Source organism: Paenibacillus sp. AK002, assembly GCF_053903045.1.
In genome coordinates this window covers 4,684,403-4,742,073 of the sequence record NZ_CP096377.1, presented here as the reverse complement: position 1 = coordinate 4,742,073, position 57,671 = coordinate 4,684,403, and the positions used below count along the sequence as shown (strand labels likewise).

Sequence of the window (57,671 nt, the reverse complement as noted above, 5' to 3'; positions counted from 1 at the left end):
TATCTACTTCCAAGGCGGCGACCAGCAAATTGCCGAACAAGGCCTGCTGGAGGATCTGACGCCTTACATTGAAAAATCCACTTACATTAAAGATATCATCGAGCCGCATAACCAAACGCGGATGGCAAGCTATCCGTATCTGCTGTGGATCAAACCGCTCGCACCGAAGACCCCGGTCATCCGGGCCGACTGGTTTAATGCCATGGAGAGCTCTAAAGCCTTGATGGAGAATCCGACCGTCGACAATTATTACGCCTTCTTCAAGGAATTGGTGGAGAAGAAGCCGGGTGAAGGCAAGCCGAGTTACGCGCTGACGGCAGCAGGCGATATTGCCGAGATCAATTTCATTTTCAATACGGCTTTCGGTTTGGATACGACCTGGCTTAAGAAGGACGACGGCACTTATGAATACTCCAAGGTTTCCCAGAAGGAAAAAGAAAAGCTGACGTTCTACAACAAGCTTTACAAGGAAGGGCTGCTGGACCCGCAATTCATTACGAAGCAGTGGGATACGAAGGAAGATGCCTTCTATAAAGGAGAAGCTGCCGTTATTACGGGCACAGCCGGCAAAATCATCGATTTGTACGACGGAAGAATGCAGGAGCTCGGCGGAGATGACGCTAACCTGATCGTGCTGCCGCCTGCCAAGGGTGAAGCTCAGGGCTTCGGGGCAACCGACGTGACGAAGGAATCCAGAGGACTTGCGATCTCTTCCCAGTCTCCGCATAAAGACGTGGCGTTCAAGGTCTTTGATTACCTTGCAAGTCCGAAGGGGCAAATGCTGGACCGTCTCGGTTTCGAAGACGAGCATTATAAGGTCGTTGACGGCAAGATCGAGCTGAACGAGAAATACTACAGCGAATGGTATGCGCGTTTCTGGGAGCCGACCGAGATCCAATCCGAGACGCCTTTGAAAACGCCGCTTTTGGGTGAGCCTGGAACCGAATCGTTGAAAATGGCTGGCGATTTCTACACGGAAGACAATAATTTCATCATCCCAGAGCAATTCATTGCGAACTGGGATGCGATGAACAATCTGTACAAGGAATATTCGACGGACTTTATTACAGGCAAGAAGGACTTGTCCCAATTCGACCAATTCGTTGAAGCCTGGAATGCTGCAGGCGGAGCAGAGATAACGAAATACGCCAACGACAACATCAAGTAAGGAGCCTATAACTATGACTTCGTTTCGTGACCGGGTGAGGGGCGTGGTGATATCCACCGCGCTCGGAGACGCAATGGGAGCTCCAATCGAGAAATTGACGTACGGGGAGATCAAGTCCAAGTATGGACGTGTGGAATCCCTCATGACAAGATGGCATAAGATGGACCTGCCCCCCGACGTCCGGCTTGGCCGGGTAAGGGGCGATGGCATTGTCACGGACGATACGCTGATGACCATTGCGCTCATGAACGTGTATCTTACCGAGGGCAGGCATCTGGATGCCTATGATATGGGCAACGAGTTCGTGAAGGAGATTGCGTTCCGCAAGACGTTTGTCCCTGAGCTGAATGAGGAAACGTTGATAATTGACCGATTGTTCTATCCGGAAAAATACATCTTCATGCGTCATGTGCTGGCCAATTGCGATCCGAGAGAAGGCGGCATCGGAAATATGGTGAACTGCGGGGCGGCGATGTACATCGCCCCGATCGGGATCGTTAATGCGGGCAATCCCAAAGCAGCTTATGATGAAGCCATCCTGTTTGCGATGGGTCATCAGAGCAGCTACGGCCTGGAAGCCGCAGGCGTGCTCGCCGCTTGCGTGGCGAAGGCCTTTGAGCCAGGGGTGAGTGTGGACGATATTGTCCGCACCGCCATCAGCCTGGCGAAAGACGGCACGAAAGCTGCCATTGTGGAGATGACGCAAGCCGCGCGCGATCTGCGGCAGGAGCGGGATGACATGGACAAAGTGATCGAGGTATTGCAAGCGATCATGGTTAAATATTCGCCGATGGGCGACGACGTGAGCCGCCATATCGACAAGATCGGCATCCCGAGCAACCATTATACGCCAAGCCGCCTATGGTCGATTGAAGAGCTGCCGATGGCACTGGCGTTCATCGTGCTCAATGACGGAGAGTACTACCGTTCGATCCTGGACGGGGTTAATTCCGGGCGCGATACGGACTCGATCGGCGTTATGGCCGGGGTGATCCTGGGCGCCATGTATGGCAGCGAGGTCATCCGCAAGGAGGATATCGAACAGCTGAATAAGGTAAATCGTTTGGACCTGTGCGCCATCGCCGACCGGTTCAGCGGCATTGCCGCGAAGATCATCGAGGAGGATCTTCGCATCAATGAATCTCGGAAGAATATTGTGAGTCCATAGTTTTTTGCAAGCCATTGGAACTCAGCGGATGTATAAGAATGGTTGAAACAGGAGGGAGAGCAAATGATACCTAAACATTATGTAGAGACGGTATATGCGGGATTCATCGGCATGAACATTGGCATAAGGCTCGGTGCTCCCATCGAACCGGTAGCCTGGACGTATGAACGCATTCGGGACGTATACGGCGATATCCGGGATTACGTGAAGCCGTACAAAACCTTTGCCGCCGACGATGACGCAAACGGTCCGGTTTTCTTTATTCGCGCGCTGTATGACGATGCGACGGACCGTGAGCTTTTGCCGGAGGATGTGGGCAAGGCATGGCTCAATTACGCTAGGGAAGGGATCGGCATGTTCTGGTGGGGCGGCGAGGATATCAGTACCGAGCACCGCGCCTATGTGAATCTGCGCAAAGGCATCCCGGCCCCTCGTTCCGGTTCGATCGAGGTCAACGGCACGGAGATGGCGGAGCAGATCGGCGGCCAGATTTTCATCGATTCCTGGGGTCTGCTGTTCCCGGGGCAAGCGGAAAAAGCAGCGGATTACGCGGAAAAAGCGGCCAGCGTCTCCCACGACGGCAACGGGCTGTATGGCGCCCGCTTCATGGCCGCTTGCATAGCCAAAGCCTTTAATGCTTCATCCATGGATGAGATTATCGCGGAAGGCCTGCGCATGATTCCGGATGACTCCACCTATGCGCGCGTGGTCCATGCGGTGATGGACTTCCACCGGGAGCAGCCTTCCGATTTCCGCGCTTGCCGCCAATATTTGGAGGACCACTGGGGATACGATAAATATACGGGCGTATGCCACATTATCCCGAATGCGGGCGTGTGCGCGCTTGCCCTTCTGTATGGCGAGGGAGATTTTGCGCGCACGGTCGAGATCGCGTCGATGTGCGGCTGGGACACCGATTGCAATGCAGGCAATGTGGGAACGATCCTCGGCGTTTACGGAGGTCTGGCGGGAATCCCGGATCATTACCGCAAGCCGATCAATGACTTCATCGTGGCTTCCAGCGTGTCCGGCTATTTGAATCTGGTGGATTTTCCGACATTCGCCAAAGAGCTTGCTCTGCTTGGGTATCGTCTTAACGGAGAGAAAGCACCTGAAGAGCTGGTTCGTCGGGTGAAGCAGGGCGAGGTATACTTTGATTTCGACCTGCCGGGATCTACGCATGGCTTCCGGACGAGCCATTCCTTCAAAACGCCGGTCGTTCGCCATTCGACGAAACAGGTTTATGACAGCAGAGGATCGCTGGAAGTGGTTTTTGACAGACTGGTTGAAGGCGACAGCAGCAAAATCTATTTCAAACCGTTCTACCGGCGCGCCGAGTTCAACGATGAGAAGTATAAGCCGACCTTTGCGCCGCTGGCCTACAGCGGACAAACCGTATCCGCCCACATTTATGTGGATCAGTGGGAAGGCGAACCGGTTACCTTGACTCCGTATGTGCGCAATACCTATACGCAGGAGGATGTGCGTTTGGCTGCGTTGACTCCCGTGTGCGGAGAGTGGAACGCGGTGCAATTCGTCATCCCGGATACGGATGGTGCCATGATCGATGAGATCGGCTGGATCTTGGAGAGCCCGTCGCCGCTCTTGAACCGTGCCATCGGAAGTTTGTTCGTCGGGCAATTCCGCATCGCGGGGGCTTCAGACTATACGATCGATTTTGCCAAGCAGGCCAAAGAGTTCGCTTCCGTCACCCCATTCTCGCATCATCGCGGGAAATGGGAACTGCGTGACGGTGCCCTGCATTGTTCCTCTGAAGGGGATACCTCGTCCTATTCCGGCAATTATTATGCCGGCGATATGGAGATTGAAGCGACCATCAAGCCGATATCCGGCACCAGCCATTGTGTTATTGCAAGGGCGCAAGGCGTCATGCGTCATTATCTGGCCGGCTTCGACGGCCCGAACTCCGTATCGTTTATCAAACAGGATTTCGGAATCAAGCGTTTGATTACGGCAAAATACGATTGGGCATTGGGTAAAGAATACCGCCTGAAGCTGGTGTCCGAGAGGGACAGGTTCATCTTGTATATTAATGGAGAGAATGTGCTGGAATGCAAGGAAACCGCCTATGCTCACGGCATGTTCGGTTTTGGTTGTCTGGAGGATGGCGAGAACGAGATCAAGGAAGTTCGCGTCCGTACATTCGAGCCGAAGCCGGTTTAACAGAAGGGAGCGGTTAAATTTGCGCAAGCTGGTTGTCATTGGAAGCATTAATATGGATGTTGTAAGTAATGTTGCGCAGTTTCCCCAGCCGGGGGAAACGATTCACAGCAGGGACGCACAGTTTTTTCCCGGAGGCAAAGGGGCAAATCAAGCTGTGGCCGCAGCCTTGGCAGGTGCCGATTGCAGCATGGTCGGCGCCGTGGGACTGGATCCCTTTGGAAGCACTTTGGTTGCTTCCTTGGAGGAGCGCGGCGTTGGCGTCTCGTCCGTTCTCACCAAGGCAGGCACATCCGGAATCGCGATCATCACGGTCAACGAAGAAGGCGAGAACTATATCGTGCTCTCGGAAGGAGCCAATGGGCGGCTGACCGAAGAGGATGTTGCCGCCGAAGTGAACTGGGACGGCGTATATGCGGTGCTGCTGCAGAATGAAATTCCGTGGGAGACGACACAGCATGTCATCCGATCGGCCAGCAAGGCAGGCGTTCGCGTCTGGCTGAATCCGGCCCCCGCGCGAACGATTCCGCACGAGGTGTTTCCGCTGCTGGATACTTTGATTGTAAACGAAACGGAAGCAGGCGTGGTTAGCGGGCTGAGGGTGGAGGACGCGGCTTCGGCCGAGGCTGCTGCAGCATCGATCATTGGAAGAGGCACTTCCAACGTGATCATCACCCTTGGCGAGTTAGGGTGCTTCTATGGAAATGCACGCGGCGAGCGATTTAACGTTCCGGCTTTCCGCGTCAAACCCGTGGATACCACGGCGGCAGGGGATACCTTCATCGGTGCTTATGCGGCGGCTCGCACGGAGGGGCTGGATACGGAAGCAGCGCTGCGGTTTGCGACCGCAGCTGCTGCATTGACGGTGACCCGTCCGGGCGCTCAATCCTCCATACCGGCTAAGGAAGAGATTGTGGCGTTTATGAATACATGAATCATGCTGCTTAAGAGAGGGCGTTTACGGATGCCTTCTCTTTTTGTTATATATTGCAAGATTCCATGGGAGCTGCCGACATGTTATGCCGAACCCTTTCATATATGTAAGAGTGACGATAATGAATCTATGAAATGGGGTATCTGTTCATGGCAAAACAAAAAAGAGGCAAATCCTTGTGGAACCTACCAACTCGCGCACGCGGCACATGCCCGGTGTGCAAGAGTACCCGGACCAAACTGTTGTATCCTCGGACCAAATCGGACGGGACTGCCCTGAAAGTGTGCAAGCGCTGCGACGGGGCATCGCAGGAGCGGGTGGATGCGGCTGTGTAAGCAGCTTCCCGATACAAGGAGGGACTAGAAGTCAAGGATTATTTGGAATATAATAGTTTTATCTAAGAGTGCATAGGCCGTTTTCCTCGTGAAGCGGTCTATGCTTTTTTACACGGATTAAGGTTCTCTGGGGCATACTCGCGCATATTCGGCGGGGTTCGTAAACGTGAGGGACCTGGAGACGACACAATTACAAGCAAGCTGGGATTCATATCAACCATTCATGGGCGGTGAAGGCATGTTAGAGGAACGGTTAAAGGGATACATAAGGCAGCACAAGCCATTGATGGCGGATTTGGGCATCGTTCGGGATTTAGCCCTGCCGCAATGTTATATTCCCGCAGGTTACATCCGAAATTATGTATGGGACATCCTGCATGGATTAGACGGGACGGACCGGCATACCGATATCGATGTCGTTTACTTCGATTCGGATGATGTGTCCGAAGAACGGGATGCTGCCCTGGAACAGCACTTAAGGACCTCGACGGCGAACCCGAAATGGTCGGTCAAGAATCAGGCCAGAATGCATGCCAAGAACGGAGACGAGCCCTATCATTCGACCCATGCAGCGCTAACCCATTGGCCGGAGACGGCCACCGCGGTCGGGGCCAGACTGAACGTCGCAGGGGAGCTTGAACTTTGCTGTCCTTACGGATTGGAGGATTTATTCGCGCTTCGGGTTCGAAGAAGTCCTAACTTTGATAAGCGGAGCTATTACTTGGAACGGGTACGCAAGAAACAATGGAAGAATCAGTGGCCGCGTTTAGCGATCATCGAGGATTAGAAAAGAGTTTGCCAAGTAAGAGATACGTTGTTCGGCAAGGATTTAGGCATTCTTATGTGGAATTTGTTAGAAAGCGGCTGATAACGGCAAAAACAAGGGGTTATAACATTGAACATATTCGACCGTGCGCGAGAAAAGGAAAAGTCGTATCACGAGAAATTGTATGAAGATGCCGTATTGTTTGAACCTGGGAGCTGGTTAGCCAAGCCCGTTCAGACGGTCCTGGATCATTTGGACTTTTTGCCGTTTCCGGATATGCGGGTCCTGGATCTGGGATGCGGCGTCGGGCGCAACAGTATCCCGGTTGCGCAGCGGATCCAATCGGCGAACGGGCAGGTCATCTGCGTGGATTTGCTGCCATCGGCTATCGACAAGCTGGTGCAGTATGCCGCGATGTACGGCGTAAGCTCAAGCATCGAGGCACTTGCAGCAGACGTAGAGTTTTACGAAATTACCGAGGCGTCATATCATTACATCATTGCCTGTTCATGCCTGGAGCATTTGAGCTCGGAAGAAGCCTTCGTATGTAAGGTCAAACAAATGCAGGCTGGAACCGTGGACCAGGGCATTCACTGCATCATGATGAGTACGGAAGTGAAGGAAATCGATCGGGAGACTGGTTTGGAGGAAGAAGGGTTAATCGAGTTGAATCTGTCGACCGAAAGGGCCCTTTCTATCCTTGACGAGCTGTATTCGGAATGGGAAATCTTAACGAGGCGGCAGGTGCAGCAGGATATTCAAGAAGTGAAGGATGGGAGAGACGTTCTATTCCGAAGTCGATGGATGACCTTCACTGCGAGAAAAGGAGGGGATTGACCATGGTGAAACATACGCATCTCGGCGTTTATGGAATACTGATTCAGCATGATCATATCCTGTTGATCCAGAAAGCGAGAGGGCCGCATAAGGGGAAGTGGGATTTACCAGGCGGCTCGATCGAGTTCGGCGAAGAGCCGGAGCATACCCTTCAGCGCGAATTTATGGAGGAAACCGGACTTGGTTCAATTAAGGGAAGCATTCGGACGGCCGTCTCTTATACGATCGTGTATCAGTATGAAGCGAATCAGATGGAAGAACTGCATCATATCGGCATAATTTATGATGTCGAGCTGCTGGATGACCAAGCTAGAATCCAAACGGGCGGTGACGGTCAAGACTCCTTGGGAGCCCAATGGATTCCGATTGACACACTGGGATTGCTGCCGTTAACGCCGTTTGTCGAGATGATGATGGAGCCCGATTTAGAGACGAATCCAAAAGCGGGGATCGAAGAATGACGATTATATATTTTGTGAGACATGCGGAATCCCCATTTATCGAGGGGAAGGAACGGTCTCGTGGATTGTCGGCGCAGGGATCGCTTGCTGCGGAGCGAGTGAAGGAGATGCTGCTGGATGAAGGGATTGACGCGATCCTGTCGAGCCCTTATCAGCGCGCCAAGGACACGGTCCAACCATTGGCGGACGCTTTAAGATTACCGATTATGGAGCAGCAGGACTTAAGAGAACGGATGGCCGGCGATTTTCAGGGACATTCCTTCCTTGATGCCAAAAAGAAACTGTTCCAGGATCCGGCCTTCTCCTTCCCCGGAGGGGAATCCGGTAAAGCCGCGCAAAGCCGTGCGATCCGGGCCTTCGAGATCATTTTGAATGCATATGGAGGCAAGCGGGTAGCGATCGGCACGCACGGCGATATCATGACACTCATGCTCCAGCGTTATGATGAGCACTTCGATTATCATTTTTGGCTGGGAACGACATTGCCTGATATTTACCGCGCCGAATTTGAGGAAGGGCGGCTTGTGAACCTTGCGCGGTTATGGAGCGAGCGTCAAGAGATAGGATGATAAAAGGCCAAGAATCTCGTTAGATTCTTTGGCCTTTAAGTTTAGATGCGATAAATGCGAGCTTATGTAGACTGACTCGCTGCTTAAAATTTGAAAATGTTGATGGTTTTCTGCAGCCGGAAAACGGCGTTATTCATCGCTTCCGCTTCTTCAGCCATCTTCTGGATCGACGAGATGCCTTCGTTCATGGAGGCCGACACTTGCTCCGTTCCGGCAGCGGATTGCTGCGTGATCGCGGATATATTCTGAATCGCGGAAGAAATGCTCTGCGCGCTATCCAGCATGGACTGGCTTTCCTTAGAGAAAGCGGCGATCTGATCCGAAATATACTGCACGCTGTTTACGATCTCCATAAACACAAGCTCTGCTTCGCGGATCATTTCGGTCTGCTGCCTGACGACCTCCTCATTGATTTTGATGTTTTGGGACGCGTGTTTGATGTCCGATTCGATGCTCCGAACGAGATTGAATACTTCCCGGGTTGAAGACGTAGATTCTTCGGCCAGTTTACGCACCTCCTGGGCGACAACGGCAAAGCCTGCGCCATGCTCGCCAGCTCTGGCCGCTTCGATGGATGCGTTCAGGGACAACAGGTTGGTCTGATCGGCAAGCTCGGAGATCGTCTCCGTAATCTTCGTGATTCCTCTGGCGCTTTGGGCCAGCGCATCGATGGATTCCGAAACCTTGGCCGTTGCATCAATGTTTCGCTGCATCCCTGCAGACTGCTTGGCTACCGAATCCCTTCCTTGTTCAACCAGTCCCAGCGTTTCGATCGACCGGGTATTCATTTCTTGGGTCGAATGCGTATAATTGCTGACCTTCTCTTCGATCTCACGGATGGAGTGCGTCATTTCGGATACGTCTTCCGAAATTTCGTTGGCGCCGACGGCCAGCTCGTTGGAGGAAAGGGAGACTTGATTCATCACTTGAATAAGCTCCTGGTTTTTAATCGAAATGCTTGAGCTTGACGTCATCACCTGACGGGTGATATCCGAGGTTTCCTGCAATATTTTGCGAAGCTTGTCCACCATGCTGTTGAAGGTTCTGCTCAGATCGTTCATGCCTCCAACCTCCTCCACCTGGAAGGTGAAGTCGCCTTTGGCGATTTTGGCGGAAACGCTGGAAATTTCCGCGAAGGAGTTCGTAAGCGTTTTCTCAATGAGACGAGAAAGAGGAAAAGTAAGCCCGGTTAGTACCACGACGATGACCACGCCAATGATTGCTTTACCCATCAGAATAAACGCAAGCAGCATGGGTACCGCAAACAAAGCGGCAATGAGATAACAGGCTGCGGTGATTTTTTGAGACATAGGGAGTCTGTTGAACCATGCCATAAGAATGAGTCCTCCTCAACAACATAGGATATATTTACCATGATTATAGCATCGACGGGCTAAACTAGATATAACGAATTGACAAAAAGTGTTGAATTAGGTCGAAAGAACTGAGTGTGATGGAAGTGAGGGGAAGCATAGCCATATGCAGATCCCCTCTTGATGCATAGAGATGAAGCCGGATTATTTCACGGCACGAAATAAGGCGGAAGCGAGAAAATCGGTATTATCCAGAATCATGCGGTCATGCTTGAACAGCGTTTCCCAGAGCGCAGCATCGAACAGGAGTCCTTTATCGCGCTGCTCAAACGCATCCAGATGACGAGTTTGCTCTTCCTTTAATTGCTCGTTGAAGTGGTTGTACTCCAAAAATTCTGCCTGCTTAAAACCGCAAGACATGAGGGCCCCCGCCCATTCTTCCTTCATCATCAGATTAGGAATGCCGAAGAATTCGAGCAGCTCCTTAAGCTTCGGCTCCGGCATCGGCTTATCCAGCAGCAGTTCCCTGTCCAGCAGGACGCCTCCGCGATCCAGAACGCGGTAATATTCGGGCAGCGATTTCGAGGTATCCGTAAATACGGTGACGGACTCGGCCATGATCAGATCAAACCGGTTGTCTTCGAAAGGCAATGCGCATACATCTGCCTGCAGGAACTCTACGTCCATACCCATGGCTTCGGCTCTTGCGCGGGCTTTCTTGATCATATTTTCGTTCAAGTCAATGGCGGTCACTTGATAACCCATCTCCGAAAGATGGCAGGCTGTTCTGCCGGTTCCGCACCCTACCTCCAAAATGCGGCTGCCCGGTTGAATGGGATAATTCTTCAGCATTCTGAGGGTTGCCTCGAATCCTCCCGGGTGGGCACTGCCCATGCCTAATCTGGAGAGCATGTGAATGTAATTCATCTCATCTATCCCTTCTTCCTTCATCGTCAATGCGGGTAATCGTTTATTTACCATATGATTCAGGTACGTTTGGGGTTTTCGTTGAATTTAATATTTTGAGCCCTTTTTTGTGGCGGATGAGAGAATTAATGGAGGAAACGTCCATGAGACTGGAACCGACGGAGGCAGCGATACGCGTCATGCAACGAAATTATCCCGACTGCTTGCTTGCCGTACTTGGCGGCAGCGCGAGCAGTGGCGAATATAATGAACAATCCGATCTGGACATCATCGTCATTGAACGGGACGGACATGACTTCAGCAGGAAGACGATCGAAGCGCATGGCTGGATCGCGGAAATATTCATATTGTCCTTATCCTCCTATCGCGAATATTTCGACGTGGGAGTGCTGGCGGCGAATCCGTCTTTACAGCGGATGGTCGCCGAAGGTACGGTGCTGCGTTCGTTGCCTGAGGGAGAAGAGGTTCGGGCGGATGCCCGGAGTGATTTGAATTACGGCCCCATGCCCTTGTCGCCGAGCGATATTGCCGAATACCGCTACATGCTAACCGAGTTTTTGCTGGACTTGACAAGTCCCCGCAGAGAAGGCGAAAAATGGTTTACGGTACACAAAATAGCATCGACTCTATGCGAATTCGTGCTGAGGGCAAACCGGGAGTGGACGGGTGAAGGGAAGATGCTGTTCCGTTTGTTCAACGGCTATAGCCCAGCCATGGGGGATCGACTGGAGGCAGCGCTTCTGGCGATTTATCGGGAGGACGATCCTTCGGACCTTATTGCAGTGACGGAGGAAGCCCTCAGCCCGTACGGAGGCAAGCTGCTGGTCGGTTATGAGGAATAAATAAGCCCTGCATAAAAAAAGAGGGGGGTACATTAGCCGTGACGCTCGCCCGCCACAAGCAATAAGATAATAACGTGATTAACTCACGTCATTCTTTTAAATCCAGGAGGGATCTTCATGAGCGGAGCATATGGCGGCGCATGGGGCAATTCAGTAGGAACTATATTGGTTCTCTTTATCCTGCTCGTAATCATCTTGAGTGCTTGGGTTTAAACACCGTCAATATTCTTGCCTGCAATCGATAAAGGCCCGGCGCTTGCCGGGCCTTTATCTGTTGGAAAGGACCTTAAGCTTTGGCTTTGGGAGATGGGCTGTGGGCCGAAACCACCGCGGTCATGACCAGATGGCTGCTGTCGGATTGAATCGCATGTTGGAACGCGTCTTCGAGTGATCCGAACACCCGGGACAACGCCCCGTCCAATCGGCTGGCGTAATGAACGCTTCCACCGAATGTGCCCGCTGCCTTCGCACGATCCACTTCTGCGTAAATGACATCCATGTAATCGGCGCTACCCATCGGGTAAAGCGCGAATTGGCAGGCCGTTTCGATATCGGCGTGTTCCCCGATATCGTGGTTTAAGCGGGTCGAATCCTCGTCCATATACGCATCGGCATCCGTATCGCCTGGGCAGCCGATAGAATAAGTACCGTTAAACACCGTGTGCACGCCGCTAGCCGCGGCATGAGCGAATATCGCTCTCGTCACATCAAACACATGCTCCGCACGTCCGCGAATACAAGTGCTTACATCATCCGTTTGGATCCAGACCTTTTCCGAATCCACGGAACGAAGCGCCTCCGTGATCACTTCCACGAACCGATCCGTCATGGGAAATACCGAGAACCGGCATCCCACGATCCGGCTCGTTCCGCATACAAGCTCATTCATAAATTTTTTTCCTCCCCATTGTTAAGTCCACGCAAAAAAACCGCACCCCATGAAGAAGTGCAGTTATGCCTACGCAAAGAAATAAACATAAATGCTACACTTCCCCACGCTAGTATGATCTAGATCGGGTGATAAGGGTTAACGGCAGCCCGCCGTCTCTCAGCACATGGCACCCCTAGTACAGCCAAACATCAAATATGCAGTTGGTAATCAAGCCGGCTCCAAGAACTTCCGAAGATCAGAAGGCGAAAGGCCTGCTTCCTGTGTTATTGTATCGTTTTGGCGGCAGGTTTTCAATGGCAGGGCACCATAAAAAAGCCGCCTGCTCCAATCCTCTGGACTTGGATAGGCGGCTTATGCCGGCTACGGCTTACTTGTATACCTTCACGCGATCTTCAAGCGGCGCAAATTCTTTTTCGCCCGGATCTGCAACCGGTTTGCCGAAAGGCATTTGAGCGATCAGCTTCCAGTTTTCCGGAATGTTCCATTCGGACTTCACTTTCTCGTCGATCAACGGGTTGTAATGCTGGAGGGATGCGCCCAGGCCTTCTGCCTCGAGGGACGTCCATACCACGAATTGCAGCATGCCGTTGGATTGGTTCGACCAAACCGGGAAATTGTCGGCATACAGCGCGAACTTTTGCTGCAGGTCGGCAACTACGTTATTGTCCTCGAAGAAGAGAACCGTGCCGTATCCAGCGCGGAATGCGCCCATTTTTTCAGCTGTGGATTTGAAAGCCTCTTCGTCTCCGACAACTTCTTTCAGAATGCCTTCGGTCAGGTTCCACAGTTTGTCATGCTGTTCGCCAAGCAGTACAACGACGCGTGCGCTTTGGGAGTTGAAAGAAGACGGAGTATATTTAACGGCTTCATTAACAATCTCCTGGATGCGTTCGTCGGAAATGACCGGGTCTTTGCTGATGGCATAATGGGAACGACGATGCTTAAGTGCTGCTGAAAAATCTTTAGACATTGAAAAAACCTCCTGATGTAATCATGTTTGCATAAGCCTGATAACAAAGATGTCCTTTAATTCAAGCAAATATGCATGTTGAGTTGAATTGCTGTCGTTGAATTATCATTTCACATTAACTTACGTTTAGTTAGAAATAATAATTATGTTAGCATATTAATATAACTTAGAGGTATTGTCAACGCTTCGAAGGAAAGTTAATTTATATTTTTTATACCCGGTTACTGAGAATTAAATCAGCTTCCAATATGTATGTATTTCGGGAACCCCGAATCTAAGCAGCTCAGCCTCAGCGATATAAAATTGATCTCGGCGAAACTCCATATTATGAACAAATCATGAACAAATGATACTTGGATGAACAAATTAAATGATTTTCATTCTCAATTATACTTGTCGACTGAGAATGAGAATGATATAATCCATATCAGAACGCAATTGATAATCAATCTCAATGAGAATGGTTGGGGAATTGCTGACTGCCGGGTTTCGACAGACATACGCATAGAAGGAAGAGCCATGAAGATTAGATACTTATTCGCAGCCGTTGTGGTACTCTCCATAATTTCGTTATTTATTGGAGTTAAAGATATCTCGCCACTGGAACTGTTCTCGATGACAGAACAACAACAGCATATTATGCTTGTAAGCCGGATTCCCCGGCTTGTCAGCCTCATATTGGCGGGTGTCAGCATGAGTATCTGCGGATTGATCATGCAGCAGCTCAGCCGCAACAAGTTCGTATCGCCGACGACGGCGGGAACCATGGACTCCGCCAGATTGGGGATCTTGGTCGCCATGCTCGTCTTTACGACAAGCGGCCCGCTTATCAAAATGCTCGTGGCATTCGTATTCGCGCTGGCAGGAACCTTTATCTTCATGAAGATACTGGATCGGATCAAGTTCAAGGACGCGATCTTCATCCCGCTGGTAGGACTTATGTTCGGTAATATCGTCAGTTCGGTCGCGACCTTCTTTGCCTACAAATATGATCTTATACAGAATATGTCGGCTTGGCTGCAGGGCGATTTCTCCATGATCATGAAGGGCCAGTATGAAATGCTGTACCTCAGCATCCCGCTTGTGATTCTGGCTTACCTGTTTGCCAACAAGTTTACGGTAGCCGGAATGGGAGAGGAATTCGCAACCAACCTGGGACTTCATTATCGGCGAGTCGTGAACCTGGGATTGGTCATCGTTGCGCTGGTTACGGCTTCCGTTGTGCTGACCGTCGGCGTGATTCCGTTCCTTGGTCTGATCATACCTAATATTGTCAGTCTGTACTTAGGGGACCACTTGAAAAAAAGCCTTTCGCATACCGCGCTGCTGGGGGCCGGGTTCGTACTGTTCTGTGACATCCTTGGCCGGATCATCATTTATCCCTATGAAATTCCGATTAGTCTGACCGTGGGCGTACTCGGAAGCGGTATATTCATTTTCTTACTGATGAGGAGAAAGGCTTATGACTTATAAAGCCAAACTCGGCCTGTTGGCCGCGGCGGCAATCATCCTGGTGGCAGTCTTTCTGTTCATTGATCTTGGCGGCAATTGGGATTACGCCCTTCCAAGACGAATCAAGAAGGTTCTTGCCATTATTCTGACCGGCGGGGCGATCGCTCTGTCTACCACGGTGTTTCAAACGGTCACGAATAACCGGATACTGACGCCAAGCGTGATGGGATTGGATTCCTTGTATATCCTGATCCAGACGACCGTGATCTTTGTCTTCGGTTCCTTCACGCTGTATAAATTGGGCAGCAATGTTAACTTTTTGATCAATGTCGGCGCGATGATCCTGTTTGCCGGGATCCTATATAAGATTTTGTTTCAGAGGGAAGGAAACAATATTTACTTCCTGCTGCTGATCGGCATGATATTTGGAACCCTGTTCTCCAGCATGTCTTCCTTTATGGAAGTGCTGATCGATCCGAACGAGTTTCAGTACGTGTCCGACAAGATGTTTGCCAGCTTCAACAATGTGAAGACCGAGCTTCTCATCCTGTCCGTCATTGTCGTTGCGCTGACCCTGCTGTATTTTGCCCGGTTTGCCAAGTACTTGAACGTACTGTCGCTGGGCCGTGACCAGGCGATCAACCTGGGCGTAAACTATGATTACGTTGTGAAGAGGCTTCTGATCGTGGTCGCGGTTCTCATTTCGGTGGCCACCGCATTGGTAGGACCGATCACGTTCCTTGGACTGCTTGTGGTCAACGTCGCTTATGAATTCATGAAAACATACCGGCATTCACACTTAATCACGGCGTCCATTCTGATTAGCATTATCGCCTTGGTGGGCGGCCAACTGGTGGTAGAGCGGGTGTTTACGTTCTCTACTACGCTAAGCGTCATCATCAACTTCATCGGCGGCGTTTACTTCATATACCTGCTACTAAAGGAGAGTAAAGCATGATCCAGGTTACGAACGTATCGAAAGTCTATGGCGGCAAAAAAGTCGTTGATAACGTGTCGGTTACGATCCCGAAAGGTCAAATTACGTCCTTTATCGGCCCGAACGGTGCCGGTAAGAGTACTTTGCTGTCCATGATTAGCAGACTAACGGGCAAGGACAGCGGTCAAATTACGGTGGACGGCAAAGAGGTCAGTCAATGGAAAAGCGGGGACCTGGCGAAGAAGGTTTCGATTCTGAAGCAATCGAACCATATCAGCCTCCGCCTGACGGTGCGCGAGCTTGTATCCTTCGGGCGTTTTCCATACTCCCAAGGCCGATTGAACGCGGAAGACGAGAAGTTCGTGGATGAAGCCATCTCCTATATGGAGCTTGAGGATATGCAGCATAAATATCTTCATCAGCTCAGCGGCGGTCAGACCCAGCGTGCTTATATCGCGATGGTCATCGCCCAGAACACGGAGTATATCCTGCTGGATGAACCTCTCAACAATCTGGACATGAAACACTCCGTACAGATTATGAAGATTCTCCGAAAGCTTGTCGCCGACCTGAACAAAACGATCGTGATCGTGATTCATGACATCAACTTCGCTTCCTTCTACTCGGATTACATCGTGGCCTTGAAGGACGGAGCGATTGAAAGCGAAGGGAAAACCGAGAACATCATTCAGAGCAATGTTCTTCGCGGCATCTACGACATGGACATCGAGATCGAAGAGATTAACGACAATCGGGTGTGCGTATACTACGGTTAATCGTCAAGGATTCGGGATTTGAAAATATGATATGGGCTCAGGGAGAAGCTGATGAAGCGAGCTCACTCCCTGCACAAGGACTAGGCCGCCTTGGTTAAAGGACGGCATGGTTTCCTCTGCCCAAAATGAATTACATATTCAACCATGAATTCAAATATATGTTGAATTATAAAGATTTTAAATATAAAAAATGGGGTGTTAGGAATGAAAAAATGGTTGGCTTTATTTATGGTAGCAATGTTCACGCTTGTGCTCGCGGCTTGTGGTCAGGACGATAAAACGAGCGGTGCGGCTGGAGGCGATGCTGCGGGAGAAACGCCGCCTGCATCCGAAGAAATCACGATTACCCATAAGCTGGGTGAAACGCCTGTCAAGAAAAATCCTTCCCGCGTCGTCGTATTCGATTTTGGCATTCTGGATTCCGTGGATAAATTGGGCGTTGAGGTTTTGGGTGTTCCGCAAGCGAATATCCCGGCATACCTGTCCAAATTCGAAGACGAGAAATATGAGAATGTGGGCAGCCTGAAAGAGCCTGACTTTGAGAAAATCAACAGCATCGAGCCGGATCTGATCATTATTTCCGGCAGACAGCAGGATGCTTACGAGGAACTCAGCAAAATTGCCCCGACGATCTTCCTGGGCGTGGACACAAGCAAATACATGGAATCCTTCAAAGAGAACATGAATACGCTGGGTCAAATCTTCGGTAAAGAAGCCGAAGTTGAAAAAGAGCTTGCCACGATTGACGAGAACATCAAGGCTTTGAATGAGAAGGCTACTGCAACCGGCAAGAAAGCCCTGATCATTCTGGCGAACGAAGGCAAAATCAGCGCGTACGGCCCAGGCTCCCGTTTCGGCATTCTGCATGACGTGTTCGGTTTTGGTGCCGTCGATCCTAACATTGAAGTCAGCACGCACGGTAAAGATATTTCGAATGAATACATCGTTGAGATGAACCCGGATTATCTCTTTGTTGTGGACCGCGGTGCAGCGGTAGCCACGGGTGAAGGAGAATCAGGCGCCAAAGCGGTTGTCGAGAACGAGCTTGTAAACACAACCAATGCCGCGAAAGAGGGCAACATCGTGTATTTGAACCCTGACTTCTGGTATCTGTCCGGAGGCGGATTGACATCCGTATCCGAAATGATCACGGAAGTAGACGCAGCCGTTAAATAGGTGAACGCTTAGCTATGAATATGGAAGCACTGGAGTTTCTTGACGAAGCTCCGGTGTTTTATTTTTTTGCATTAGGGTAAGTGGATATCGGATAATAGGCAGGACGGACCCTAAGTTAAATCATGTTTAGTCAATCATGATATCACATACTCTCAGTCTTGAAAAATCGATTAGGAGGTCTTTTGTTATGTTTCAAAATCAAATCTATATCAACGGTAAATGGACAGAGACCGAGGAGCAGATGGATGTATATAACCCGGCGGACGGCACGGTTATCGGTACCGTATCCAAAGGCGGGAAGAAGGAAGCCCGGCTTGCCGTCGATGCGGCCGCCGATGCTTTTCCGGCATGGTCCCGCAGAACGGCGAACGAGCGGGGAGAGCTGCTGCGCCGCTGGCATGAGCTGATCGCGGGACATACGGACGAATTGGCAAGGATTATGACCACGGAGCAGGGGAAACCGCTGAAGGAAGCGGCGGGCGAGATACAATATGCCAACAGTTTCGTGGCATGGTACGCGGAAGAAGGCAAGCGAATCTACGGTGAGACCATCCCCGGATCATCCAGCCGCCAGCGCATCATTGTAACGAAGCAGCCTGTTGGCGTCGTTGCCGCCATCACGCCTTGGAATTTCCCGGCCTCCATGATTACACGTAAGGTGGCGCCGGCCCTGGCTGCGGGGTGCACCGTGGTGATCAAACCATCCGGCGAGACGCCGTTCACGGCGATCAAGCTGGTGGAGCTTGCGGATCAAGCCGGCATTCCAGCCGGGGTCATTAACATCGTAACCGGGTCTTCCAGCGACATTTCCGGCGTTTGGCAAGAGGACAGCCGGGTTAGAAAGCTGTCTTTTACGGGATCCACCGAAGTAGGGAAGCAGCTGATGGCCGGCGCGTCGGCCAACGTCAAGAAAATATCGCTGGAGCTTGGCGGCCATGCCCCGTTTATCGTGACCGATCAGGCGGACCTGGATCAAGCGGCTGCCGGATTGATTTCTTCCAAGTTCCGCAACGGGGGACAGACCTGCGTATGTGCCAACCGGGTTTATGTTCAGGAAGGGATCGCGGAGAAGTTCGCTGCGAAGTTTTCGGAGCTTGTCAAGCAATTGAAGGTAGGCAGCGGAATGGAGAAGGGGGTTGATATCGGTCCCTTGATTAATCGGGAAGCCGCGGATAAAGTCGTACGACAGATCAAGGATGCGAAAGAGAAAGGCGGCATCGTCTTGGCAGGCGGTCAAGCCCTGCCCGAGCTCGGCGGCAATTATGTGGAGCCCACGGTCATCATGAACGCTACGGACGACATGGAGTGCATGAACGAGGAGACCTTCGGACCCCTTGCGCCGATTACCACTTTCGAAACGATAGACGAAGCCGTGCAGCGTGCCAATAACAGTCCGTATGGCTTGGCCGCCTATGTATTTACGCAAAATCTGGGTGAAGCGGTACGCATTGCCGAATCGTTGGATTACGGAATTGTAGGCGTGAATGATCCGGTGCCTTCGACAGCGCAAGCGCCGTTCGGCGGCTTTAAGGAGAGCGGGCTCGGCCGGGAAGGCGGGCATTACGGAATGGAGGAGTTCCTGGAGGTAAAATACATTTCGCTTGGATTATAAGAGTGGAACGGGCATCTTCACGCTCCCAGCGATAACCAAGCGGCAAGAAGCCTCTGACAGTGAAGCGGCTGCTTACTGCGCTGCATGAACAGAACGAAACATGTTGTTAAACGAAAAGTAAAAGGGCGTCCTCAAAGTCTGCAGACCGCGAGAACGCCCTTATTGCATTATGGCTGAATCGTTACAGGTTGGCCGGTCTCGGCGGATTCATTGGCCGCCAGCGTCACTTCCAGCGTCTTGAAGCCGTCTTCGTAGGATGCCAGCACCAGGCTCGGGTCATTGCTCCGAATAGCGTCAATAAAGGCATTGGTAAGATTTTTGTAAAAGTCCGTCTTGCTGCGGTAGACCACTTCCTTCTCCTTGTCTACGATGGAGAGCGTGGTTCCGTCCAGGACGACCCGGAAATCCCGGCCCATGATCTCGATACCGCTGCGGTGATCGAACTGGATAAACCCGGTTTGCATATGGCCGACAGCCCCGGAATCCAAGACGAATTGGATGGCGCCCACATCCGGAATGTCCAGGTCCGGAATGTCGTTGACCAGCAGCAGTTTCATATCGGCATACAGGCGGGTGATGTCGCCGCACAGGTAGCGGACCAAGTCCATGGTATGCGTGGATTGCTCAACCAGCTGTCCGCCGGACAATGCCTTTTTGCGCCACCAAGGAGTTGGCACAGGCGTTGTGATGTAGTGGGCGCGGACCATGCCGATTTTTTTGTCCTTGAGAAAATCTTTGGCGATCGCCACCGTATCCAGGTACCGCAGGCAGTAACCGGAGGCGGCGATGATTCCGCTTTCAGCAATGACTTTGGCTTTGTGGCGAACGGACTCGACGTCCAGCCCCAGCGGCTTCTCCACCATCAGATGAATGCCCTTGGCAGCTGCCTGCTCTTCAATGTCGCCATGGCAGAACGGCGGAATGCACACATACAGCACATCGAGCGGCTCCTGCTCCAGCATCGTGCTGCCGTCCGTGTAATATGCCGCGCCGTAAAGCTCGGCTTGCTGTTTGGCTAACGCTTCATTTGTATCGCATATCGCGGCCAGCTGGACATGTTCGTTCCCGTGAAGATTTTTAATGTGAACGGCGCCCATGCCGCCCGCTCCCATCACGCCTGCTTTAATCATAGGTTGCTTCACTCCCGATCGTATAAAATGTTGGCTTCAAGTTCCGGTAACTCGATTACTCACACGTGATTATAGCCCCGCCATCCATATTATTCAAGCATTCATTTGGGCCAGGATTTACGGATCCGCTATGAAAAAAAGCACAGAAGGTCTTCTCGTATACGACGAGAAAACGACTTCTGTGCCGGTTATCCAATCACAGCTCCGACATCGCGATCGTCCGCTTGTCTGCTGACGATCGGTAGGCGGCTACGGCCACGGCTAGCGCATGAAGCCCGTCCTCGCCGGTAACGGATGCCTCCGCGGCACCGGAGGAGATGGCATCTACGAAATCCCTGATCAGGCTGGCATCCATGCTGTCGCCCCAAGCCTGATGGCGGTATCCGGATTCATCGGTATATACGTGCAGCTTCTGACTGGTGGCATTGACGCTGAGGGTCCCGGCGGAACCGACGATTTCCAGGGTGACGTCGCCCCAGGTCGGGAACTCCTTGTTGCGGGACCAGCTGCAATCCAGCGTAGCAAATACGCCATTGTCGAATTCCATGGTCAGGATGCCGCTGTCATCAATCGGAGTTTCCGAGATGAGATGGTCGACCTCGGCGTACACTTCCTTGACCTCGGCACCGGTGATCCAGCGCATAATATCGGCGACGTGCACGGTATGGTCAATGACGGCTCCTCCGCCGGAGAGCTCCGGATCGATGAACCAACCGCCGGGATTGCGTCCGCGGTTGGTTCCCTTCATGGCCAGAATGCGGCCTAATTTCCCCTCATCGATCATCTGCTTGGCCCGCACGACCGTTGTATTGTAACGCACCGGGAATGCCGTTTGCAGCAGCACGCCGTTTGCTTTGCAGGCATGAATCATGTCCTGTGCATCCTGTATGTTGGTCGATAGCGGTTTTTCGCAGAGCACATGAACCCCGGCCGCAGCGGCGGCCAGCACGTGCTCCTTATGATGCGCGTTCTCGGATGTCACGATGACGCCGTCCAAGCCTTGGTCCAGCAGCTCGCGATAATCCCGATAATAGGCGGTTTCGAAATGCTCGGCGTATTTCCGGCCACGCTCCTCTACAGGGTCGGCAATGCCGGCAAGCTCCACGCCTTCAATTCCGAGAAGGGCTTTGGCATAACTGAACGCATGCATATGCGCAAAGCTGATCACTCCCAATTTCATGGCTTTCTCTCCTTGTTTAGTGATAAGAAAGTATATCCCGCAGAGGCTTGCCCTCCTTATCCAGCAACAAAATCTGCAGGCTGCGGGCTCTCCAGATAATACATCGATAGCGTTTATTTCATGTCGAGGTGAGGGTAAGCGCAGCGTCCCCGATAACCACTGGCTCGCCTGCGGCCATGGAGGCTAGAGCGGCAAGTGCGATGCGAAGCGCCTCATAGGCGTCTTCGGCGGAAACCAGCGGCTCGCTTCCGTCGCGGATGCACGACATAAAGTGTTCCAGTTCCCGGTAATAGGGACTGCGTTCAAGCGGGCTTTCCGGAACGGCGACGCCGGGAATCGTCGCGGCACTGCTCCGCGATTTGAAGAGAAGCGGGCTGTCCTTGGCACTATCATAGTCAATGATGCCGCTCGTGCCCGCCATCTCCAAATTCATGGAGAAGCCGTCATGTGCCCAGGTGCCCTCCACATGAGCGATGACGCCGCTGCGGAAGCGAAGGGTCACCAGCGAATAATCCAGCTGAGCCTGGTGGCGGCCGTTCAGCCCCTTGGCATAGACGCGCTCAACTTCTCCGAAGCACCAGCGCAGGTAATCAAAATCATGGATCATCGCATCCAGCGTAATGCCGCCGCTCGCTCCAAAATCGCTGTACCAATGGTTCCAGCCGATCGGATAACCGCCGCCGCGGCCAGCCCGGATGACAGCAGGCATCCCGATGCTGCCTTGATCGAGCAGCGCCTTGGCCTTCACGTATTCCGGGAAGAAGCGCAGCACATGACCGACAAACAAGCGTACGCCCTTATCATGGCAGTAGTTGATCATGAATCGCGCGTCTTCTTCGGTTCTTGCCAGCGGTTTCTCGCATATGACATGCTTGCCGATGTCCGCCGCTTTGACGACGTAGTCCTTGTGAAGCGGGGTTGGCAGGCAGACGTCGATGACATCGATCTGACCTGCACCCAAATCCTCTACCGCCGCTTCGATCGAACGATAGGCGCCTGCTTCATATTCGTCCGCAAGCTGCCTCGCTTTCTCCAGCCGGATATCGGCAATGCCGGCAAGCTTCACTCCCGGCATCGAGGCATAGGCGGCGGCATGGGTTTTTCCCATGGCGCCTGCACCAATGACTAACACGTGTAACATTTATCGTACACTCCTTTTTTACATGGTGGGCTGATTCAGTCGGTTATCCTTTGATCCCATTCATGGCGATGCCTTCAATAAAGTATCGCTGAAGGAAGATAAACAGGATAATGATGGGGAGCGTGGCCATCAAGGCCCCGGCCATCAGCAGCGGATAATCGGTGGAATGCTGCCCCTGGAAGCTGGATATCCCGATCGAAAGCACTCGCATCTCCTCGGAGCTCGTCATAATGAGCGGCCACAGCAGATCGTTCCATGAGGCTAAGATGGTGAAAATCGCCAGCGAGACGAGTGCGGCCTTGGATAACGGCAAGTAGATATTCCAGTAGATCCGGAAATAACTGCAGCCGTCGATTTTGGCGGCTTCCTCCAGATCCTTCGGCAGCGTCATGAAGAACTGTCTTAACAAGAACGTGCCGAAGGCACTGAATATGCCGGGTACGATGAGCACGTAAAACGTGTCGAGCCAGTTGAACTCGCGCATGATGACAAAGCTCGGAATCATAACGACTTGGGAAGGTACCATCAATACGGCCAGGAGGGCGAGAAAAATGGCATTCTTGAACGGGAACCTCAAGCTGGCGAAAGCATAGGCTGCCAGCGAGCACAGAATGAGCTGGCCCGCGGTGCGACCCACCGTCACGATGACGGTGTTCAAATAATAAGTGCCGAAATCAATGGTTTGGATGACACGAAGGTAGTTGTCCGGATGCCATTCCACAGGCAGCCATTTCGGTGGAACGGACATGGAGTCGGCAAAGGACTTGAAGGATGTCGAGATCATCCACAGAAACGGCATGATCATGAGCAGCGCCCCGACGGCTAACAGGATGTGTACCGCCAGGCGGCTTGCTTTTTCAGCTTGGGTTGAAGTAGTCACGTCTACGCACCTCCTGTTATTGGTAATGGACCCAGCGCTTCTGAATGTACATCTGAACCATGGTGATGATCAGAATGACCACGAAGAGAATGAAGGCTTGCGCCGAAGCGTACCCCATGTTGAAGTATTTGAATCCGTCTTCCCAGATGCTGTATACCACCGTCCGGGTGGACTCGAGCATCGTGGTCTGCTGATCCATCATGATGAAGATCAGGTCGAACACCTGGAACGAATTGATGAAGGACATGACCAAGACAAAGAACAAACTGGGCGTGAGCAGAGGCAGCGTAATCCGGAAGAACTTATACAGCGTCCCCGCTCCGTCAAGCGAAGCCGCTTCATAGTAGCTGCCGGAGATGCCCTGCAGCCCCGAGAGCAGAATGACGGCGTTATAACCGATGCTGCTCCACACGCTGACAAGCACGATGGAGAACAAGGCGAATTTCTCGTCAAACAGCCAGTTGGGCTGCGGCAGGTTCATGACGCCCAGCACATGGTTGATTAATCCGAATTCGGAATTGTACAACCATTTCCACACCATGCCGACCGCGATCGGCATGGTGATGACGGGAATGAAATAGAACGTGCGGTAGAAGACCATACCCTTGATCTTCTGGTTCAGCAGCACCGCCAGCACCGTTGCCAGTGCAACGGATAACGGTACCGTACCGATGGTATACAGCATCGTGTTCAGCATGGAGCCGGTGAATTTGTCGTCCTTCATCAAATTCGCGAAGTTATCGAGCCCGATGAATTGGGGGGCAGTCAGTCCGTCCCAGGAAGTAAACGACAGAAACAGGGAGGCGGCGGAAGGTGCCATGTAGAACAGACCGAGGCCCAGCACGACAGGCAGAATGAAGATGTATCCCCACATGGCTTCGTGAAAGGCAAGTTTCCCGACCTTTCGCTTGGCCGTCGTTTCAGGAGGTTTCGTGGTCACAGTGATGGGAGAGCTCACAGGCTGCACCGTCCTTTCTTAGGTTCCGTATTGGAAGGGCTGTTCGTTAATTGGTTTCCGTCGCAAGGATGGCATTCATCTGCTCACCTGCATTTTTCAACGCCTCTTCAAACGTTTTCTTGCCGAGGAAGGCGGCCTGGATTTCCTTCACTTCCGCGTCCTGCCACTCTGCGGTTTTTTGGGATACGGGATACGGGACGGCAAACTCCAGGCTGTCGACGAACACTTGCAGATCAAGCGAAGGAATGGATTTCAGCCAGCCACCCTCCGTGCCTTTGTAAGCAGGCATCGAGAAGCCCGAGTCAGCCAGCAATTCCTGTCCTTCCTTCCCGGATAGAATCTGAATCAATTCCCAGGACTCCTGCTCGACCTTGGTTTTGCCGTTGATGGCCCAGCTGAGTCCATGGACGATGGACGCCTTTTCCTTTCCGGCGGGCAGAACCGCGACGCCCAGCTTGTCGCCAAGCAGCTTGTGCAGTTCCGGAGAGTTGACGGAGATTCCCGGGAACATGGCGGCCTTGCCCGATCCGAACAGCTGGCGCGACTTGGTTTCAAGCTGCTGCTGCGCATTCGGAGAGTAGCCTTTTTCAATCAGGCTCTGCTGCCATTTGAATGCCGAAAGAGCTTCCGGCGTATCGTAACCGGACGTTTTTTTATCGTCGGATATCACGAATCCGCCGGCCTGGGCAATATAGTTGTAATAACCGATTTGACTGTCGATCGGCGTAATATAGCCGTAGATTCCGTTCGATTTATCCGTCAGCTTGGCTGCGTTCTCTTCTACCGTTTCCCAGGTCCAGGTATCGTCGGGATAGGGCAGCCCGGCCATGTCAAATAGTTCTTTGTTGTAGAAAAGTCCTACGGAATCCTGGAAGTAAGGAAGTCCGTGAAGCTTGCCTTGATAGGTATACATATCGACGAGCGCTTCGGTATAAACCGAGGTATCTAGCCCGCTTTGCTCGATCAGGGGGGACAGGTCTTTGATCAGACCGGAGGAGGCATACGAGTGAAAGTTGGGTCCGTTCATCCAGTAGACGTCGGGACCGCTGTTGCCGGCGAGGCTGGTTTTCAGCTTGGTCCAATAATCCGCCCATGGGGTGTAGGTCACCTTCACCTGTACATTGGGATGCTTCTCATTGAAAATTTTGATGGATTTGTCCAGCGTGTCCCGCACATTTTCGTCCCATAGGGCAACGTTGATAACCTTCTTGCCATTATCTCCTCCGGAGGCATTGCCGCCTCCGCAGGCGGACAGCAGGGCGGAGAACACGAACAGTACCGAAATCAGGACAGACATTCTTTTTTTCATCAAATAACCCTCCTTGAATTCACATGGTTTTTGATCAAGCGTGGTTGGTCGTGTGGCTTGTTCGAAGTGAATCGATCCCCCAAAGCGCCCCCTTTGTGTTTGAGTGTAAAAAGCGATAGTTATTCCATTAGTCGAAAAAAGTTAACATCTCAATGCTATCTTTCTTGACAGAATAACCAGCTTCTATTGCGAAAGATTATATAATTACCTTGTTTATTTTTCAAGATAGCGATTTCAAATCCTTTTAAATTCTTTTTTTCACAATATGAGAGAGTCATTATCAAATCTTACGCCGTATGTTATTTCGATGAATGGAATAAGTTTATATCCGCTTGTTGAAAATGTTATAGTGGTTCTAACCTCATTTTTCCGATACAGAAAGTCGCACTACAATGAAGAACCCATAGAAAGGTTGAACTTGCTTGAACAATATGAAAAAAGGCAATCACAAGCTGATCCAGGCGCTAAACCGGTCCAAGGTGCTGAACAAGATCCGTACGGAAGGCCCTATATCGAGAATCGAACTGGCCAAAAAAAACAAGCTGAGTCCCTCCACGGTGGCATCGGCCGTTCAAGAACTGATCAGGGAAGGCTATGTTTCCGAAATTGGAACAGGCTCCTCCAGCGGCGGGAGAAAACCCATACTGCTTAAATTCAATCCGGATAATCACTTTCTGCTAGCCGTAAGCATAACGAATTCGGTCATGATCCTGGCCCGGATGAATCTGGAGGCGAAGGTGCTCGCAAAGGAAACGCACCCTATAGCCGGACTCCAGGGAGAAGCGGTTATCGAGCGGCTGCTGCACCTGATGGATGATTTCATGGCAGGTCAGGAGGACCTGGAACGGTGCGTCGGCATTTCCATTAACGTCCCCGGCATTGTGAGCGACAGCCAGGGCGTCGTGCATTATAACACGAAACTGCGGATGACGAATGTTCCGCTGAAACGGATATTTGAAGACCGCTACGGAATGCGGACCTGGGTTGAGAATGACATGAATTCCGTTGTGCTGGCCGAACGCCGGTTCGGCGATTACGCGTTCGCGAATCTGATCTATATATCCATTGGGGACGGGCTTGGTTCCGGTATTTTGATTAACGATCATCTCCTAAGAGGCAAGCATGGCGGTGCGGGTGAATTCGGGCATACGAGCGTGAATCGCAGCGGAATCCGCTGCGAATGCGGCAATGCAGGCTGCCTCGACAGTTATATCAGCTGGATTGCTATGTATTCCCGCATTATTACGGCGATCGCAACGGGAAGGCCGACGCTGATCCAGGAGCTGAGCGGAGGGGATTACAGTAAAATTGTTCCGTCCGTATTCAAGGAAGCCCTTCGCAAGGGGGACAAGCTGGCGAGGGATCTGAATGAAGAAGTGGCCGAGCACTTGGGTGCGGCCATCGTCAACCTGGTGAACATGTTTAATCCCGAGGCGTTGATATTAGGCGGGGATTTGGCGCATGGAAATCCGGAATTACTGGACATGGTCAGCGCATATATCGACCGGCATGCGATGCCGATTCTGAAGGATGACATGGTTTTCGGCTTGGCTTCCCTGGGCGAGGAGGACAAGCTAATGGGTGCGGCTTCGGTCCTGCTGCAGGACCTGCTGGGCTTCTCTTTGATGGAATAATGGATTTGACAACGTTTCCATCTGCACGTTATCTTTGGTTAAATGCATAAGCAGAAAGGGGAGAAGATGCTTGGAGAAGTACATTCTGGCGCTTGACCAAGGAACGACAAGCTCGCGCGCGATCCTGTTTAACCGCGAAGGGCAAATCGTTCACTCCGCTCAAAGGGAATTTCCGCAGTATTTTCCGAAGCCCGGCTGGGTGGAGCAGAATGCCAACGAAATATGGGGCTCGATTCTGGCGGTCATTGCGACTTGCTTATCCGAAGCGGGCGTGAAGACGGAGCAGATTGCCGGCATCGGAATTACGAATCAGCGGGAGACCGCCGTGGTATGGGACGGCAAGAGCGGTGAACCGATATATCCCGCCATCGTATGGCAATCTCGCCAGACGGCCGGCATATGCGAGGAGCTCATTGCAGCAGGCCATGACGGGACGGTCAGGGAGAAGACGGGACTTCTGATCGATCCCTATTTCTCGGGAACGAAGATCAAATGGATCCTCGATCATGTGGACGGTGCGCGCGAACGGGCCAAGCGAGGAGAGATTATATTCGGGACCATCGACACCTGGCTGATCTGGAAGCTGTCGGGCGGCCAGGTGCATGTCACCGATTATTCCAACGCATCGCGTACGATGCTCTTTAACATCCATGAATTGAAATGGGATGAGGAGCTGCTGCAGCTGCTGGACATACCCAAGGCCATGCTGCCTGAGGTCAGGCCGTCATCCGAAATATATTCCAATACGGCATCCTATCACTTCTTCGGGCGAGAGGTTCCGATTGCCGGAGCGGCCGGCGATCAGCAAGCAGCGCTGTTCGGCCAGACCTGCTTCTCCGAAGGCATGGTGAAGACGACCTACGGAACAGGCAGCTTTATGCTGATGAATACCGGCGATAAGCCGGTTCAATCCGAGCATGGGCTGATCACCACGATCGCCTGGGGACTGGATGGCCGCGTGCAGTATGCGCTTGAGGGCAGCGTCTTCGTGGCGGGCTCCGCGATACAGTGGCTGCGCGACGGTCTTCGAATGTTCCGCGAAGCCAAGGACAGCGAGCCCTATGCAAGACGGGTCCCATCCACCGAAGGCGTCTATGTGGTGCCGGCTTTTGTCGGTCTTGGCAGTCCGTATTGGAACAGCGATGTGCGGGGGGCGGTCTTCGGCCTGACGCGAGGCACGTCGAAGGAGCATTTCATCCGTGCAACCCTCGAGTCGCTTGCGTATCAAACGCGCGATGTGCTCTCCGTGATGGAAGAGGATTCGGGCTTTCATATCGAATCCCTGCGGGTGGATGGAGGAGCGGTGTCCAACACCTTTCTTATGGAATTCCAAAGCGACATCCTGAACGTCCCGGTGGAAGTGCCGGACATTACGGAGACAACGGCGCTCGGTGCAGCTTACCTGGCAGGGCTCGCTGTCGGCTTCTGGAAGGATCAGGAGGAGATATGCAGCAAGTGGAGCATGGGGCAAAGCTTCAAACCAACCATGGAGGAAAGCGCAAGGGAGCAATTATACGGCGGCTGGAAAAAAGCCGTTTATGCAGCAATGGCTTTTCATTAGCATTTTATATGGTATAATGATCAATAAGTGAATAGATGTCTGGAGACTTGGAGAGACCACTAGGCGCGGAAACCTCATGATATGGGGTTGTTACCGCGTGTTCGTGGTCTCTTTTTTGCTGTCTTTTTTCTGGGGAAGGGTAACGATAGATAAAAACAGGGTAAAGCATACTGGGAGGGATTTAATGTGGAGCAGTCACAGTCGTTTTCAAGTTTGGACCGCGGGCATCGATTTCAAAGAATAGCAAAGGGCACCTACGATCTGATCGTGATCGGCGGCGGAATCACGGGTGCGGGGATTGCACTGGATGCGGTCACGCGCGGCATGTCGGTGCTGCTGGTGGAAATGCAGGATTTTGCGGCGGGAACGAGCAGCCGTTCCACCAAGCTGGTGCATGGCGGGCTGCGGTATTTGAAGCAGTTTGAAGTCGGCATGGTGGCCGAGGTAGGCAAAGAACGGGCCGTGGTGTACGAGAACGGACCGCACGTAACGACTCCGGAGTGGATGCTGCTGCCGATACATCAGGGCGGCACCTTCGGGAAGTTCAGTACCTCCATAGGTTTGATGGTGTATGATTTCCTGGCCGGCGTGAAGCGGGGAGAACGGCGATCCATGCTGTCCGCATCCGAGACATTGAAGCGGGAGCCGCTTCTGAAGCAGGAGGGCCTGAAGGGCGGCGGCTATTACGTGGAATACCGGACGGACGACGCCAGGCTGACGCTGGAGGTCATGAAGGAGGCGGCCGCCAGAGGGGCGGTTCTGTTTAACTACGCCAAGGCGGAGTCGCTGAATTATGATGCGAATGGGCGGATTACCGGGGTTACGGTAAGGGATATGCTCGGCGGCGCTGTGAAGTCCGTCTCCGGCACCAAAATCGTAAATGCGGCCGGACCTTGGGTGGACCAAGTGCGCGAAATGGATAAGTCCAGGAAGGGAAAGATGCTTCAGCTGACCAAAGGGGTTCATCTGGTCATCGACCAATCCAGGTTCCCGCTTCGCCAGGCGGTCTACTTCGATACGCCCGACGGCAGGATGGTGTTTGCCATTCCCCGGGACGGGAAAACCTATGTCGGCACAACCGACACGGTTTACAAGGCGGATCCCGTACGTCCCTTGATCACGGTGGAAGACCGGGATTATATTTTGAAGGCCATCCATTATATGTTTCCGGGCGTAAAGCTAAGTCCGGCAGACGTTGAATCGGGATGGGCCGGAGTCCGGCCCCTGATTCTGGAGGAAGGCAAGAGTCCGTCCGAAATTTCCCGCAAGGATGAAATTTGGGAATCCCCCTCCGGCCTGATCACCATTGCCGGAGGCAAGCTGACCGGATATCGGAAAATGGCCGACACCGTCGTTGACCTGGTAGCGAAACGGATTCAAGAAAGCGGCGGTAAGGCATATGGCGCCAGCGTAACGAAGAATCTGCCGATTTCCGGCGGTCAGGTTGGCGGTTCCAGCCAATTTCCGGATTTTGTCCGCAAGCAGACGGAGATCGGCGCGGCGCAAGGAATTGACCGCAAGCTTGCCGAGCACTGGGCGCGAATGTACGGCTCAAACGCAGCGGAATTGTTCCGTTTGGCCAAGGAAGGCTCCGATCAGGCGGAGGCATCGGCGCTTCCGGTGTCGGTATTGGTTCCGCTGATGTATGCCATTGAGCACGAGATGGCATCGAAGCCTGCCGACTTTTTTATCCGTCGCACGGGGTCTCTCTTGTTTCATATCGACTGGACGAGAAAATGGAAGGTGCCCGTGATCAATTATATGGCTACCGTACTGGGCTGGAGCGAACAGCAGAGAACCGAGTACACCAGGGAACTGGATGAGGAGCTGGCTTCGGCCGCGCAGCCGGCAGCCAACGAACCGCCGGCCCAGGCTCCGATTCCGCCAAACGCTTCAAAAGCCAAACTTTCGTCTTAAATGGCCGGCCGTGAGAGGGGGGATGGGTCAGCCCGTCTACCCCGAACATATAGAAGTAAGGGCACTGGTATGATAATCTATATACGTTCACACTTGAGAGGAGAGATCACCCGATGAACCACAAAGCGTATGAAGGATCGTATCAGGGAGAGCGTGCGGTTTGGCTCCAGCATGGCCCTTATGAAGCGGCGATATTGCCTGAAATCGGAGGCAATCTCATCGCTTTCAGGGATAACGTAAGCGGTTACCGGTTCCTGCGCGAGCCGGAAGAGAACGAAATGGAAGCATTCAAAGCCAGTCCGGGCGTTCACGGCATTCCTGTTCTGTTTCCGCCTAACCGATATGAGGACGGACGGTTTCCTTGGAACGGACAAACCTATCAATTCCCGGTAAATGAAGAAGAGACGGGCAATCACCTCCATGGTTTTTTACATACGACCCCTTGGAGTGTCGAGGATTATGGCAGCAGCGAGACCGAGAGTTATGTGGTGGTCTCCGTCACGGTTGACGAGAATCATCCGGTGTATGCCATGCTTCCGCACCGCTTCACCTTCCGTCTTCGCTACACGCTGAATCAGGACGGCCTGGCACAGCATGTGTTTATACGGAATCAGGGTACCAGCAGCATGCCGTGCCTGCTAGCTTTCCATACGGCGATCAATGCTCCCTTTGCCCCGGAAAGCACGGCGGATGATTGCGTCGTGAGAATCACCATTGGCGAGCGGTGGGAGATGAGCGACCGAATGCTGCCGACCGGCAAGTTCCAAGCGCTGACGGCAGAAGAAAAGCTGCTTCGCACGAGCGGCGTGAATCCCTATTTCGATTCGATGGACAACCATTATACGGCCGTTCCGCAAAACGGCAGAAACCGCATGGAGCTGACGGATACCAAGCTTGGCAAAACATTCGTTTACGATGTCGGCAACTCGTATAAGCAGTGGATGGTATGGAACAGCAAGGCGTCCCGCAAATTTTTCTGTCCTGAACCGCAGATCAACCTGGTTAATGCACCGAACACGGACTTGCCTGCGGACGAGATCGGTCTGTTCGGTTTGGCGCCGGGCGAGATTTGGGAGGCAAGCTCCCGTTTGTATCTTAAGAATTAGGGGAAGAACCCCTTCCTTAAAAAAGCGTATGGATCGAAGCACCCGAAACGACAGGGTGTTAACGATCCATACGCTTTATGTTTGTATGATGCCTTGTTCAACGCCTGTCGAAGACAAGGAAGCCGGCTCGCGTTTGCGTCGGCGGCTGCGCCTTATCCGATCCGGGATGGCAAAGAAGGCGACATGCATGAGGATAAACAGCGATAACGCGATAAGCTCCTCTACAACAATATAAACGGGATGCGGCCCCAGCAGATCGAGCAGCGAAGCCGTATCCGGCTTGCGCATCAGGAACATATAGTTCGAGCCGACAGCGAGGTTGACCAGTCCGACTAAAAGTGCGGACACGTTAAGGAAGACCATTGTCCAGGCGATGGATTTCCAGGTGGGACGGTACCCCCGAACCCATGTCATGTACAATGCCGTCATGATGATCGCGATATGGACAACAAAGAAATGAAAGAACCGGAAGTGCGGAAAAGGGTACCCCAAATTAGGTGTTAATACAGCTTGCAGGGCTCCCCCGATTCCCGCAAAGTAAACCAGCGGGTATAAGCGGCGTTCATCCGTAAGCAGGATCGCAATGGAGAGGAACAGGGTCAGACTGCACAATTCCAAGGGAAGCGAAGTGGCAGGATCCCATATTCCCGTTGACACATACCAGATATGAAGGGAAGCTTCTGGCAACGCAAGGGCAGCGAGCAGGCCCCATCTTACGGTCTTTTGCAGAGAAGGCTTGGAGGCGATGGCAGTCCTGAACAGGTACAGCAGCAGGCCAAGGATAATGCATATGCCAATGGCTATCCAATGTTCAACGGAAAAGGCAGCAAACGCTTCCGGGTATTGCGGATCAAAATAGGATTCGATGCATGACCACTCCTTATTGGATGTACTTAAGATTTTATTCGATATTACCATAATGTGGGCTATTCATATATACCCGCAGCGCATCGGGGAAGGAATTCGGCCGTGTCGCTAACGTATCTATGTAGAATAGACGCCAAGAACAAAAAGGCTGCTAAAATCATGCCAACGCAAGAAGATCCCGCCTCCGGATGTAACGGATACGGGATCTTCTCTTGTCCTGCGCCAGATTCAAGGTATACGCGCTGCTTGCTCAAACCGGCTGTTTGACTTCAGCAACCAGGCGCTTCAGCGATTCCTGCTTCCATCTGGGAATGCGAAGATGTTTAGCGGAAGGCGCCTTTTCCCCGAAATAAACGATGCCTTGCTCTACCGTAGTTATTTTGTCTACGTTGACGTAGCAGTTGCCGCCGACATGATAGAACTGTTTACCGGACAGCAGGGATGCGATTTTTTCGGCAGTCATTCTCTTTTTAATATTATAGTTCCTGCCGTGAAAGCTGACCAAACCGTGCGATCCGGTTTTAAAGAACAGAATGTCTGTCTCCACCACGAAGTCCTCATACATGTTGCGGGATTCCGATACGTGCTTCATCATTCTGCTTCCCCCTTTTCCAAGATCAACATTTGATAACGCTTACATTCTAACATGTTTTCCCTGGGGTTTAAAGAACTTTTTATTTCTCATGAAAAAAAGCCCGTGCCGCGAGGGCAGGGGCTTTGCCTGGTGTTCAAGGTGCAGCAGGTGTTAAGGTGTCTCTGTAGCATCTGCTGGTGCTTCTGCTGGAGCTTCTGCAGGAGCTTCTTCCAGGGTATTCGTGATGGTAGCTTTATCCTTCAGCTCTTGAATGTAGGCTGTGGATTCGGCATAGACCTTCTGGTTCTCAAGCTGGCTGCGGATTTCTTCCTTCTTGTCTTCCAAGGTAGGATTCGTTGCTTCCTTACGATCGGTAACCTTGATGATGTGGTATCCGAAGGAGCTCTTCACCGGTTCGCTGATTTCATCCTTCTTCAGTTTGAACGCCGCTTCTTCAAATGCGGGGTCCATTTCGCCGCGACCGAAGAAATTCAGGTCGCCGCCGGTATCCTTGGTTGCATCCTGGTTTTTCTCTTTAGCAATCGTTGCGAAGTCAGCGCCTTCCTTCAGCTGCTTCACGATGGCTTCGGCTTCTTCCTTGGTTTCAACCAGGATGTGGGAAGCGCGAACCTGCTCAGGCGTTGCGAAGCTTTCTTTGTTTTGGTCATACACTTCTTTGACTTCTTCGTCGGTTACCTTGATTTTGTCGGCCATCAGCTTTTTAAGCTCAACCTGGGTTTTGGTCTGCTCCTTCAGGTTGTCGAGCGTCATGCCGTTTTGCTGCAGAGCCATGTTGAATTGTTCCTCGGAAGGGAAGGACGCCTTCAGTGCATCCACTTCTTTATTCACATCGGCATCGGTCACCGTAATGGACTTGTTCTTCAGTTCCTGCTGGATCAATTCCTCTGTGATCATGGAATTCAGCGTTTGTTTGCCGCCTACGCTGACAAGCTCATCGTACAGATTATCCTTGGTAATGTTAACGTCATTGACTTTAGCGATAGCTTCATTGCCGGATCCCTTGGCAAACGGAGGTACGATCAGGACGACGATTAAGGCAGCCGCCAATACCAGCGACGCGATCATCCAGCCTTTGCTTCCGTTACCGCCGCCATCAGCAGGTGGCTGTTCATCGTAATGCGGTTGATCTCCCGAATGCATAACGGCTGGGCGTTCGTTCTCATCCTTGTATAGCTCGTCGGACTCCGGATAGGTGGAATCTATTCTTTCTTCTTCATGAGGCAAGCCGCCTTGATCTTGTTGGTTATTCTCTTTCTCTTGGGCTTGTCCCTGATCATCCTCGGGCTGTCCCGGATGGTTTGGCTGCAAATCGTTATCTTTCATGTAATGATTGACTCCCTTCGACTGCATATAATAATGAGTTGTTCATTCTTTTATCACTTTACCAGATAAGCCTATGGTTTACCTTAAGAAAAAATAAAAATTGAAAATATAAACGGAAAAGTGATTCCTGCCTACAAGATCAGCATTCCCGCCACGCCGCAAAGAATCCCAAGCAGGACGACGGAGGCAGTAACAAACCACAAAACTCTTTTCGGGAATGAACGCCTCACCATAAGCAGAGACGGAAGACTGACAGCCGGCAGCGTCAGGAGCAGCGCCGCGGCCGGACCCGCCCCCAGGCCCGCTGCCATAAAGGCCTGGATGATCGGGATTTCCGCCGCGGTCGGAATCACGAACAGCATTCCCATCACGGAGAAGAAGATGACGGCCAAGAGCGTGTTCCCCGCTGCCGCACCCAAATGCGGGAACATCCATGCCTGCATGGCGCCAAGGAGCAGCACGGCTATAAAGTAAGCCGGGACCACCCGAACCAGCATCTGCCCGATGCTGGTTAACCAGCGTTTCCACAGCGGACGTTCATCGGTTTGATCCGTGCTCTGAGGCGCATCGATCTCCACGGGATCCGCTTCCTTAGCGAAGCGGTTTGCCAGGTAGCTGACGCCGAAGGTTAGCAGGATGCCGAAGATCAATCGCAGCACGGTGAATTTCCATGATAAAACAAACGTCATGAAGACGAGCGTTGCCGGATTGATGGTTGGATTGCCGATCCAGAACGCGAGAGCAGAGCCGACCGACACCTTTTTCTTGCGCAAACCGATCGCGATCGGTGCGGCGCAGCAGGAGCACATCATGCCCGGAATGGAGGCGATTCCTCCAATCGCCGTGCTGCCGAAGGTCGTTTTTCCAAGGACCCGAAGCAGCCATTGGGAGGGCAGCAGCGACTGGACCAGAGTCCCGAGCAGAATGCCGAGCACCGCCGCTTTCCAAACCGCTTTAAAATAGGTGAGCGCATAATTCCAGGCTGCCTGCCAAGAAGGGGCGGCATCGGCCGGATCCATGCCTAATATGGAAGAGCCGATGCTGTGTTCCATAATCGCTTTGAGCGCTTTATCGTAGTAAGGCCACCACTTCACGTAGGTAAGGCCTGTTGCTGCTATGATGATGAAGATGGTGATGAGCCAGACGGTTCTTCTGCGATCCGTATGATTCAAGACCCTTCCACCGTCGCTTGAGTGATTCATAATCTGTATTCCCCCGATGTATCGTGAAATTATTTACATATCCAATCAAATAGTATATCACATTGTCGGCAGATTGCAGAAAGATATTCCCGGTAATTGCAAGAAATAGGAAGACCATTAGACTTGAAGCAGCCGATTTCATATAATATAGATATTGTGTGCTTGAACAAGTGTTAGCTAAACGGATGAATATCAGATGATCCCCGGTGTAGATGAGACGTTATCCAAGCATCCACGCCGGGGTTGTTGCATGTGCTTTGCCTAATATCACTCTTAAGACGAAGGGAAGACCCGTGATGAGTCAATCGGAGAAAATAAAACTAACCTCGTATTCCTCCAAAGGAGGCTGCGGCTGCAAGATCGGACCTGCCGATCTGGCGCAGGTCATCCGCAAGCTTCCGCAAGCCGAGCCGAATCCAAATTTATTGGTCGGTCTGGATACCAGCGATGATGCGGGCGTATACCGTCTCACCGATGATCTGGCCATGGTGCAGACCGTCGATTTCTTTACGCCGATCGTGGATGACCCTTATGATTTCGGTCAGGTGGCCGCAGCGAATGCCATCAGCGATATCTATGCCATGGGCGGCAAACCGCTGACCGCCTTGAATATCGTAGCATTCCCGATTTCGACGCTGGACAAGCAGGTCTTGACGGATATTTTGAGAGGTGCAGGAGATAAATTGAAGGAAGCGGGGGTTACCCTGGTTGGCGGACACTCCATCGATGACAAAGAGCCGAAATTCGGCCTTGCCGTGACGGGGACCGTGCATCCGGACCGGGTAAGAACCAATGCCGGAGCCAAGCCGGGCGATGCCTTGATTCTGACGAAGCCGATCGGGGTGGGCATTCTGACGAGTTCCATCAAGAAGGATCTGTTAAGTGAAGAAGAGATTCGCCGCGTTACCGCCGTTATGGCGGCACTGAACAAAACGGCTGCCGAGACGATGGAGCCCTATGATGTGCATGCATGCACTGACGTGACCGGATTCGGTCTCCTTGGCCACGCGCTCGAAATGGCCAAAGGCAGCGGCACGGGCATCCGGATTTCCAAGCCTTCCGTGCCTATTCTGGAACGGGTTCGGGAGATGGCCGACGGCGGCGTTATTCCGGGCGGCACCAAAAACAATTATGATCATGTGAAGGACGACGTGGATTTCCCGGATAGCATGGACCAGATCGATAAATGGATATTGTGCGATGCCGTAACATCCGGGGGACTCCTCATTGCCGTTGACGGCTCGCAAGCTGATCCATTATTGGCAGAGCTTCGCCAAGCCGGGCTGGAAGCCGGCAGAATCGGAGAGGTCGTGCATGACCATCCGAATCGCATTGTCGTTGAGGCGTAACATGAACCGGGTTTTGTTTGTGCAACCATAAAGGAGCGAACAGACATGTTTCAAGACATCACCGTAAAAGAACTATTGGAACTGCAAAGCAGCAAGAAGATTACTTTGATTGATGTCCGTTCCCCTTCGGAATACAAAGACTCCACCATTCCGGGGAGTCTGAACATTCCGGTCTTCAATGATGAAGAACGGGCGGAGATCGGGACGATTTATAAGCAGGTGAGCGTGGATGCGGCCAAAGAGCGGGGGCTCGCCATCATGTCGGCCAAGCTACCCAGCTTCGTGAAGCAGTTCAAGGAGATCGAAGGAGATAAGGCGGTTTATTGCTGGCGCGGCGGCATGCGCAGCCGGACGGCCGCAACGGTTCTGTCCCTGATGGATATCCATGTCAATCGGATTACGGGCGGGATTAAGGCTTACCGGAAGTATGTGCTGGACACGCTTGAGCAGAAGAGTCTGGAGGCGGATGCCTTTGTGCTTCACGGATTGACGGGCACGGGCAAGACGGCAGTGCTAAGGCAGCTTCAGCAGGAAGGCTACCCCGTCGTGGATCTGGAAGGGCTCGCAGGCCACCGCGGCTCGATCTTCGGGCATATCGGCCTGCAGTCCAACAATCAGAAGACTTTCGATGCGGAATTGGTTGAGCGGCTGAAACAATTGGAAGATTCGCCTTATTTGTTATTTGAAGCCGAGAGCAAACGGATCGGCAAAATCGTCGTTCCCGATTTCCTGATGAAGAAGAAGGAGTCGGGCGCAGCCATCGTGTTGGAATTGCCGATGGCGGAGCGTGTTCGCCAGATACTGGAGGATTACAACCCTGCGGCTTATAAAGAGCAATATTTAGCGGCCTTTCAATTAATCAAGAACCGAATCCACACTCCGATCGCCGCGGAAATTGGAAAATCTTTGGAGGAGGGAAGGTATGCTCAGGGAATACAGCTGCTGCTTGAGCATTATTATGATCCCAAATATAATTACTCCTTCAGTCAATATGAGGACAGCGTTCCTATCGTTGTGGCCGTAGATCGGGTGGAAGAAGCGGTGGAAGCCGTAAAAGACATACTGCGAAGCCGAATGCTGCACAAGACAGGTGCGTAAATGCCAGGATCGGTTGAGTGCGTAACGAGAAGGAGTTCGTTTGTGTCTCTTTATTTTGCGACCCGGTCCTGATTCGAATAGAACGACAGATCGCCCCTTAAGCATTAGCAGATACGAAGGTATCGCTTTTGCTTGAGGGGCGACTTTGCTTTTGAATATGAAATGCTCTTAGAGCGACGATAGAGCTTCCGAGATAGGCGTTTCGCCTGAAATCAAGTCGAAGGAACGCCGGAAAGTATGTTCTTCGTCCAGCGCCAACAGGATCGTTTTCGCCACATCCTCGCGCGGAATCGAGCCGCCCTTGATATTCTCCTCAGCCGTAATGCGGCCGGTACCAGGCTCATTCAATAATCCTCCCGGACGAATGATCGTATAGGAGAGGCTGCTGTGACGAAGCATTCGATCCGCGTAATGCTTGGCGGCATAATACGGTTTGATGTCCTCGTTCCAAGATTCTCGATGATGGGCCCCAATTGCGCTAACCATCACAAAGCGCGGGACCTTCGCCTCTTCGGCAGCTTCGACCATCTTGACGGCTCCGTCCAGATCGATCAGCAGCGTTTTATCGTATCCGGTAGCTCCGCCAGAACCAGCCGTGAAAACCACGGCCTGGCAATCTCGTGCAACTACCGCCAGTTCCTTGACCGATCCTTCCAAATTCGCTATAACGCACTCTATTCCCGCATCTCGATAATAGGCTGCCTGCTCCTCCCTCCGAACCATGGCTTTTACGCTATAGGCATCATGCTCATGCAGGAGAAACGTAAGCTGTTTGCCAATCTGGCCGTTCGCGCCGACCACTAGAACCTTCATCATGACATGCTCCTTTTCTTTTGGGTATATATTCTCGTAAAGAGTAATCCCAGCGATTTTGACATAGACTACGGGATATTTGTCATGTAATCCCTTTGGGACTTTCCTTTATGACAGGAAAATGATATTATCTTGTTTTACCAAATCGCACGGTTTCGAAACAAGGTCAAAGGAGAACAGAGAGTTGAGCGGAGAGAAGATATACCCTGCTTCAGGAAGACAACGCTGGATTTTCCTCATATCGATGATCAGCATCATCGGTTTTGTCATTCTGGCGGCGCTGGTAAAGCGGGAAAGCCTGGCAGCGCTTGATTTGGCGATCATTACGACGGTACAAGCCCTTGAACATCCGCTGCTTACGGATATTGCCATCGGGCTGTCGTTCATAGGCTCCATCGGACCGGTGATCGTGTTAAGCCTGATCGTGATCGCCGTGCTATATTGGATTCTGGGCCACCGCAAGGAGATTCTTCTCCTTATTGTGGTCGTCTTCGGTTCATCTATTCTGAATTTATTATTAAAATGGGTGTTTCAACGGGCAAGGCCGGACATCAACCGCCTGATTGAAATTACGGGATACAGCTACCCCAGCGGCCATTCGATGGGGGCCTTCTCGTTCTACAGCGTGCTCGCATACTTGTTGTGGAGACATGTTGACAGCAGAGCGGGGAGAGGGACGTTGATTGCCGTTTCCATCGTGATGATTCTAAGCATCGGACTTTGTCGAATCTATCTGGGCGTCCATTACCCGAGCGATATCGTTGGCGGATATCTGGCTGCTTGCGCTTGGCTTGGGTTCGTGATCCGATCTTACGAGAAAAGGATGGGGAAGCGGGCCACCCCGAATGATGTCAATGAAGAAACTGCATAACATTGGAAGCGTAAGGGTAATTCATGTAATAGCGGTTCAAACGGAGGAGTATGTATCATGGTGTGTAGGCATAGACGTGAAATTGGGTTGCGTAAGGAGGGCTGTCCGTGGCGTTTGGAGCAAGAATGTTCAAAACCGGCCTGGCCGTGACGCTGGCTCTTTATTTAGCCATGCTGTTTGACTTTAAATCACCTGTCGTAGCCGCCATCGCCGCGATTTTCGCGATGCAGCCATCCATATACAGGTCGTGGAGATATTTTCTGGACCAGCTGCAGACCAGTACGCTCGGTGCGATTCTGGCCATGCTCGGAGGGTATTTTTTATCGAATCAACCGATTTCCGTCGGTTTGGTCTGTATTCTAGTGATCATGATTTGCATGAAGCTGAAAATGGGCGAGACCATCGGACTTACGCTTGTTACGGTTATATCCGTGATGGAAGCTTCCGGCCAATGGGACTTTGCCCTCAATCGCTTTATTCTGACGATTATCGGCATCATATCTGCATTCCTCATCAATATTCTTGTGTTTCCACCAAAACCGAAGGAACAGTACATCACGCGGATTCATATTGTATTCGGCAAAATGTCGCTGCTGCTGCGTACGGCGATCTCCCATGAAATGAAGGATTCGGTCTACCGTGCGGAGAAGAAAGAACTGGAATCGGCCATCAAATCGTTGTCCGACAAATACAATTTGTTTGAGGAAGAGCAGAAGAAGCTGAAGCGGGCGAAATACAGTCAAGCAAGACAGCTCGTGGTGTATAAGCAGCTGCTCCAATCCCTTCGCAAGGGGTATGAAGTGCTGGATGCGGTGGAGAACCACTATTTCCAGGCGGATCGATCCGATGAAATCGACGAACAGTTTGATCACAATCTGGAGCGGTTAATGAAGTACCATGAGCATATTTTATGGAAATTCGAAGATAAACTTAAGCCGAACGAGGACGAGGCCGAGACCATGGCGGAGAACAATGAGGCTTTCATGGAGCAGGTGATGTGCGGGCCCGGCTCAAATCCCGGCGGTCTCCGGCTGGCGGTGGTAGCCGCCTCCATGTACGACTACGGCTATCAGCTTGACCGGTTGAATCGGGTGGCGGATCAGATCAGCCGAGTCGTGGATGATAAGGAGCAAGAGGATGCCATGTTCTCGTGGCTGCGAAAATAAGGAAGCTCGCCATGAGGATGCCGATCAAGATTTCACATTTGATCGGCTGTTTTTATACATCTCAGCAGGCAGCATGTTTGGCATTTGAAGCTCGGAATGGTATGGTATATGAACATAAAAAAACCGCCCCGGCGGGTCGGTTACTGAAATTCCATGTTGAATTATGTACGGCAGCTTGCTATAATTAACAATGCTTTGTCATTAAATATATGGTATGTGGTTAGAATATCACAATTGTATTTTATCACAATTAACTAGTGCTGTCAACCGGTGTATTAGGGGGATGAACAAATGGCTATCAGCGATCAAGATTGGAAAGAGGAACAGGCGCGGGTAACGGAAGTAACAGTAAAAATCGGAAATAAAATATCCCAGCTGGAAGCGAGCGTCGGCGATATCCGTGAAGTCGTCATTGACATGCGGAAGGACTTCTGGGACGAAGTTACGGTGAACTTCAGCAACCCGGACGATTTGGGCGAAACGTCCACCAACCTGAGACAGCAGTCGCAGGTGCTCGCCGAACGCGAGCATGCTCATCTGCAGTCCAGCAAGCTGCTTAAAAAGTACAGGAAGCTGGTGGAATCCCCGTACTTCGGACGCATTGACTTTCAGGAGGATGGAACTGCGGAGACGGAAACCATTTATTTGGGGACAGGTTCTTTTTTGGACGAAAAGATGGAGACGTTTCTGGTTTACGACTGGCGGGCACCGATCTCGAGCCTGTATTACGACGGTGCGCCGGGTCCTGCCCAATACGAGACGCCTTCGGGTACGGTCAAGGGTGAAATGCTGCTCAAGCGCCAATTCGTCATTCATAACGGCGAGATCAAGGTGCTGTTCGATACCGGCGTAACCATCGGAGATGAACTGCTGCAGCAGGTGCTCAGCCATAGCGCGGATGACCGCATGAAGAGTATCGTGGCTACGATTCAGAAGGAACAAAACGCGGTCATCCGTAATGACAAAACGCGCATGCTGATCGTGCAGGGGGCTGCCGGAAGCGGAAAGACCTCGGCGGCACTGCAAAGGGTGGCTTATCTGCTGTACAAGTACCGGGAGACGCTCCGGGCCGACCAGATGATCCTGTTCTCCCCGAATCCGCTGTTCAACAGCTATGTGTCCACGGTGCTTCCCGAGCTCGGCGAGGACAATATGCAGCAGACGACCTTCCAGTCCTATCTGGAGCACCGGCTCGGTAAGGAGTTCGATCTCGAAGACGTGTTCACGCAGACGGAAACCCTGTTGAACGCGGATGATTCGCCGCGTTACCGTGCACGCTTGGAGAGCATATCGTATAAATCCTCGGGGGCTTATCTGGACACCATCAGACGATACAAAGAGCTGCTGGAAAAGGGAGGCATGCTCTTTAAGCCGGTCGTATTCCAGGGGAAGGTGATTGTCAGCTCGGAGGAGATGGCATCGCAGTTCTATGGATATGATTCGGCGGTTAAGCTCGCTGGCCGCATTGATCTGATGAAGGAATGGATGCTTAAGCGCCTGTCGGAGTTTGCCCAGAGCGAGAAAGATGCCCCGTGGGTAGAGGAGCAAATCCAGCTGCTGGATACGGAAGATTACCAACGGGCCTTTCAAACGATGAGACGCAAGCAAAACCGGAAGGCAGACACGTTTGACGATTTCGATAAGGAAAAAGACGTCCTTGCGAAAATGGTGGTCAGCAGCCGGCTCAAGCCGCTTCGGCGCTGGATCAAGAGGTTCCGGTATGTGGACGTTAAGGGCATGTACCGAAAATTGTACACGGACGAATCATTATTCCGCCGGGCGGCGGGAAATTTGGAGATGCTGCCGGAACATTGGGATGAAATATGCAATCTTACCGTTGCGTCCCTGGACGACAAAGCATTGCTATACGAAGACGCCACGCCGTTTCTCTATCTGAAGGAACTGCTGCAAGGGTTCCGTACGAATACGTCGATACGCCATGTCATCGTCGATGAAGTTCAGGATTATTCCGCATTTCAGCTGGAGTTCCTGAAGCGTTTGTTCCCGCGGGCCAAAATGACGGTGCTGGGGGACCTCAATCAAGCCATTTATGCTCATGGAGAGGCACTCGGAAGCTTGGAGAATCTGGTGAGTCTGTATGGCAAAGAAGATACGGAGGTCATTAATCTGACCCAAAGCTACCGGTCGACGTATGAAATCGTTAACTTCACGCGACAAATGATACCTGGCGGGGAGCGGATCGTTCCTTTCAACCGGCAAGGCGAAGCCCCTCGAGTCGTTCGGGTGAACGATGAAGAAGAACTGCATGGCGCGATCGTATCCGATATCCGTGAGCTTCATGAGCAGGGATTCCAGTACGTTGCGGTGATCTGCCGGACAGAAGAGGAGAGCAGGCGCGTACATCAGCAGCTGTCGGCGGATATCTCCGCCCGCTTAATCACCAAAACCACGCCGGCCTTTGAAAAGGGAACGCTGGTGGTTCCCGCCTACTTAGCCAAAGGCGTGGAGTTTGACGCGGTGATTATCTATAACGGCGCCGAGGACGTGTACCACCGGGAAAGCGATCGTAAGCTGTTCTACACGGCATGTACGCGAGCCATGCATAAACTGCATGTCTATCATATCGGGGAGAAGAGTCACTTTATCTCCGGTCAAGCTTAAAGGAAAGAGGAGGTCTGCCTGAGCCCGTCCCAGGCCGGCCTCTTTTTGCATGATGTCTATATGAAAATCAAACCCGTTTTCATAACGGAGGTAAAATATGGAATGAGGTATTATAAGAAATTTGTGGCATTTGTTATACCATAAGGAGGGAGTTATCCAAAATTTATCAACATTTGACCGGTGATTAATAAATTTTTTTCAATTATTTTCGAGTTAAGCGATTTCACGGTAATCCTGCCTATTCACTCTTGACAGAAATTTGACGAAAAAAGGAATGGGGGTATATTACTTATATCAAAGGTCGGGTGCTTGCGGATGAAGATAAAAACAAAATTAATTCTTTCGTCTACGATACTTGCGACGGTTACGGCGGTTATCGTAATCATTGCGTTTATCACTTCGAATATGACGGAGAAGAGGTTCAGCAAGATTATTGAAGAGGACCAGAAGGTCATTTATAACCTGACGCAATTGGAGACCCTATTGACGGGCGTTTCCAATGATGAGCGGGGCTACTTATTGACCGGGGATTCGACCTTTGCAGATTCATTGAAATCGAAACAGGAGTCCGTCGTCAAACTCATGGCCGAAACCAAAGGCTTAATGACGGCTGAAGAAGACCAGAAGGTATTTAACGAGATTGAAGCCGGTTATGTCGTATACTCCGAGGCCATAGCCGAGGTATTGAACAAATTGGGGTATGACACCGGTTTTTACAAGGCGGTCCCGTTCCGGGTATACGAAGCTGCCTTTAACAAGGAGCGGGAAGTGCGCAAGTCATTTAGCGAGCTGATCGCGCAGTTTACGGTACATAAAAATGAAACCCTGGCGAAACAGGCTGATCAGATTGCGGCCAGCAGCCGGTTTCAGAATTTGATCATCATGCTGATCGGAGTGGCAGCTGTCGTTTATTTTGCCACACAGGGCTATCTCCTGACCCGCTCGATCCGTCCGTTGAACCAGATGAGCAGTCAGCTTCTGAAGATTGCCGAAGGCGGGGGAGATCTGGTTACCCGATTACACATCACAACGAAGGATGAAATCAGGGATGTAGCCGATGCTTATAATAAATTGGTCGATGGCTTCAGGGAGCTGGTCGTCCAAGTGCAGGATACTGCAGGTAAAGTGGGGATCGCTGCTTCGACGCTGCATTCGACGACAGAGGAAATCCGTCAGGCTTCCCACCAAACGTCCGGGATTATGGAAGAGCTGGCTGCCGGGGTAGAGAACCAGCTGCAGGATACGGAGGAAACGACGGCGACCGTTACGGATATGGCGGAAGGCATGAAGCATATCGCGCTTGCAGCCCAAGACGTTTCCGGACTGGCGGCAGCGGCGAACAAACTTGCGGCTGAAGGGGAACAGGCCCTTGTACATACGCTAACCCAGATGGAAGGCATCCGTACCAGCGTGGACCAATCTGCGCAATCCGTGCGTGCGCTCGGAGAGAAGGCCTCCAACATCGGGGCGATGGGACAGATCATCATCGAAATTGCGGAGCAGACCTCACTGCTTGCCTTGAATGCCTCCATTGAGGCCGCTCGGGCTGGCGAGCATGGCAGAGGTTTTGCGGTCGTCGCCGCAGAGGTCCGGAATTTGGCTGACCAGGCATCGAACTCCTCCGTCGAAATCAGACAGTTCGTTCACGAGTTGCAGCAAGACATCGTAAATCTGGCCGGCGTGATGGAACAGGGAACCCGCGAAGTAACCGAAGGCATGAACGTGGCGCAAGGAGCCGAGCGAGCCTTTAAGGAAATCGAGCAGTCGGTCGGCGAATTGAACGGCCAGATTCAAAGCGTCACTGCTGCAACCGAACAGATGAATTCGGGAGCTGGGGAGCTCGTTCACGCGATCCGTCGAATCCAGGAGGTCACGGAGACGACGGCAGGCGGTACGCAAAGCGTCAGTGCCGCAACGGAAGAGCAGCTGGCCTCCATGGAAGAAATCACAAATTCCGTTGAAGATCTTAACGTGATGTCTGGCAAGCTTCGTCAGTTGATGTCCGGATTTAAAGTATAATTAAGGAAAAATTGCATATGGGAAAAAACGGCCACCTTGCCGTCATGCATATTCTGGGCGAAAGAACCTACAATATGGATGACAGATAACGCAAAGGTGGTCTTCTCTCATGGAAAACAAGAAATGGGATCTGGTTGCCCTAGCATCCATACCACTCATCATGACGTTAGGCAATTCCATGCTGATTCCCATTTTGCCGCAAATTTCCAAAGTTTTGGGGATCAGCTCCTTCAATGTGAGTATGCTGATAACGGTGTATGCTGTTGTAGCCATCTTGCTGATTCCGATCGCCGGGTACTTGTCGGATCGGTATGGAAGAAAGAAGATCATCATCCCGAGTTTGATTATTGCGGCGTTAGGCGGAGCCGTGTCCGCGGTAGCTGCCTGGCTGCTAAGCGGGACAGGGGCGTATTATGTCATATTAGCCGGCCGTTTTCTACAGGGAATCGGCGCAGCGGGGGCCTTCCCGATCGTCATCCCGCTTGTCGGTGACATGTTCAAGGAGGAAGAAGAGGTTAGCAAAAGCCTGGGAATCATTGAAACCTCCAACACGTTTGGTAAGGTTGTCAGTCCGATATTGGGTGCGCTGCTGGGAAGCTTCATCTGGTTCTTGCCCTTTATATCGATTCCGGTTCTTTGCCTGATCTCACTCGTGCTGGTCATTTTTCTGGTGAAGACGCCAAAGTCGAATAACAATGATAAACAATCCCTGCGTGAGTTTTTGAAAAAAACCAAGGGGGTTTTGCATGAGAAGGGAAGATGGCTGTATGCGATATTCGCCATCGGCGGCATCGCAATGTTTGGCGTATTCGGCGTTCTTTTTTATTTGTCGGAGACGCTGGAAAGCACTTACAAATTACATGGCGTAGTAAAAGGATTGGTGCTTGCAATTCCACTGGCTTTATTATGCCTATCTTCTTATTTAGCCGGTAAATTTACGGGCAAAAACAAAGCGGCAAAGAAGTGGACCGGTTTCGCCGGCATGGTTATTTTGACGGCTTCCCTGATTGTCACCGGCTTTAGCGAACAGATCTATTTTGTCGTCGGAATGATGACGCTTGGCGGGATCGGGATCGGCATGGTGCTGCCGTGCATGGATACGCTGCTGACGGAAGGCGTGGAGAAGGAGCAGCGCGGCACCATCACCTCGCTTTACAGCAGCATGCGTTTTATCGGGGTATCGCTGGGGCCGCCGGTCGTTTCTCTCCTGCTGGGCGCGAACCATTGGGTGATGTTTGGCACGCTGGCAGCTGTTGCGGCTGTAGGCGGTCTCCTTACGTTATTCGCGGTGAAGCCGGAGGCAAAAGAAGACGATTCCGGAGGGAATTCATACCGGGTCGATTTCAAGAAACCGCAAGGATTGAAAAAGAAAGGTCTTGTCCATAAATAATGGACAAGACCTTTTCTCATATGCCGGGTCAGTTTGGCTGGCCGATCCCATTCCTTGTGGCTAAGCATCATCCCGGCTTTCGCGCATCCCGGCTGACGAAGCCTTTACGTTATCGCTTTGTTCGTTAACCTGCCACGGTAGCCTCGGTGTCCTCGACTGCCATGGTTGATTTGGAACGCGACTTGCCGGCTGCCTGCATGATGATATAAATCAGGATCAACAGCACGAGTGCAATTGCCGAGTATCGGTACATAATGGCATAGGAAGTGGATTTGGCGATGGCGCCGAGCGCGATCGAGCCGATGGCCACGCCGAAATCCAGGGAGTTAAAGAACATGCCGTTGGCCATGCCGCGCTGCAGCGGATGAACCTCCTGGATCATCCAGGTCTGGATGGACGGCTGCATCGCCCCAAAGCCTATGCCGTAGCACAGCGCCGATAACAGCATGGATCCCGTCGATGTGGCGAAGGTAAGCAGGAGCAAGCCGGATACCATCAGAATCGCAGCGGGTATAACAAGCGCCTTATGTCCATACCGGTCATAAATTCTGCCGGAGAACGGCCGTACGAGAATGATGGCGATGGCGTTGAACAAGAAAAAATACTGGGGATTCCGGAGGTGAGCCTCCGCTCCGAACAATGCCATGAAGCTCAGCAGCCCGCCGTACGTAATCGACATCAAAAAGTTGAGGGTGCTGGGGAGGATCAGTTTTTTGTTAAAGGAGCCCTTCGGTTTATTCTCAACTCGGGGTTGAACCGCTGCAGGGCGCTCCGCGTTCCGTTTAGCCGCTCTTGATGTCAGGAGGTAGGCGAGAGGGAAGATCAGAAGGTTGATGATGACCGTGATGAATACGAGCGGAGTGAAACCGCCGCTTTGCAGCAGCGTCAAGCCGATCATGGGACCGATCGACATGGCAAGCGTAGTGGATAGCCCGAAATACCCCATGCCTTCGCCCAAGCGTTTGATTGGAATGACGTCCGATGCCATGGTTGGAAACGAGGTGCTTGTCATGCCAAAGCCGATGCCGAACAAGATGCGCATCAGCAGCAGGAAGGCTATGCCGCTCGCCCAGTAATAACCGAGCGTGGCTGCCAGGGAAATCAGCAGCCCGACGTACAGCAGCAGCCTGAGCTTTCCTTTTTCGAGCGCTTTGCTTGATACGAAGCGGGACGCGATCGCACTGAAGGCGAACAGGCTGGTGATGAGGCTCACCTGCAGGGGGCTTGCCGTGAACGCATCTTTGGCGTATGCGGGCAGCGTGGTCAGCATCATCTGCAGGGTCAGGAACAGAAAAAGGTTGCTGACCATCAACGTGATGAATTCTTTGGTCCATAGCGGTTGTTTCGTGTTGATATCATTCATGTGGAACATCTCTCCTGTTGTTGTGTAAGTTGTGTATGTTGGCATTGATGCGTGAGAGTGTGTCCCAGAACATCTCCAATTGCTTCTCGTCAATGCCCTCGATTAATTGGCTTCCGCATTGACTTTCGATGGCTGTGGTCGCTTCAATCAGTTCCTTTCCTGTATCTGTCAAAAAGAGCTGAAAAGCTCTCCGGTCGTTAACCGATACGGATTTGCGAGTGTATCCTTTTTTCTCGAGCAGGTCCAGAATACGGGTTGTCGTGGGCTGGTCTTTGTCCGCTTTGGCGGCAACTTCCTTCTGATTCAGCCCCTCGTGCTCGCCGATGTGGTACAGAACCAGCCATTGCTCGGGGGTGATGTCATAGGGCTTCAGGGCATTAGCAAACAATTGGGATGCGCGCCGATAGGTGTAACCCAGATGAAAACCGATGGAAGGGTTGCGTTTAGGTATTTTCAAGAAAAAGTCACACCTTTCATTTCAAGCTTTCAAAAATACTTGTCTAAACAATTATATGCCTAACATGCAAAACGGTCAAACCATTTGAAAAATTAATGAGGACATGACAGGGTTTCATCAACCGATGTGGAATATGAAAAATGGAATGATAACATAGCTCTAACATTTGCGAGCTATATTTATAGTACAAAACAAAAACCTAATCACTCAGGAGGAAGTACAAATGTCACAATTGATCAATTTCGCACACCGCGGGTCATCGGCCATATGCCCAGAGAATACGATGGCTGCCTTTTCCAAGGGCTTGGAGCAGGGAGCTACCGGGATCGAAACCGACGTCCAAATGACGAAGGACGGAAAGCTGGTATTGATCCATGACGAGAGTGTCGCCCGCACGACCGGGGCCGAGGGGCTTGTCAAGGATTATACATACGATGAGCTGGCCAAGCTGGACGCAGGCTCATGGTTTGGTGCCGATTTCCAAGGCGAACGGATTCCGCTGCTGGAAGAACTGCTGGAATTAACCCAAAACCGCGGCACGATTGTTAATATCGAGCTGAAGAACGGAACGATCCAATATCCAGAGCTGGAAAAGCGCGTGATTGAGGCTGTAAGGCATTACAATATGGCGGAGCAAATCGTCATTTCGAGCTTCAATCATTATTCCCTGGTGGAATGCAAACATATTGATCCAGAAATTCGTACCGGGCTGCTGTATGGCGAAGGGCTGTACCAACCGTGGGAATACGCCAAATTGGCTAAAGCGGATGCCCTGCACGCATACCATCGGGCGGTTCTGCCGGAGTGGGTAACGGAAGCGAAGCAGCATGGCGTCGTCTATCATCCGTGGACCGTGAATGACGAGGGACGGATGAAAGAGTTGATGGATGCGGGCGTTGCGGGCATCATTACGGATTATCCGGATGTGCTGAACGGACTGCTGCAAACCAAGGGAGCGTGACTTTGTGAGGAAAACATGGCTGCTGGGCTTCGGCTTTTTCAGCATTAGCATTACCTGGGCGCTGTACAATGCGTTTGTGCCCTACTTTCTGGAGGATTACATATCCAGTGTCGCATGGATCGGTTTTTTTATGACGATCGACAATTACTTTGCCTTGTTCTTGCAGCCATGGATTGGAAGCCGAAGCGACCGTACCCATACCCGGTACGGCAGAAGAATGCCTTACCTGCTTATCGGAATGCCGCTAGGCGCTTTGTTTACGGCCATGATTCCGTTTCATAACGGAATGGCGACGTTGTTACTGTTCATGGTCCTCATGAACCTGGCCATGAGCCTGTATCGTTCGCCAACCGTTTCATTGATGCCGGATATAACGGAAGAGAAGCGACGCACCAGAGCCAACGGCATCATTAACTTTATGGGCGGCTTGGGGTCCATATTGGCATTCGGCGTGGGCTCGGTGCTGTACAGTGCCCATGCGTCGCTGCCTTTCATTGCAGCTGCCGGCGTAACGCTTGTCTCTTTATTCATTCTAAAGACGTTCATCCAAGAGAAACGCGACGCTCCGGGCTATCAAGCCCAGACGGCCGCCAGAGCCAAAATTTCCTTTAAAAGCCAAATCAATCGAACGACGGTGCTGCTGCTGGCTGCCATATTCTTCTGGTTCGTGGCGTACCAAGGGGTTGAGACGCTGTTTACCCTGTACGGGAAGAATGAGATGGGGCTGACGGAATCGCAGGCGTCCTTTTCCTTGACGTTTTTTTCGCTCGCCTTCGTTCTGTTTGCGATTCCCAGCGGATGGCTTGGCGGTAAATTCGGGAAGAAACGGCTGATCCTGATCGGCGTCAGCGGGCTGCTGATTGTCTTTGCGCTCGTCCCATGGGTAGAATCGCTGCTGCTGCTTCGCGTACTGCTGACCGTTGGCGGATTGTTTTGGGCTTGCATCAATATCAATTCTTACCCTTTCATCGTATCGACCGGAACGGAGGACAGCATCGGGACGCGGACAGGAATGTACTATTTGGTATCTTCGCTGGCGGCAATATCGTCGCCGCCTCTGCTGGGCAAGCTTATTGACGGTATGGGATATTCGATCCTGTTTTATTGCGCCGCCGGCAGCATGCTGCTTGCGCTGATCTGCATGCTGATGATTCGTCATCAGGAAACGGATAATTCCGCTAAAGCGCAGAACGCCTCCGCCAGCTTATCCTAGCCGTTGTCATTTGGATAACCGGGAGTTTCAGCTCCTGCCCGGATGTGCGGAATAACATTGACGAGTGCCTGCCGGCACAGGTAGAATTTAATACCAGAGAGATGGTCTTAGATTATGTCGGCGAAGGGCAGGAGCTGATTCCAAGGTTGACAACGATTTACGATATTGCGAAGAAAACAGGCTATTCGCCTACGACAGTATCCAAAGTCTTCAACAATTATCCGGACGTCCGGGAAAAGACGAGGGTCAAAATCCTGGAAACCGCTAAGGAAATGGGGTATCTTCCAAACGCAAATGCCAGGTCACTTACGACCAAGCGATCCTGGACGATCGGCATTCTTTTTGTTGAAGCCACGGGAGCCGGAATTCGGCATCCCTATTTTGGAGCCGTCATCGAAAGCTTTAAGAAAATCTCCGTATCCAAAGGGTATGATCTGATGTTCATTTCCAAGGATGTCGGCGGCCGAAGAAGCAGTTATGTGGAGCATTGCAAAATCAGGGGCGTCGACGGCGTTGTGGTCATCCTGTCGAGCAATGATGATCCCGATTTCCAGGAGCTGCTGGATAGCGGCATTCCGTGCGTCATTCTGGATTCGTCACCGGAGCATGTGCATTCGGTTTACTCCGACAATATCGGAGGCAGCATGCTGGCAATCCGGTATTTGCACTCGCTTGGACATCGCAGCATTGCCCATATTTCGGGCGGATTGAATACGTTTGCAGGCGAGCAGCGCCAACATGGCTATGTACAAGCGCTGCGTGAGCTGGATCTGAACCTAAGGGAAGAGTACATAACCGGCAGCGATTTTTACTCCACCGAGAGCGGATACGAAGCCATGAAGAGGCTGCTTGCACTCGAGGATCGGCCGACAGCCGTTTACGCCGCTGGGGATTTGCTCGCGCTTGGAGCGATTCGAGCCGTGCTGGACCATGGCCTTAGCGTGCCGGAGGACGTGTCGGTCATCGGCTTTGACGATATTGAAATGTCCCGCTACATTACCCCTGCATTAACGACGGTCCGCCAGGATACGGAGCAGCTTGGCAAGGTTGCCGCGGAGATCCTTCTTTCTTCAATCGAAGAGCGGGATACCGCCGTAAAGTCGGTTATGCTGCCAGTCGAATTAATGATCCGGGAGTCCTGCCGCCCGGTCACCTAAGGTGAACCTAAAGAGCAGGGTTCATTTTTAACCCATTTCGAAACCGGTTTCGAAATGGGTGGCTTCTTGATTTCAGCGAATGATGCACTCATTTAAAGGAGGATTTGAACATGTCCAATTATCGTTTTGAGAAGGATGCCTTTGTTATCGAGCAGTATGATCTCGCCAAGCCGTTTTCCAGCTTCCTGCCGGGGATTGCCGGATTGAAGGGGATACCGATGTGGACCTTTTACGTCAATCGGGGCCAAGGGATAAGCAGTTTCGGCATACGCGACAAGAATTCGCCGATCATGGAATTCTCGCCGGCCAATATCTCGTATAAGAACGTATCCGCCACCGGCTTCCGCACGTTTATCAAGATGGCCGGGACGCCGGCCGTATATGAGCCGTTCCAATCCTTTCAGCCGGACACGAAGGCACGGAGAACGATGCTGATTCGTCAGAATGAGCTGGTCATCGAGGAGGAGCATGCAGATAAAGGGCTTCGAACATCGGTCTCGTATTTCCAACTGCCCGGTGAAGATTTCGCCGCGCTTGTCCGCCAGGTCAGCGTGACGAATATCGGAGCCCGGACGGAATCGCTTGAACTGTTGGACGGTATGCCGGAAATTCTGCCTTACGGCGTCGAGAACAGCGGGTACAAGGAGGTCGGCAATCTGCTGCGAAGCTGGATGGAAGTGAAGAATCTGGACCGGGGCATACCGTTCTATAAGGTTCGCTCCAGTACGCATGATGAGGCGGAGGTTACCGAAGTTACGAACGGCCATTTCTATCTGTCGTTTGATCAGCACGGGAACTTGATCAAACCGATCGTAGATTTTGAGCTGATATTCGGCGGAAACACTTCATTGATCCACCCCGATCGATTTGCCGCGGGTTCGATCGAATCCTTGGCGCAAGCCACGCCGTATCCTGTGAACAAAGTGCCATGCGGCTTCAGCGGATTATCGGCGCGGCTTGAGCCTGGGGAGACGGCAACCGTGTATACGCTGGTTGGTCATGTGAACGATATCGGCAAAATCAACAAACGCTCGAAAGATTTGTGTTCGCCTGCCTATATCCTCGATAAGCGGAAGGAGGCATCGGCATTGACCCGGGAATTAACCGATGATGTGGCCACCAAAACGGGGTTGCCTGTATTTGATGAATACAGCCGGCAGTCCTATCTGGACAATTTCCTCCGGGGCGGTTATCCGTTCATATTCGATAACGGGAAGGAAGGAGCGGTCGTCCACCTCTATTCCCGCAAGCACGGGGATCCGGAGCGGGACTATAACTTTTTCTCGCTGGCGCCGGAGTATTATTCACAAGGTAACGGCAATTTCCGGGACATGAACCAGAACCGCCGAAATGATGTGTTTTTCAACCCCAAGGTGGGCACGTTCAACATCCGGATGTTCTTCAGCCTCATTCAAGCGGACGGTTATAATCCCCTTAGCGTAGAAGGCACGAAATTTCGAGTAGCCCAAGGCATGGAGGGGGAACTGGAGAAGCTGCTGCGCGCCTCCGCGGCTCAGGAGGATTATGATAAGCTCGCGAAGGCATGCGCCGGGGATTTCACCCCGGGCAAAATCATTAACGCGATAACGGATCAAGGCATTCGGCTGGCGATCGACGAGGAACGGTTCTTATCGGGATTGCTGACGATATCCGAACAGCATTTTGCGGCTTCGTTCGGCGAAGGCTTCTGGTCGGACCACTGGACCTATAACATGGATTTGGTTGATGGTTTCCTGGATATTTATCCCGACCGATATGAAGAGCTGCTGTTTGGCGAGAATGCCTATACATTCTTTGACAGCCCGGTATATGTGCTCCCACGGAGCGAGAAGGTTGTGATCAGCCGGGGCAAGGTTCGCCAGTTCGGCGCGCTGCTGGAGGACGAGGAGAAGCTGAATAAGCTCGGCAGAAAGCGGAACGCGGCGGAATGGCTGCGGGTGAATGGCGGACAAGGCGACATTTACCGTACGAATCTATTTGTCAAAATGATCTCGTTATCCCTCAATAAAATGGCAACGCTCGATCCTTACGGGATGGGTGTTGAGATGGAGGCAAACAAGCCGGGCTGGAATGACGCGATGAACGGATTGCCGGGTCTGTTCGGCTCCGGGATGAGCGAAACGATGGAATTGAAGCGTTTGGTGGCATTCATCGTGGAGGCTGCCGAGCGGTTCGGTCATCATACGGTGATGGTGCCGGAGGAAATCGCCTCTTATTTAGAGGGCGTATATGATGCCGTACAGCAATATCAAACCGGTGCACTGGACTCCTTCCGATATTGGGATCGGGTAGCTGGGCAGCGCGAGTCCTATCGGGCATCCGTCCGATACGGCATCAGCGGCCTGGAAGTTGAGATTCCAGTGAAACACGTAAAGAGGATATGCGCGGCTTTCCTGGACAAGATTGAAGAAGGGATTCAGCGTGCTGAGCAGCTGGGAGGAGGAATCGTTCCAACGTACTTCCGCTTTGAAGCGGAGCGATTCGAAGAAATCCGGGATGCGGAGGGCAGCCCGGTCATCACCCGCTATGGCTTGCCTGCCGCTAAAGTGCTGGAATTCAAAGCATATGCGCTTCCGCATTTTCTCGAAGCCCCGGCCCGGGGAATGAAGCTCGCCAATGAAGGCCAGGCGAGAGCGATGTATGATCGGATCAAGGCATCCGATTTATATGATGCCGCGCTGGGGATGTATAAGACGTCCGTCAGCCTGGAAGGGGAAGGCGATGAAATCGGACGCATCCGCGCATTCACGGCCGGCTGGCTGGAGCGGGAATCCGTATTTTTGCATATGACCTATAAATACTTGCTTTCCTTATTAAAAGCAGGACTGTACGACGAGTTTTTCTCGGAAATCAAAACATCGCTTATCCCATTTCTGGACCCGGCCGTTTATGGACGCAGCACCCTGGAAAATTCATCGTTCATCGCCAGCAGCGTCAATCCGGATCCCCATGTACATGGGCGCGGTTTTGTGGCAAGGCTGAGCGGATCGACGGCCGAATTCTTAAGCATGTGGATTATGATGATGGCCGGGAAAAGGGTATTCCGTTATGAGGGCAACCAGCTTCAGCTTCATCTGAACCCGGTGCTTCCGTCTTGGCTGTTTGACGAGCGGCAGGAGGTGTCGTTCACCTTCCTCGGTTCCGTCAAGGTAACGTATCGCAGCGAGCGCGCGGCAAATACGTTCGGGCAGGACGGTGTTGCGATTCAGCGATTCACCTTGACGACGGCGGGAGGAGACACGTTCGAGGTTGACGGCCTCCTCCTTACGGGCAAGTGGGCCCATGAAGTCCGTAACGGAAACATCCGGTCCATTCTTGCAGTCATGAGGTAAGTTTTACGGAACCCGAATAGACCACCCGATTCTAGCCGGGTGGTCTATTCTTTGTTCTTTGGCGTTTTCGTTTATTCTTGGGGCGGCTTTTTGTTCTTGTTTGTCATGGAGGAGCCGAACGATATGCCGATGGCAACACCGATTGCTATGCCTATAGCAATATTATTCATGGCCACTCCAATCGCTATGCCCACACCGATCCCCATGCATATGCCTAAGGCCATGTTGTTTTTTTTCTTTTCCATCGGGCAGTCACCTCCATCTGAGCAGATGTTGATACTAGGATTCAAACCAGCGCTTCCTTCGTCCTCAAGCTGCTTTTGTTCTTATTATATAGGATATCGGACAGGGATGCCGGATACCGAATTCTTCATCTTTTCGCCGCTTGCAAGTCCCCTGTTTGCAACCCATAATAGATATATCGATTCCACATACATAACGAATGTTCATCTTACCGTGCGAGGAGGGGGTTATCATGCAGTGGATCGCCATGCTGACGATGCTGATTGATCATATCGGGCTTGTGTTTTTTCCGCATCAGGAGATGTGGAGAATCATCGGCCGCATCGCATTTCCAATCTATGTTTACGCTCTCGTGCAGGGACACCGCTACACTTCATCGAGACCCAAGTATATCGCACGGCTGGCCGTTATTGCAGCGGTCTCCCAAATTCCGTACCAGCTTGCGCTGGATCCCGAAGGGCTGAACGTGGTCGTAACCTTGTTGGCCGGTGCCTTGGTTCTTTATGTGCTGGAACGATCGGATTCCCGGCTGCTATCATGGATGGTGGTTGTTGCAGCCTGTGCGTTGATGAGTGAGTTTCCGTTTGATTACGGAGCCTACGGCTTGCTGTTGATCTTGATTTTCCGATATGCTCAGGCCGGCTGGCTCGTTCCGCTTCATATGTTATTGAACCTGCTGTTCTGGTTCCTTAATGATTGGGAGCTGCAGATGTGGAGCGTGATCCCGACGGCCGTGATAGCTTATGGCCCTCATGTATGGAGAAAACTGGAGTCCGTCCGTGTGAGCCGCTGGGTATGGCGTTCATTTTATCCGCTGCATTTACTGGCTATTGCCGTATTGCGGGTGTTTATATAACTGAAGATTTTTAGGTTAATGCCTCATGGACTGATTATGTACAAGGAGAGACATTCATGCAGAATATCGCAATCGCTGCCTGCATCCTATTGTTCGCGGCAGCGGGTTACATCGCGTTTATGAATTCCAAATTAATTGCGGATAAAAAGCGGGAAGCATACATTCCTCCGCCTGCTTCGGAATATACCGTTTATATGACGCCTCAATTCACCGAGGAGGACAAAAGGACGCTGAGTCCGATCGGCGTCATGGAATTTCGCGATCCGCAAGGCATGATGAAGGTATATCTTTGCCGGGTCAAAAATGAATCCGAAGACTTGAAGCTGGAGCAAGCCGGCAACGTGTTTCTTCATCATCTGACCAAGGCCAGGGACACCGGCACGCTGATGTTTTATCGGACCGTGGAGGAAGCGCTGCAGGGACCGGAGGAGAAGAGCTTAACCGACCGTCTGTCTGCAGCCGCGAAAAAAAAGGCGAGGACAGAATAGGTCGAACCGGGTCAATCCACCCTCTTGCGGGGTAATAGAGAAATAAAAGACCGAAAGGAGATTTTCCGAAATGAAAACATTTAAAATCGGAAGGACATCGGTCTCCGTCTTTATAGGCGATATAACGACATGGACGGGCGACATTATCGTCAAT

Annotated in this window: 52 protein-coding genes and 1 riboswitch (2 of these 53 running past the window's edge); of the genes, 34 read left to right on the top strand and 18 right to left on the bottom strand. The window is 52.0% G+C overall.

What is annotated here, in order from left to right; genetic code table 11:
* The 9 genes from M1D70_RS21040 to M1D70_RS21000 all read left to right on the top strand — a co-directional run.
* Nucleotides 1-1,168, top strand: partial view of an extracellular solute-binding protein gene (locus M1D70_RS21040; protein ID WP_036671103.1) — the 3' portion only. It extends 326 nt beyond the left edge of the window; the window shows 1,168 of its 1,494 coding nt (coding positions 327-1,494); its start codon lies off the left edge, out of view; the stop codon is at nt 1,166-1,168.
* Nucleotides 1,169-1,181: 13 nt separating this feature from the next.
* Nucleotides 1,182-2,336, top strand: coding sequence for an ADP-ribosylglycohydrolase family protein (locus M1D70_RS21035; RefSeq protein ID WP_456287829.1), 1,155 nt, complete (start codon nt 1,182-1,184; stop codon nt 2,334-2,336).
* Nucleotides 2,337-2,399: 63 nt separating this feature from the next.
* Complete coding sequence (locus tag M1D70_RS21030) at nt 2,400-4,520, top strand: ADP-ribosylglycohydrolase family protein (RefSeq protein ID WP_009589811.1); 2,121 nt, start codon at nt 2,400-2,402, stop codon at nt 4,518-4,520.
* A gap of 19 nt (nt 4,521-4,539) precedes the next feature.
* A complete protein-coding gene (gene rbsK / locus M1D70_RS21025; RefSeq protein WP_009590049.1) occupies nt 4,540-5,451 on the top strand; it encodes a ribokinase in 912 nt (303 codons plus the stop codon).
* A 149-nt stretch (nt 5,452-5,600) separates the two neighbouring features.
* Nucleotides 5,601-5,786 (top strand): hypothetical protein, encoded by a 186-nt coding sequence (locus tag M1D70_RS21020; RefSeq protein ID WP_074961828.1) that lies wholly within the window; start codon nt 5,601-5,603, stop codon nt 5,784-5,786.
* A 238-nt stretch (nt 5,787-6,024) separates the two neighbouring features.
* Nucleotides 6,025-6,573 (top strand): nucleotidyltransferase family protein, encoded by a 549-nt coding sequence (locus M1D70_RS21015; RefSeq protein ID WP_456287828.1) that lies wholly within the window; start codon nt 6,025-6,027, stop codon nt 6,571-6,573.
* A gap of 108 nt (nt 6,574-6,681) precedes the next feature.
* The gene (locus M1D70_RS21010) at nt 6,682-7,389 is read left to right on the top strand and encodes a class I SAM-dependent methyltransferase (protein WP_456287827.1); all 708 of its coding nucleotides are present in this window, start codon (nt 6,682-6,684) and stop codon (nt 7,387-7,389) included.
* Between the two features lie 2 nt (nt 7,390-7,391).
* Complete coding sequence (locus M1D70_RS21005; RefSeq protein WP_456287826.1) at nt 7,392-7,850, top strand: NUDIX hydrolase; 459 nt, start codon at nt 7,392-7,394, stop codon at nt 7,848-7,850.
* Nucleotides 7,847-8,419: a histidine phosphatase family protein gene (locus M1D70_RS21000; RefSeq protein ID WP_456287825.1), complete on the top strand. Its 573-nt coding sequence runs from the start codon at nt 7,847-7,849 to the stop codon at nt 8,417-8,419. Before M1D70_RS21005 ends, M1D70_RS21000 begins: the two co-directional genes overlap by 4 nt.
* A gap of 83 nt (nt 8,420-8,502) precedes the next feature.
* On the opposite strand, the gene M1D70_RS20995 is transcribed toward M1D70_RS21000, so the two are convergent.
* Nucleotides 8,503-9,753 carry a methyl-accepting chemotaxis protein gene (locus M1D70_RS20995; RefSeq protein WP_009589820.1) on the bottom strand — a complete coding sequence of 417 codons (1,251 nt, stop codon included), beginning with the start codon at nt 9,751-9,753 and terminating at the stop codon, nt 8,503-8,505.
* A gap of 183 nt (nt 9,754-9,936) precedes the next feature.
* Nucleotides 9,937-10,683 (bottom strand): class I SAM-dependent methyltransferase, encoded by a 747-nt coding sequence (locus tag M1D70_RS20990; protein WP_456287824.1) that lies wholly within the window; start codon nt 10,681-10,683, stop codon nt 9,937-9,939.
* 119 nt (nt 10,684-10,802) lie between these two features.
* On the opposite strand from M1D70_RS20990, the gene M1D70_RS20985 reads away from it, so the two are divergent.
* Together M1D70_RS20985 and M1D70_RS20980 are read left to right on the top strand one after the other, a co-directional pair.
* Nucleotides 10,803-11,501: a nucleotidyltransferase domain-containing protein gene (locus M1D70_RS20985; RefSeq protein WP_036671101.1), complete on the top strand. Its 699-nt coding sequence runs from the start codon at nt 10,803-10,805 to the stop codon at nt 11,499-11,501.
* A 117-nt stretch (nt 11,502-11,618) separates the two neighbouring features.
* Nucleotides 11,619-11,714: a hypothetical protein gene (locus M1D70_RS20980; protein WP_015736424.1), complete on the top strand. Its 96-nt coding sequence runs from the start codon at nt 11,619-11,621 to the stop codon at nt 11,712-11,714.
* Nucleotides 11,715-11,787: 73 nt separating this feature from the next.
* On the opposite strand, the gene M1D70_RS20975 is transcribed toward M1D70_RS20980, so the two are convergent.
* Both M1D70_RS20975 and M1D70_RS20970 read right to left on the bottom strand, forming a co-directional pair.
* Entirely contained in the window at nt 11,788-12,390 is a 603-nt protein-coding gene (locus tag M1D70_RS20975; protein ID WP_304147303.1) for a YkoF family thiamine/hydroxymethylpyrimidine-binding protein, read from the bottom strand.
* Nucleotides 12,391-12,474: 84 nt separating this feature from the next.
* Nucleotides 12,475-12,577, bottom strand: a riboswitch (TPP riboswitch).
* 183 nt (nt 12,578-12,760) lie between these two features.
* Nucleotides 12,761-13,363, bottom strand: coding sequence for a nitroreductase family protein (locus M1D70_RS20970; RefSeq protein ID WP_009589776.1), 603 nt, complete (start codon nt 13,361-13,363; stop codon nt 12,761-12,763).
* Nucleotides 13,364-13,882: 519 nt separating this feature from the next.
* On the opposite strand from M1D70_RS20970, the gene M1D70_RS20965 reads away from it, so the two are divergent.
* The 5 genes from M1D70_RS20965 (at nt 13,883) to M1D70_RS20945 (ending at nt 19,316) form a co-directional block, all read left to right on the top strand.
* Entirely contained in the window at nt 13,883-14,836 is a 954-nt protein-coding gene (locus M1D70_RS20965) for an ABC transporter permease (protein ID WP_015736422.1), read from the top strand.
* Nucleotides 14,826-15,773, top strand: coding sequence for an iron chelate uptake ABC transporter family permease subunit (locus tag M1D70_RS20960; protein ID WP_009589942.1), 948 nt, complete (start codon nt 14,826-14,828; stop codon nt 15,771-15,773). The genes M1D70_RS20965 and M1D70_RS20960 overlap by 11 nt, the downstream gene beginning before the upstream one ends.
* Complete coding sequence (locus tag M1D70_RS20955; RefSeq protein ID WP_009589818.1) at nt 15,770-16,528, top strand: iron ABC transporter ATP-binding protein; 759 nt, start codon at nt 15,770-15,772, stop codon at nt 16,526-16,528. Before M1D70_RS20960 ends, M1D70_RS20955 begins: the two co-directional genes overlap by 4 nt.
* A 204-nt stretch (nt 16,529-16,732) precedes the next feature.
* Nucleotides 16,733-17,704, top strand: a complete 972-nt coding sequence (locus tag M1D70_RS20950) for a siderophore ABC transporter substrate-binding protein (RefSeq protein WP_456287823.1) — start codon at nt 16,733-16,735, stop codon at nt 17,702-17,704.
* Nucleotides 17,705-17,891: 187 nt separating this feature from the next.
* Nucleotides 17,892-19,316, top strand: coding sequence for an NAD-dependent succinate-semialdehyde dehydrogenase (locus M1D70_RS20945; RefSeq protein WP_456287822.1), 1,425 nt, complete (start codon nt 17,892-17,894; stop codon nt 19,314-19,316).
* 167 nt (nt 19,317-19,483) lie between these two features.
* Here the strand turns inward: M1D70_RS20945 and M1D70_RS20940 are convergent, their stop codons facing one another.
* From M1D70_RS20940 to M1D70_RS20915, 6 genes are all read right to left on the bottom strand, one after another.
* On the bottom strand, nt 19,484-20,446 hold the full coding sequence (locus M1D70_RS20940) for a Gfo/Idh/MocA family protein (protein ID WP_009590016.1): 963 nt from the start codon (nt 20,444-20,446) through the stop codon (nt 19,484-19,486).
* Between the two features lie 196 nt (nt 20,447-20,642).
* Nucleotides 20,643-21,626 carry a Gfo/Idh/MocA family protein gene (locus tag M1D70_RS20935; RefSeq protein ID WP_009590008.1) on the bottom strand — a complete coding sequence of 328 codons (984 nt, stop codon included), beginning with the start codon at nt 21,624-21,626 and terminating at the stop codon, nt 20,643-20,645.
* Nucleotides 21,627-21,744: 118 nt separating this feature from the next.
* A complete protein-coding gene (locus tag M1D70_RS20930) occupies nt 21,745-22,767 on the bottom strand; it encodes a Gfo/Idh/MocA family protein (RefSeq protein WP_456287821.1) in 1,023 nt (340 codons plus the stop codon).
* A gap of 43 nt (nt 22,768-22,810) precedes the next feature.
* On the bottom strand, nt 22,811-23,647 hold the full coding sequence (locus M1D70_RS20925; protein ID WP_009589889.1) for a carbohydrate ABC transporter permease: 837 nt from the start codon (nt 23,645-23,647) through the stop codon (nt 22,811-22,813).
* 16 nt (nt 23,648-23,663) lie between these two features.
* Entirely contained in the window at nt 23,664-24,605 is a 942-nt protein-coding gene (locus tag M1D70_RS20920; protein ID WP_090908115.1) for a carbohydrate ABC transporter permease, read from the bottom strand.
* A gap of 46 nt (nt 24,606-24,651) precedes the next feature.
* Entirely contained in the window at nt 24,652-25,914 is a 1,263-nt protein-coding gene (locus M1D70_RS20915) for an ABC transporter substrate-binding protein (RefSeq protein ID WP_009589846.1), read from the bottom strand.
* A gap of 431 nt (nt 25,915-26,345) precedes the next feature.
* Here M1D70_RS20915 and M1D70_RS20910 point away from each other — a divergent pair, with 431 nt between their 5' ends.
* The 4 genes from M1D70_RS20910 (at nt 26,346) to M1D70_RS20895 (ending at nt 32,132) form a co-directional block, all read left to right on the top strand.
* A complete protein-coding gene (locus M1D70_RS20910; protein ID WP_456290476.1) occupies nt 26,346-27,548 on the top strand; it encodes an ROK family transcriptional regulator in 1,203 nt (400 codons plus the stop codon).
* 70 nt (nt 27,549-27,618) lie between these two features.
* Nucleotides 27,619-29,109, top strand: coding sequence for a glycerol kinase GlpK (gene glpK / locus M1D70_RS20905; protein WP_456287820.1), 1,491 nt, complete (start codon nt 27,619-27,621; stop codon nt 29,107-29,109).
* A gap of 186 nt (nt 29,110-29,295) precedes the next feature.
* On the top strand, nt 29,296-31,026 hold the full coding sequence (locus M1D70_RS20900; protein ID WP_456287819.1) for a glycerol-3-phosphate dehydrogenase/oxidase: 1,731 nt from the start codon (nt 29,296-29,298) through the stop codon (nt 31,024-31,026).
* A gap of 113 nt (nt 31,027-31,139) precedes the next feature.
* A complete protein-coding gene (locus M1D70_RS20895; RefSeq protein WP_456287818.1) occupies nt 31,140-32,132 on the top strand; it encodes an aldose epimerase family protein in 993 nt (330 codons plus the stop codon).
* Between the two features lie 75 nt (nt 32,133-32,207).
* Here the strand turns inward: M1D70_RS20895 and M1D70_RS20890 are convergent, their stop codons facing one another.
* The 4 genes from M1D70_RS20890 to M1D70_RS20875 form a co-directional block, all read right to left on the bottom strand.
* Nucleotides 32,208-33,050 (bottom strand): YwaF family protein, encoded by an 843-nt coding sequence (locus tag M1D70_RS20890; protein ID WP_456287816.1) that lies wholly within the window; start codon nt 33,048-33,050, stop codon nt 32,208-32,210.
* 199 nt (nt 33,051-33,249) lie between these two features.
* On the bottom strand, nt 33,250-33,594 hold the full coding sequence (locus tag M1D70_RS20885) for a LytTR family transcriptional regulator DNA-binding domain-containing protein (RefSeq protein WP_009590070.1): 345 nt from the start codon (nt 33,592-33,594) through the stop codon (nt 33,250-33,252).
* 150 nt (nt 33,595-33,744) lie between these two features.
* Nucleotides 33,745-34,917, bottom strand: a complete 1,173-nt coding sequence (locus M1D70_RS20880; RefSeq protein WP_456287814.1) for a peptidyl-prolyl cis-trans isomerase — start codon at nt 34,915-34,917, stop codon at nt 33,745-33,747.
* Between the two features lie 131 nt (nt 34,918-35,048).
* Nucleotides 35,049-36,119: a permease gene (locus M1D70_RS20875; RefSeq protein ID WP_009590074.1), complete on the bottom strand. Its 1,071-nt coding sequence runs from the start codon at nt 36,117-36,119 to the stop codon at nt 35,049-35,051.
* A 296-nt stretch (nt 36,120-36,415) separates the two neighbouring features.
* Here M1D70_RS20875 and selD point away from each other — a divergent pair, with 296 nt between their 5' ends.
* Nucleotides 36,416-37,468, top strand: coding sequence for a selenide, water dikinase SelD (gene selD / locus M1D70_RS20870; protein ID WP_009590063.1), 1,053 nt, complete (start codon nt 36,416-36,418; stop codon nt 37,466-37,468).
* 45 nt (nt 37,469-37,513) lie between these two features.
* Entirely contained in the window at nt 37,514-38,566 is a 1,053-nt protein-coding gene (gene mnmH, locus M1D70_RS20865; RefSeq protein ID WP_456287812.1) for a tRNA 2-selenouridine(34) synthase MnmH, read from the top strand.
* A 168-nt stretch (nt 38,567-38,734) separates the two neighbouring features.
* Here mnmH and M1D70_RS20860 read toward each other — a convergent pair whose 3' ends face one another.
* Nucleotides 38,735-39,379, bottom strand: coding sequence for an SDR family oxidoreductase (locus M1D70_RS20860; RefSeq protein ID WP_456290475.1), 645 nt, complete (start codon nt 39,377-39,379; stop codon nt 38,735-38,737).
* Between the two features lie 184 nt (nt 39,380-39,563).
* Here M1D70_RS20860 and M1D70_RS20855 point away from each other — a divergent pair, with 184 nt between their 5' ends.
* The 5 genes from M1D70_RS20855 to M1D70_RS20835 all read left to right on the top strand — a co-directional run bounded on the left by M1D70_RS20855 (nt 39,564) and on the right by M1D70_RS20835 (nt 47,447).
* Nucleotides 39,564-40,250: a phosphatase PAP2 family protein gene (locus M1D70_RS20855; RefSeq protein WP_456287811.1), complete on the top strand. Its 687-nt coding sequence runs from the start codon at nt 39,564-39,566 to the stop codon at nt 40,248-40,250.
* Nucleotides 40,251-40,357: 107 nt separating this feature from the next.
* Entirely contained in the window at nt 40,358-41,416 is a 1,059-nt protein-coding gene (locus tag M1D70_RS20850) for an FUSC family protein (protein ID WP_015736402.1), read from the top strand.
* 291 nt (nt 41,417-41,707) lie between these two features.
* Nucleotides 41,708-44,038 carry an RNA polymerase recycling motor HelD gene (gene helD, locus M1D70_RS20845; protein ID WP_456287810.1) on the top strand — a complete coding sequence of 777 codons (2,331 nt, stop codon included), beginning with the start codon at nt 41,708-41,710 and terminating at the stop codon, nt 44,036-44,038.
* A 315-nt stretch (nt 44,039-44,353) separates the two neighbouring features.
* Nucleotides 44,354-46,057 (top strand): methyl-accepting chemotaxis protein, encoded by a 1,704-nt coding sequence (locus M1D70_RS20840; protein ID WP_456287809.1) that lies wholly within the window; start codon nt 44,354-44,356, stop codon nt 46,055-46,057.
* A 109-nt stretch (nt 46,058-46,166) separates the two neighbouring features.
* Nucleotides 46,167-47,447, top strand: a complete 1,281-nt coding sequence (locus M1D70_RS20835; RefSeq protein ID WP_456287808.1) for an MFS transporter — start codon at nt 46,167-46,169, stop codon at nt 47,445-47,447.
* A gap of 124 nt (nt 47,448-47,571) precedes the next feature.
* Here the strand turns inward: M1D70_RS20835 and M1D70_RS20830 are convergent, their stop codons facing one another.
* Complete coding sequence (locus M1D70_RS20830) at nt 47,572-48,810, bottom strand: MFS transporter (RefSeq protein ID WP_456287807.1); 1,239 nt, start codon at nt 48,808-48,810, stop codon at nt 47,572-47,574.
* Nucleotides 48,803-49,267, bottom strand: coding sequence for a MarR family winged helix-turn-helix transcriptional regulator (locus M1D70_RS20825; RefSeq protein WP_015736397.1), 465 nt, complete (start codon nt 49,265-49,267; stop codon nt 48,803-48,805). Before M1D70_RS20825 ends, M1D70_RS20830 begins: the two co-directional genes overlap by 8 nt.
* A 223-nt stretch (nt 49,268-49,490) precedes the next feature.
* On the opposite strand from M1D70_RS20825, the gene M1D70_RS20820 reads away from it, so the two are divergent.
* The 4 genes from M1D70_RS20820 to M1D70_RS20805 all read left to right on the top strand — a co-directional run bounded on the left by M1D70_RS20820 (nt 49,491) and on the right by M1D70_RS20805 (nt 55,930).
* Nucleotides 49,491-50,228, top strand: coding sequence for a glycerophosphodiester phosphodiesterase (locus M1D70_RS20820; protein WP_009590067.1), 738 nt, complete (start codon nt 49,491-49,493; stop codon nt 50,226-50,228).
* Between the two features lie 4 nt (nt 50,229-50,232).
* The gene (locus M1D70_RS20815) at nt 50,233-51,441 is read left to right on the top strand and encodes an SLC45 family MFS transporter (protein WP_456287806.1); all 1,209 of its coding nucleotides are present in this window, start codon (nt 50,233-50,235) and stop codon (nt 51,439-51,441) included.
* Nucleotides 51,442-51,587: 146 nt separating this feature from the next.
* On the top strand, nt 51,588-52,598 hold the full coding sequence (locus M1D70_RS20810) for a LacI family DNA-binding transcriptional regulator (protein WP_456290474.1): 1,011 nt from the start codon (nt 51,588-51,590) through the stop codon (nt 52,596-52,598).
* Nucleotides 52,599-52,708: 110 nt separating this feature from the next.
* Entirely contained in the window at nt 52,709-55,930 is a 3,222-nt protein-coding gene (locus M1D70_RS20805; RefSeq protein WP_456287805.1) for a cellobiose phosphorylase, read from the top strand.
* A 71-nt stretch (nt 55,931-56,001) separates the two neighbouring features.
* Here M1D70_RS20805 and M1D70_RS20800 read toward each other — a convergent pair whose 3' ends face one another.
* Nucleotides 56,002-56,175 carry a hypothetical protein gene (locus M1D70_RS20800; RefSeq protein ID WP_009592209.1) on the bottom strand — a complete coding sequence of 58 codons (174 nt, stop codon included), beginning with the start codon at nt 56,173-56,175 and terminating at the stop codon, nt 56,002-56,004.
* 230 nt (nt 56,176-56,405) lie between these two features.
* Between M1D70_RS20800 and M1D70_RS20795 the strand changes: the two genes are divergently transcribed.
* The 3 genes from M1D70_RS20795 to M1D70_RS20785 all read left to right on the top strand — a co-directional run.
* Nucleotides 56,406-57,029, top strand: coding sequence for a TraX family protein (locus M1D70_RS20795; protein WP_009592213.1), 624 nt, complete (start codon nt 56,406-56,408; stop codon nt 57,027-57,029).
* Between the two features lie 56 nt (nt 57,030-57,085).
* Nucleotides 57,086-57,517 carry a hypothetical protein gene (locus M1D70_RS20790; RefSeq protein WP_009592212.1) on the top strand — a complete coding sequence of 144 codons (432 nt, stop codon included), beginning with the start codon at nt 57,086-57,088 and terminating at the stop codon, nt 57,515-57,517.
* Between the two features lie 70 nt (nt 57,518-57,587).
* Nucleotides 57,588-57,671 carry the beginning of a macro domain-containing protein gene (locus M1D70_RS20785; RefSeq protein ID WP_015736389.1) on the top strand. It continues 492 nt past the right edge of the window, so only the first 84 of its 576 coding nucleotides appear in the window; the start codon lies at nt 57,588-57,590; its stop codon lies beyond the right edge, outside the window.

Coding starts and splice junctions, on each gene's coding strand:
- M1D70_RS21005 (WP_456287826.1), top strand. CDS start 7,392: ATGGTGAAACATACGCATCTCGGCGTTTATGGAATACTGATTCAGCAT.
- M1D70_RS20950 (WP_456287823.1), top strand. CDS start 16,733: ATGAAAAAATGGTTGGCTTTATTTATGGTAGCAATGTTCACGCTTGTG.
- M1D70_RS20990 (WP_456287824.1), bottom strand. CDS start 10,683: ATGAAGGAAGAAGGGATAGATGAGATGAATTACATTCACATGCTCTCC.
- M1D70_RS20960 (WP_009589942.1), top strand. CDS start 14,826: ATGACTTATAAAGCCAAACTCGGCCTGTTGGCCGCGGCGGCAATCATC.
- M1D70_RS20965 (WP_015736422.1), top strand. CDS start 13,883: ATGAAGATTAGATACTTATTCGCAGCCGTTGTGGTACTCTCCATAATT.
- M1D70_RS20835 (WP_456287808.1), top strand. CDS start 46,167: ATGGAAAACAAGAAATGGGATCTGGTTGCCCTAGCATCCATACCACTC.
- M1D70_RS20985 (WP_036671101.1), top strand. CDS start 10,803: ATGAGACTGGAACCGACGGAGGCAGCGATACGCGTCATGCAACGAAAT.
- M1D70_RS20980 (WP_015736424.1), top strand. CDS start 11,619: ATGAGCGGAGCATATGGCGGCGCATGGGGCAATTCAGTAGGAACTATA.
- M1D70_RS21035 (WP_456287829.1), top strand. CDS start 1,182: ATGACTTCGTTTCGTGACCGGGTGAGGGGCGTGGTGATATCCACCGCG.
- M1D70_RS21000 (WP_456287825.1), top strand. CDS start 7,847: ATGACGATTATATATTTTGTGAGACATGCGGAATCCCCATTTATCGAG.
- M1D70_RS20940 (WP_009590016.1), bottom strand. CDS start 20,446: ATGATTAAAGCAGGCGTGATGGGAGCGGGCGGCATGGGCGCCGTTCAC.
- M1D70_RS21030 (WP_009589811.1), top strand. CDS start 2,400: ATGATACCTAAACATTATGTAGAGACGGTATATGCGGGATTCATCGGC.
- M1D70_RS20840 (WP_456287809.1), top strand. CDS start 44,354: ATGAAGATAAAAACAAAATTAATTCTTTCGTCTACGATACTTGCGACG.
- M1D70_RS20935 (WP_009590008.1), bottom strand. CDS start 21,626: ATGAAATTGGGAGTGATCAGCTTTGCGCATATGCATGCGTTCAGTTAT.
- M1D70_RS20890 (WP_456287816.1), bottom strand. CDS start 33,050: ATGGTAATATCGAATAAAATCTTAAGTACATCCAATAAGGAGTGGTCA.
- M1D70_RS21020 (WP_074961828.1), top strand. CDS start 5,601: ATGGCAAAACAAAAAAGAGGCAAATCCTTGTGGAACCTACCAACTCGC.
- selD (WP_009590063.1), top strand. CDS start 36,416: ATGAGTCAATCGGAGAAAATAAAACTAACCTCGTATTCCTCCAAAGGA.
- M1D70_RS20830 (WP_456287807.1), bottom strand. CDS start 48,810: ATGAATGATATCAACACGAAACAACCGCTATGGACCAAAGAATTCATC.
- M1D70_RS20805 (WP_456287805.1), top strand. CDS start 52,709: ATGTCCAATTATCGTTTTGAGAAGGATGCCTTTGTTATCGAGCAGTAT.
- M1D70_RS20975 (WP_304147303.1), bottom strand. CDS start 12,390: ATGAATGAGCTTGTATGCGGAACGAGCCGGATCGTGGGATGCCGGTTC.
- M1D70_RS20945 (WP_456287822.1), top strand. CDS start 17,892: ATGTTTCAAAATCAAATCTATATCAACGGTAAATGGACAGAGACCGAG.
- M1D70_RS20930 (WP_456287821.1), bottom strand. CDS start 22,767: ATGTTACACGTGTTAGTCATTGGTGCAGGCGCCATGGGAAAAACCCAT.
- M1D70_RS20875 (WP_009590074.1), bottom strand. CDS start 36,119: ATGAATCACTCAAGCGACGGTGGAAGGGTCTTGAATCATACGGATCGC.
- M1D70_RS20790 (WP_009592212.1), top strand. CDS start 57,086: ATGCAGAATATCGCAATCGCTGCCTGCATCCTATTGTTCGCGGCAGCG.
- M1D70_RS20955 (WP_009589818.1), top strand. CDS start 15,770: ATGATCCAGGTTACGAACGTATCGAAAGTCTATGGCGGCAAAAAAGTC.
- M1D70_RS21015 (WP_456287828.1), top strand. CDS start 6,025: ATGTTAGAGGAACGGTTAAAGGGATACATAAGGCAGCACAAGCCATTG.
- M1D70_RS20820 (WP_009590067.1), top strand. CDS start 49,491: ATGTCACAATTGATCAATTTCGCACACCGCGGGTCATCGGCCATATGC.
- M1D70_RS20970 (WP_009589776.1), bottom strand. CDS start 13,363: ATGTCTAAAGATTTTTCAGCAGCACTTAAGCATCGTCGTTCCCATTAT.
- M1D70_RS20795 (WP_009592213.1), top strand. CDS start 56,406: ATGCAGTGGATCGCCATGCTGACGATGCTGATTGATCATATCGGGCTT.
- M1D70_RS20880 (WP_456287814.1), bottom strand. CDS start 34,917: ATGAAAGATAACGATTTGCAGCCAAACCATCCGGGACAGCCCGAGGAT.
- M1D70_RS20895 (WP_456287818.1), top strand. CDS start 31,140: ATGAACCACAAAGCGTATGAAGGATCGTATCAGGGAGAGCGTGCGGTT.
- mnmH (WP_456287812.1), top strand. CDS start 37,514: ATGTTTCAAGACATCACCGTAAAAGAACTATTGGAACTGCAAAGCAGC.
- M1D70_RS20915 (WP_009589846.1), bottom strand. CDS start 25,914: ATGAAAAAAAGAATGTCTGTCCTGATTTCGGTACTGTTCGTGTTCTCC.
- M1D70_RS20885 (WP_009590070.1), bottom strand. CDS start 33,594: ATGATGAAGCACGTATCGGAATCCCGCAACATGTATGAGGACTTCGTG.
- M1D70_RS20800 (WP_009592209.1), bottom strand. CDS start 56,175: ATGGAAAAGAAAAAAAACAACATGGCCTTAGGCATATGCATGGGGATC.
- M1D70_RS20910 (WP_456290476.1), top strand. CDS start 26,346: ATGAAAAAAGGCAATCACAAGCTGATCCAGGCGCTAAACCGGTCCAAG.
- M1D70_RS20860 (WP_456290475.1), bottom strand. CDS start 39,379: ATGAAGGTTCTAGTGGTCGGCGCGAACGGCCAGATTGGCAAACAGCTT.
- helD (WP_456287810.1), top strand. CDS start 41,708: ATGGCTATCAGCGATCAAGATTGGAAAGAGGAACAGGCGCGGGTAACG.
- M1D70_RS20995 (WP_009589820.1), bottom strand. CDS start 9,753: ATGGCATGGTTCAACAGACTCCCTATGTCTCAAAAAATCACCGCAGCC.